The 54,343-nt window shown below is 56.9% G+C and carries 47 protein-coding genes (1 of these 47 running past the window's edge); 39 read left to right on the forward strand and 8 right to left on the reverse strand.

Translation table 11 applies throughout. From position 1 onward, the window contains the following. The 7 genes in view from B5D32_RS08900 to B5D32_RS08930 are tightly spaced (at most 11 nt apart) and all read left to right on the forward strand, a layout consistent with a single transcriptional unit that may run on beyond the window. Positions 1-106: the 3' end of an adenosylcobinamide-GDP ribazoletransferase gene (locus tag B5D32_RS08900; RefSeq protein ID WP_143402719.1), read on the forward strand. 647 nt of this gene lie to the left of the window's left edge; only the last 106 of its 753 coding nucleotides appear in the window; the start codon falls outside the window, past its left edge; it ends in the stop codon at positions 104-106. After that, the gene (locus tag B5D32_RS08905; RefSeq protein ID WP_078784708.1) at positions 107-424 is read left to right on the forward strand and encodes a bifunctional adenosylcobinamide kinase/adenosylcobinamide-phosphate guanylyltransferase; all 318 of its coding nucleotides are present in this window, start codon (positions 107-109) and stop codon (positions 422-424) included. Beyond that, on the forward strand, positions 418-1,017 hold the full coding sequence (locus B5D32_RS08910) for a histidine phosphatase family protein (protein ID WP_078784709.1): 600 nt from the start codon (positions 418-420) through the stop codon (positions 1,015-1,017). The genes B5D32_RS08905 and B5D32_RS08910 overlap by 7 nt, the downstream gene beginning before the upstream one ends. Beyond that, positions 1,014-1,970 carry an adenosylcobinamide-phosphate synthase CbiB gene (cbiB, locus tag B5D32_RS08915; protein ID WP_078784754.1) on the forward strand — a complete coding sequence of 319 codons (957 nt, stop codon included), beginning with the start codon at positions 1,014-1,016 and terminating at the stop codon, positions 1,968-1,970. The genes B5D32_RS08910 and cbiB overlap by 4 nt, the downstream gene beginning before the upstream one ends. 11 nt (positions 1,971-1,981) lie before the next feature. After that, positions 1,982-3,034: a threonine-phosphate decarboxylase CobD gene (cobD, locus tag B5D32_RS08920; RefSeq protein WP_078784710.1), complete on the forward strand. Its 1,053-nt coding sequence runs from the start codon at positions 1,982-1,984 to the stop codon at positions 3,032-3,034. Then, entirely contained in the window at positions 3,031-4,530 is a 1,500-nt protein-coding gene (locus tag B5D32_RS08925; protein ID WP_078784711.1) for a cobyric acid synthase, read from the forward strand. The genes cobD and B5D32_RS08925 overlap by 4 nt, the downstream gene beginning before the upstream one ends. Further along, positions 4,527-5,198 (forward strand): precorrin-8X methylmutase, encoded by a 672-nt coding sequence (locus B5D32_RS08930; protein WP_078784712.1) that lies wholly within the window; start codon positions 4,527-4,529, stop codon positions 5,196-5,198. Before B5D32_RS08925 ends, B5D32_RS08930 begins: the two co-directional genes overlap by 4 nt. Positions 5,199-5,708: 510 nt before the next feature. On the opposite strand, the gene B5D32_RS08935 is transcribed toward B5D32_RS08930, so the two are convergent. Together B5D32_RS08935 and B5D32_RS08940 are read right to left on the reverse strand one after the other, a co-directional pair. Continuing rightward, on the reverse strand, positions 5,709-6,851 hold the full coding sequence (locus B5D32_RS08935; protein WP_143402720.1) for an SLC13 family permease: 1,143 nt from the start codon (positions 6,849-6,851) through the stop codon (positions 5,709-5,711). Between the two features lie 3 nt (positions 6,852-6,854). After that, on the reverse strand, positions 6,855-7,424 hold the full coding sequence (locus B5D32_RS08940) for a rhomboid family intramembrane serine protease (RefSeq protein ID WP_078784713.1): 570 nt from the start codon (positions 7,422-7,424) through the stop codon (positions 6,855-6,857). Positions 7,425-7,781: 357 nt separating this feature from the next. Between B5D32_RS08940 and acpP the strand changes: the two genes are divergently transcribed. The 11 genes from acpP to B5D32_RS08995 all read left to right on the forward strand — a co-directional run bounded on the left by acpP (position 7,782) and on the right by B5D32_RS08995 (position 18,802). Continuing rightward, positions 7,782-8,012 carry an acyl carrier protein gene (gene acpP, locus B5D32_RS08945; RefSeq protein WP_078784714.1) on the forward strand — a complete coding sequence of 77 codons (231 nt, stop codon included), beginning with the start codon at positions 7,782-7,784 and terminating at the stop codon, positions 8,010-8,012. Positions 8,013-8,025: 13 nt separating this feature from the next. Continuing rightward, positions 8,026-8,910, forward strand: a complete 885-nt coding sequence (gene accD / locus B5D32_RS08950; protein WP_078784715.1) for an acetyl-CoA carboxylase, carboxyltransferase subunit beta — start codon at positions 8,026-8,028, stop codon at positions 8,908-8,910. Further along, positions 8,907-9,866 carry an acetyl-CoA carboxylase carboxyltransferase subunit alpha gene (locus tag B5D32_RS08955; RefSeq protein WP_078784716.1) on the forward strand — a complete coding sequence of 320 codons (960 nt, stop codon included), beginning with the start codon at positions 8,907-8,909 and terminating at the stop codon, positions 9,864-9,866. Before accD ends, B5D32_RS08955 begins: the two co-directional genes overlap by 4 nt. Next, complete coding sequence (locus B5D32_RS08960; RefSeq protein WP_078784717.1) at positions 9,863-10,816, forward strand: beta-ketoacyl-ACP synthase 3; 954 nt, start codon at positions 9,863-9,865, stop codon at positions 10,814-10,816. Before B5D32_RS08955 ends, B5D32_RS08960 begins: the two co-directional genes overlap by 4 nt. Continuing rightward, entirely contained in the window at positions 10,813-11,754 is a 942-nt protein-coding gene (locus tag B5D32_RS08965; protein WP_078784718.1) for a nitronate monooxygenase, read from the forward strand. The genes B5D32_RS08960 and B5D32_RS08965 overlap by 4 nt, the downstream gene beginning before the upstream one ends. After that, positions 11,751-12,689, forward strand: a complete 939-nt coding sequence (gene fabD / locus B5D32_RS08970; protein ID WP_078784719.1) for an ACP S-malonyltransferase — start codon at positions 11,751-11,753, stop codon at positions 12,687-12,689. Before B5D32_RS08965 ends, fabD begins: the two co-directional genes overlap by 4 nt. A 2-nt stretch (positions 12,690-12,691) precedes the next feature. Continuing rightward, positions 12,692-13,444 (forward strand): 3-oxoacyl-[acyl-carrier-protein] reductase, encoded by a 753-nt coding sequence (gene fabG, locus B5D32_RS08975; RefSeq protein WP_078784720.1) that lies wholly within the window; start codon positions 12,692-12,694, stop codon positions 13,442-13,444. Positions 13,445-13,452: 8 nt separating this feature from the next. Further along, the gene (gene fabF, locus B5D32_RS08980; RefSeq protein WP_078784721.1) at positions 13,453-14,703 is read left to right on the forward strand and encodes a beta-ketoacyl-ACP synthase II; all 1,251 of its coding nucleotides are present in this window, start codon (positions 13,453-13,455) and stop codon (positions 14,701-14,703) included. 2 nt (positions 14,704-14,705) lie between these two features. Continuing rightward, entirely contained in the window at positions 14,706-15,164 is a 459-nt protein-coding gene (fabZ, locus tag B5D32_RS08985; protein WP_078784722.1) for a 3-hydroxyacyl-ACP dehydratase FabZ, read from the forward strand. A gap of 64 nt (positions 15,165-15,228) precedes the next feature. Next, positions 15,229-15,672 (forward strand): MarR family winged helix-turn-helix transcriptional regulator, encoded by a 444-nt coding sequence (locus B5D32_RS08990; RefSeq protein WP_078784723.1) that lies wholly within the window; start codon positions 15,229-15,231, stop codon positions 15,670-15,672. A gap of 283 nt (positions 15,673-15,955) precedes the next feature. Next, entirely contained in the window at positions 15,956-18,802 is a 2,847-nt protein-coding gene (locus B5D32_RS08995; protein ID WP_078784724.1) for a hybrid sensor histidine kinase/response regulator, read from the forward strand. Between the two features lie 156 nt (positions 18,803-18,958). Here B5D32_RS08995 and B5D32_RS09000 read toward each other — a convergent pair whose 3' ends face one another. Next, positions 18,959-19,858 (reverse strand): AraC family transcriptional regulator, encoded by a 900-nt coding sequence (locus B5D32_RS09000; RefSeq protein ID WP_078784725.1) that lies wholly within the window; start codon positions 19,856-19,858, stop codon positions 18,959-18,961. 233 nt (positions 19,859-20,091) lie between these two features. Here B5D32_RS09000 and B5D32_RS09005 point away from each other — a divergent pair, with 233 nt between their 5' ends. The 10 genes from B5D32_RS09005 (at position 20,092) to B5D32_RS09050 (ending at position 35,833) form a co-directional block, all read left to right on the forward strand. Next, positions 20,092-22,617 carry a glycoside hydrolase family 31 protein gene (locus B5D32_RS09005; protein WP_078784726.1) on the forward strand — a complete coding sequence of 842 codons (2,526 nt, stop codon included), beginning with the start codon at positions 20,092-20,094 and terminating at the stop codon, positions 22,615-22,617. Between the two features lie 180 nt (positions 22,618-22,797). Continuing rightward, on the forward strand, positions 22,798-23,835 hold the full coding sequence (locus B5D32_RS09010) for a TRAP transporter substrate-binding protein (protein ID WP_078784727.1): 1,038 nt from the start codon (positions 22,798-22,800) through the stop codon (positions 23,833-23,835). 3 nt (positions 23,836-23,838) lie between these two features. Beyond that, positions 23,839-24,348 (forward strand): TRAP transporter small permease, encoded by a 510-nt coding sequence (locus B5D32_RS09015; protein ID WP_078784728.1) that lies wholly within the window; start codon positions 23,839-23,841, stop codon positions 24,346-24,348. Then, the gene (locus tag B5D32_RS09020; RefSeq protein ID WP_078784729.1) at positions 24,345-25,646 is read left to right on the forward strand and encodes a TRAP transporter large permease; all 1,302 of its coding nucleotides are present in this window, start codon (positions 24,345-24,347) and stop codon (positions 25,644-25,646) included. Before B5D32_RS09015 ends, B5D32_RS09020 begins: the two co-directional genes overlap by 4 nt. A gap of 270 nt (positions 25,647-25,916) precedes the next feature. Next, positions 25,917-26,675, forward strand: a complete 759-nt coding sequence (locus tag B5D32_RS09025) for a LytR/AlgR family response regulator transcription factor (protein WP_078784730.1) — start codon at positions 25,917-25,919, stop codon at positions 26,673-26,675. Then, positions 26,663-27,940 carry an ATP-binding protein gene (locus tag B5D32_RS09030; RefSeq protein WP_078784731.1) on the forward strand — a complete coding sequence of 426 codons (1,278 nt, stop codon included), beginning with the start codon at positions 26,663-26,665 and terminating at the stop codon, positions 27,938-27,940. Before B5D32_RS09025 ends, B5D32_RS09030 begins: the two co-directional genes overlap by 13 nt. A gap of 218 nt (positions 27,941-28,158) precedes the next feature. Then, positions 28,159-31,125 carry a glycoside hydrolase family 3 protein gene (locus tag B5D32_RS09035; RefSeq protein WP_078784732.1) on the forward strand — a complete coding sequence of 989 codons (2,967 nt, stop codon included), beginning with the start codon at positions 28,159-28,161 and terminating at the stop codon, positions 31,123-31,125. A 15-nt stretch (positions 31,126-31,140) separates the two neighbouring features. Beyond that, a complete protein-coding gene (locus B5D32_RS09040; RefSeq protein ID WP_078784733.1) occupies positions 31,141-32,757 on the forward strand; it encodes a bacterial Ig-like domain-containing protein in 1,617 nt (538 codons plus the stop codon). 96 nt (positions 32,758-32,853) lie between these two features. After that, positions 32,854-35,274: a glycoside hydrolase family 3 C-terminal domain-containing protein gene (locus tag B5D32_RS09045; RefSeq protein WP_078784734.1), complete on the forward strand. Its 2,421-nt coding sequence runs from the start codon at positions 32,854-32,856 to the stop codon at positions 35,272-35,274. Between the two features lie 13 nt (positions 35,275-35,287). Further along, a complete protein-coding gene (locus B5D32_RS09050; RefSeq protein ID WP_078784735.1) occupies positions 35,288-35,833 on the forward strand; it encodes a GtrA family protein in 546 nt (181 codons plus the stop codon). 392 nt (positions 35,834-36,225) lie between these two features. Here the strand turns inward: B5D32_RS09050 and B5D32_RS09055 are convergent, their stop codons facing one another. Genes B5D32_RS09055 through B5D32_RS09075 form a run of 5 tightly spaced genes read right to left on the reverse strand, consistent with a single transcriptional unit; the run spans position 36,226 to position 41,341 of the window. After that, positions 36,226-38,049 carry an amylosucrase gene (locus B5D32_RS09055; protein ID WP_078784736.1) on the reverse strand — a complete coding sequence of 608 codons (1,824 nt, stop codon included), beginning with the start codon at positions 38,047-38,049 and terminating at the stop codon, positions 36,226-36,228. A gap of 3 nt (positions 38,050-38,052) precedes the next feature. Continuing rightward, entirely contained in the window at positions 38,053-38,985 is a 933-nt protein-coding gene (locus B5D32_RS09060; RefSeq protein WP_078784737.1) for a carbohydrate kinase family protein, read from the reverse strand. A 47-nt stretch (positions 38,986-39,032) separates the two neighbouring features. Further along, the gene (locus B5D32_RS09065; protein WP_078784738.1) at positions 39,033-39,647 is read right to left on the reverse strand and encodes a hypothetical protein; all 615 of its coding nucleotides are present in this window, start codon (positions 39,645-39,647) and stop codon (positions 39,033-39,035) included. Then, a complete protein-coding gene (locus B5D32_RS09070) occupies positions 39,634-40,278 on the reverse strand; it encodes a YesL family protein (protein ID WP_078784739.1) in 645 nt (214 codons plus the stop codon). The genes B5D32_RS09065 and B5D32_RS09070 overlap by 14 nt, the downstream gene beginning before the upstream one ends. A 10-nt stretch (positions 40,279-40,288) precedes the next feature. Next, positions 40,289-41,341, reverse strand: coding sequence for a LacI family DNA-binding transcriptional regulator (locus B5D32_RS09075; RefSeq protein WP_078784740.1), 1,053 nt, complete (start codon positions 41,339-41,341; stop codon positions 40,289-40,291). Between the two features lie 409 nt (positions 41,342-41,750). On the opposite strand from B5D32_RS09075, the gene B5D32_RS09080 reads away from it, so the two are divergent. From B5D32_RS09080 to B5D32_RS14920, 11 genes are all read left to right on the forward strand, one after another. After that, positions 41,751-42,662 (forward strand): ABC transporter permease, encoded by a 912-nt coding sequence (locus B5D32_RS09080; RefSeq protein ID WP_242943428.1) that lies wholly within the window; start codon positions 41,751-41,753, stop codon positions 42,660-42,662. After that, a complete protein-coding gene (locus B5D32_RS09085; protein ID WP_143402721.1) occupies positions 42,646-43,578 on the forward strand; it encodes a carbohydrate ABC transporter permease in 933 nt (310 codons plus the stop codon). The genes B5D32_RS09080 and B5D32_RS09085 overlap by 17 nt, the downstream gene beginning before the upstream one ends. A 60-nt stretch (positions 43,579-43,638) precedes the next feature. Continuing rightward, positions 43,639-45,312, forward strand: a complete 1,674-nt coding sequence (locus tag B5D32_RS09090; protein ID WP_078784743.1) for an extracellular solute-binding protein — start codon at positions 43,639-43,641, stop codon at positions 45,310-45,312. Positions 45,313-45,331: 19 nt separating this feature from the next. Next, entirely contained in the window at positions 45,332-46,807 is a 1,476-nt protein-coding gene (locus B5D32_RS09095; protein WP_078784744.1) for a glycoside hydrolase family 32 protein, read from the forward strand. 376 nt (positions 46,808-47,183) lie between these two features. Beyond that, on the forward strand, positions 47,184-47,762 hold the full coding sequence (locus B5D32_RS09100) for a GntR family transcriptional regulator (RefSeq protein WP_159447018.1): 579 nt from the start codon (positions 47,184-47,186) through the stop codon (positions 47,760-47,762). Then, entirely contained in the window at positions 47,759-48,415 is a 657-nt protein-coding gene (locus B5D32_RS09105; protein ID WP_078784746.1) for a GntR family transcriptional regulator, read from the forward strand. The genes B5D32_RS09100 and B5D32_RS09105 overlap by 4 nt, the downstream gene beginning before the upstream one ends. Positions 48,416-48,785: 370 nt before the next feature. Continuing rightward, on the forward strand, positions 48,786-50,060 hold the full coding sequence (locus B5D32_RS09110) for an SLC13 family permease (RefSeq protein ID WP_078784747.1): 1,275 nt from the start codon (positions 48,786-48,788) through the stop codon (positions 50,058-50,060). A gap of 44 nt (positions 50,061-50,104) precedes the next feature. Then, on the forward strand, positions 50,105-51,004 hold the full coding sequence (gene ttdA / locus B5D32_RS09115) for a L(+)-tartrate dehydratase subunit alpha (RefSeq protein WP_078784748.1): 900 nt from the start codon (positions 50,105-50,107) through the stop codon (positions 51,002-51,004). Beyond that, positions 51,004-51,636, forward strand: a complete 633-nt coding sequence (gene ttdB, locus B5D32_RS09120) for a L(+)-tartrate dehydratase subunit beta (RefSeq protein WP_078784749.1) — start codon at positions 51,004-51,006, stop codon at positions 51,634-51,636. The genes ttdA and ttdB overlap by 1 nt, the downstream gene beginning before the upstream one ends. A 92-nt stretch (positions 51,637-51,728) precedes the next feature. Continuing rightward, complete coding sequence (locus tag B5D32_RS09125) at positions 51,729-53,012, forward strand: SLC13 family permease (protein WP_078784750.1); 1,284 nt, start codon at positions 51,729-51,731, stop codon at positions 53,010-53,012. An 857-nt stretch (positions 53,013-53,869) separates the two neighbouring features. Beyond that, complete coding sequence (locus B5D32_RS14920) at positions 53,870-54,313, forward strand: hypothetical protein (RefSeq protein WP_143402723.1); 444 nt, start codon at positions 53,870-53,872, stop codon at positions 54,311-54,313. The last annotated feature ends 30 nt before the right edge of the window (positions 54,314-54,343 follow it).

Below are 54,343 nucleotides of genomic sequence, written 5' to 3' on the forward strand. Positions count from 1 at the left end.
ACAGTTTGGCGGTGTGACCGGTGATCTGGCCGGGTGGTTCCTGCAAAAATGCGAGATCTGGATGCTGGCGGCGCTGGCCGCCTGCCAATGGCTGGGGGTGCTGTAAATGGTGTTTGTGACAGGGCCGCTCTGCAGCGGCAAGCGCACCTTTGCGCAAAAGCTCGGCGGGCGGCAGGTGTACGACGTGCAGGATTTGGCCGCCGACGCCGCCGATTTGAACCGGCTGGCCGACGAGCTGGCAGATTATGATGTTGTGACCGCGGCGGAGGTCGGCGGCGGCGTTGTGCCGATTGACCCCGCCGCGCGTGCCGCGCGGGAGGCGGCGGGCCGTCTGGCCTGTCTGCTGGCCGCGCGAGCGGACTGCGTTGTGCAGATGTTTTGCGGTCTGCCGACGATTTTGAAAGGAGAACTTCCGAAATGCTGATTTATTTACTGCGCCACGGCCTGACAGAGTACAACGCCCAGAAGCGCTATCAGGGTCAGCGGGATATCCCGCTCTCGCCCGAGGGGCTGGCCCAGCTGCGCCGGGCTGATATTGACCCGAAGGTTGTCTATATTTCCACGCTGCAGCGTACAAGGCAGACGGCGGAGGTGCTGTTCCCGGACGCGGAGCTCGTGCCCGTGGACGGGCTGAAGGAGATGTGCTTCGGCAGCTTTGAAGGCCGCAATTATATTGAGATGGAGCACGACCCCGACTATCAGGCGTGGGTCGCCGCCAACTGCGAGAGCAGCTGTCCCGACGGTGAGCGCAAGGATGATTTCAGTGACCGCGTATGCCGCACGTTTGCGGCGCTGGTGGACAAGGCGCTGGCCGACGGCGAGGAAATGCTGGTGATCCTGGCCCACGGCGGCACCCAGATGGCCGCGTTGGAGCGCTACGGCGTGCCGCGCCGCAGCTATTACCGGTGGTGCGGCCCCAACGCAGGCGGCTATGTGCTGGACGCCCGCGACTGGGCGGCGCGGCATGAGCTGCGTTTGGTCAAGACCGTGCAGTACACGAAGGAGAGCACATGCTGATTTTTTGGGCGGTGCTGGGCGGCTTTTTGCTGGACGCTCTGTTTGGCGACCCGGCGTGGCTGCCGCATCCGGTGGTACTCATGGGCCGGTGCATCTCGGCGCTGGAAAAGCGCCTGCGCACCGCACTGCCCAAAACGCCGCGGGGCGAGCTGGCCGGCGGGGCCGCGGTGGCCGCGGTGCTGCCGCTGGGCACGCTGGCCGTTACCGGCCTTGCCTGTTGGGCCGCGGCAAGGCTCCATCCGGCGCTGGGGCTGGCGCTGCAAATGCTCTGGTGCGGCCAGGCGCTGGCTGCTAAGGGTCTTGCACAGGAGAGCTGCAATGTGTACAAGGAACTGGCAAAGGGCGACCTGCCCGCGGCCCGCAGGGCCGTGGCCCGCATCGTGGGCCGTGACACGCAAAACCTGACCGCCGCGGGCGTGACCAGAGCCGCCGTGGAGACCGTGGCCGAGAACGCCAGCGACGGCGTCATTGCGCCGCTTTTGTATATGCTCCTTGGCGGGGCACCGCTGGCGCTGACCTACAAGGCCATCAACACGATGGACAGCATGCTCGGCTACAAAAACGAAAAATATCTTTATTTCGGGCGCTGTGCCGCCAAATTGGACGATGCCGCCAACTGGCTGCCCAGCCGCCTGGCCGCGCTGCTCTGGGTGGCTGCGGCGGCGCTGACGGGCAACAGCGCCCGCGGGGCGTGGCGCATCTGGCGGCGGGACCGCCGCCGCCACGCCAGCCCCAACAGCGCCCAGACCGAGAGCGCCTGCGCCGGGGCACTGGGCGTGCAGCTGGCGGGCCCGGCCTATTACTTTGGAGAATATTACGATAAGCCGACAATTGGCGACCCGCTGCGGGAGATCGAGCCGCGGGACATCCTGCGTGCCAACCGCATGATGTACGCCGAGAGCCTGCTGGCCCTTGTGCTGGGGCTGGCCGTGCGGCTGATGCTTGTCTTGTGAGGGAATGCGGAATGGAACTGGTACACGGCGGTGACTGGGCGGGCTATCGGGCCGAGTTTGGCCGGGACGCGCTGGATTTTTCGGCCAACGTCAGCCCGCTGGGGCTGCCCGCGGGCGTGGCGGCGGCCATCACAGCGGCACTGCCCATGGCGGATCGCTACCCGGACCCGCTCTGCCGGGCACTGCGCACTAAGCTGGCCGCGGCAGAGGGTGTGGATACTGCGCAAATTTTGTGCGGCAACGGTGCGGCGGACCTGATCTACCGCCTGGCACTTGCCCTGCGCCCGCGGCGCGCATTGCTGCCCACGCCGACCTTTGCCGAGTATGCTGCTGCGCTGGAAACGGTGGATTGTGACGTACAGCGGTTTCTTTTGCGGGAGGAAAACGACTTTGCCGTGACGGACGGCTTTGTAGACGCCATCGGCGACAGCACCGATGCAGTGTTCCTCTGCCAGCCCAACAACCCCACCGGTCAGGTCACACCGCTCGCTATGGTGCAAAAGCTGCTGCGCCGCTGTGCCGACTGCGGCGCGGTGCTGGTCGTGGATGAGTGCTTCCTTGACTTCCTCGCCGCGCGGGATGCCCTGACAGCTAAGACGGTTTTGCGCGATGCACCGAACCTTATAATCTTAAAGGCATTCACCAAGCTCTACGCTATGGCCGGGGTGCGGCTGGGGTATGCGCTGTGCAGTGACGCGGCGCTGCTGGACAAAATGCGCGCGGCGGGTCAGCCGTGGGCCGTGTCCGGTCTGGCACAGGCCGCAGGGCTGGCCGCACTGGAGGAGACCGCCTATGCCGACAGCGTGCGCACACTCATTGCCGACCAGCGCCCAAGGCTGGCCGCGGGACTGCGGGCACTGGGGCTGCGGGTCGTGGACGGACAGGCCAACTACCTGCTGTTCCGCGCACCGGCGGACTTTGGGGCAAAGCTGCGCCGTCACGGTGCGGTGGTGCGCGGCTGCGGCAACTACCCGGGGCTGGACGAGACGTGGTACCGCACCGCTGTGCGCACCCAAAAAGAAAACGAACAGCTGTTGAAAATTATGCGGGAGGTGCTGGCATGAGCCGGGCAGGGTGCATCATGGTGCAGGGCACGATGAGCGGCGCGGGCAAAAGCCTGCTGTGCGCGGCGCTCTGCCGCATTTTTGCGCAGGACGGCTACAAAACCGCGCCGTTCAAAAGCCAGAATATGGCGCTGAACAGCTTTGTGACCCGGGACGGCCTCGAAATGGGCCGCGCACAGGTCGTGCAGGCGCAGGCCGCGGGCGTCGAGCCCGATGTGCGGATGAACCCGATCCTGCTCAAGCCGAGCAGCGATGTGGGCAGCCAGGTCATCGTGAACGGCGAGGTCCGCGGCGATATGCCCGCAAAGGAATACTTCCGCCGCAAAAAGTCGCTGATTCCCGATATTCTGCGTGCCTACGACAGCCTTGCCGATGAATTTGACATCATCGTCATCGAGGGCGCGGGCAGTCCCGCCGAGATCAACCTCAAGGCGGACGACATTGTCAACATGGGGCTGGCAAAGCTCGTGGACGCGCCGGTTCTGCTGGCGGGCGACATTGACCGCGGCGGCGTCTTTGCGCAGCTGTACGGCACGGTGGCGTTGCTGGAGCCGGACGAGCGTGCGCGTATATGCGGGCTTATCATCAATAAATTCCGCGGCGACGTAGAAATTTTGCGCCCCGGGCTGGCAATGCTGGAGGAAAAAACGCAGCTGCCGGTGTTGGGCGTCGTGCCGTACCTGCGGGTGGACATCGAGGACGAGGACTCGCTTGCGCCGCGGCTGCAAAGCAAAAGCGCGGTCAAGCCGCTGGACGCAGCTGTTTTGAGATTGCCGCATATTTCCAATTTTACCGATTTTATGCCGTTGGAACAGCACCCGCTTTTGGGTGTGCGGTACGTGCAGTCCGTGCGGGAGCTGGGCACGCCGGACCTGGTCATTCTGCCCGGCACCAAAAACACGGTGAACGACCTGTTGTGGCTGCGCCAGTCCGGGCTGGAGGCCGCTGTGCTCAAGCTGGCAGCAGGCGGCACGCCGGTGCTGGGCGTCTGCGGCGGCTATCAGCTGCTGGGCGAGACGCTCGACGACAGTCAGGGCACCGAGAGCGGCCATCCGCAGACGCTGCGCGGGCTGGGCCTGCTGCCGACGCGGACGGTCTTTACCGCCGAAAAGCGCCGCGCACAGGTCACGGCGACGGCTGCCGCGCCCTTTGCCGGGGCTGCGCTGACCGGATATGAAATTCACACGGGCCGTACTGCGGTGAACGGCGCTCCGTTCTGCCGCTATGCCGACGGCACACCGGAGGGCTGCGTGCAAAACGCCGTGTTCGGCACCTACCTGCACGGCCTGTTTGACAGCGGCGAATTGACGGAGCAGCTGGCCGCGTACCTCTGCCGCCGCAAGGGAATCGCGCCGGAGACCGCCGCGCCGCTTGCGATGGCCGACTACCGCACACAGCAGCTGGACCTGCTGGCCGACGGCGTACGCAGTGCGCTGGACATGGACGCCGTCTACGCGGCCATGGGTCTGCACAACCCCAGAGGAGGGAAAAAATGACACCGCAGCATCATCTGCCCGCCGACATTGAGCGCACGAGCATGGGCATTATCACGGCGGAGCTGGCCGCGCGCGGGCTTGCGGTTCCGCCCGAAAACGCCGCCGTGGTCAAGCGCGTTATTCACACGACAGCGGATTTTGACTACGCCGAGAACCTGCGCTTCACACCCGGCGCGGCGGCGGCGGGCGTCGCGGCCATGCGTGCTGGGGCAGTGGTCATCACCGACACCAACATGGCGCTGGCGGGCATCACAAAGCCCGGTCTGGCCAAATTGGGCGGGCAGGCACTCTGCTTTATGGCCGACCCCGCTGTCGCCGCTGCTGCGAAGGCGGCGGGCTCGACCCGGGCCGCCGCCGCCATGCACAGGGCCGCGCGGGAGTACCCCGGCGCGGTGCTGGCCGTTGGCAACGCCCCCACGGCGCTGCTGACGATTGCGGACGAGATCGAAAGCGGTCTGCGCCCCGCGCTGGTCATCGCCGTGCCCGTCGGCTTTGTGAACGTAGTGGAAAGCAAGGAACGGCTGTTTGCGGTTTGCACGCAGTACGGCGTGCCCGCCATCGCCGCCATGGGTCGCAAGGGCGGCAGCAACGTGGCTGCCGCCATCTGCAACGCGCTGGTGTATTCCGCCGCCGAGATGCTCGACCCTGCGGCAAGAGGATGGCAGTAATACACTTTTTACCCTCGGTGTTTCCCTACAACCGAAAATTTTGGCGCGGAGGAGGCGTTTTGCCCCCTCCGCTTTAGACTGTCGAAAAAGGTGCGCACACCCCTTAGCCCCCTCTGCGAGGGGGCTCCGCCCGCAGGCGGTGGTGGAGAGAACTGTACGGCTGCCCGAAATATTTCGGGCTATGGCAAGGTTCTCTCCCTCCGCCCCTTCGGGGCACCTCCCTCGCAGAGGGAGGTTTTTCGACACGCTGGCGCGGAGGAGGCGTTTTGCCTCCTCCGCTTTTTGTTTCCCTATAAAATCCGTCAGCGTTTCTCCGGCTTCCTGCCTGAATTTTGCAGAAAGGTGCGGGCGGATATAGCTTTCAGCCTTATGCGTGAAGATGGTGTTTGAGCTTTCTGTAACTGCTGACGTAATTTTTCATAATACGCTCGCTTTTGCTTGACTGCGCGACCATTTACGAATGTGGATTTTCGTTTAAAGACGTTAAATGGCAATAGAATTACGAAAATATCAGGTCATGGCCCAAGCACCCATCAGAATGGCCAGAAACACTACATTGGAAATAGTAAACATCGCAAAATAGTGCCCTTTTTCAGCAGGTACTTCATTTGCAATCTGTCGATAAGAAATCAGGCTTGCCATGGATGCAATTAATGTGCCAAGGCCACCAAGGTTTGTGCCAATAATCAGCGCACGGAAATTATCGGTAAATCCAGAAAGCAGGATGGCAGCAGGCACATTACTGGTCACTTGAGAGGCCAGAACGGATACTAAAACCTCATGGCCGGCCAGAATATTCTGCAACCATCCAGAGAACGCTTCCATCCGACCTAAGTTCCCGATGAAAATGAACAGTGCTACAAAGGTAAGAATCAGAGAATAGTCTACGCGGCCAAGAGTGGGGCGGTCGGCAAAGAAGGTGCACACCAAGATAGCGGCGAATGCAACACCGTATGGGAAAACACGCAATACAACCAATAAACAGGCGACAAACAGAATACCGTACAACGCAATGAGTTTCTTGTCTGGCTCTGAGTTTACCGCAGAATGAGTTACAACAATATCGGAACCTTCACGGCATAGCCATACTGCCCATATAGCAATAAGCACTAATGATATGATGGAATAGGGGAGCATCAACAGAACAAAAGAGCTCATATCCATCCCGCTCTTGCCATACAAATACAGGTTTTGGGGATTGCCAAGCGGTGTGAGCATACTGCCAAGGTTGGCAGCTATCGTCTGCATACAGACGATAGGGAGGAGCAGTTTGCTGCGAACAGATGCGCTCAAACTATTCAGAACGACAAACGTAAATGGCACGAATGTCAGCAGCGATACATCGTTTGTTATCAGCATACTGCTGAAGAAGCATAGGCCAACGAGAACAATTGTTAGCTGCAAAGTGGTGCGGGTATGAGATAGGAGGACATGGCCGAGTCTATCAAATACGCCTTGCCCTCTCAGTCCGGCCATAACTGTCATTAACGAAAACAGGATTGCAAGAGTACGGAAATCGATATATCCGAGGTATTCTGCGTCCGGGGGGACAAAGAAAGCGGAAATGATCGCCAAACAAGTGGCAATGCTCAGGACGGGTTCTTTCTGAAAAATGTGCTTACTCATCATAAATAAGATTCTCTTTCCGATCATTCGTTATCTCTTCCGGACGGCAAAACCAAAAGCTGTACCGCAAATACCACCGACAATGTGCATAAAGTTAGCTACATTATCTTGTATAAAGAGGATACTGTAAATCTGCTGGCTTAAGTACAGCACGCCAACCAAGATGAAGGTGATAGGGATACCTCCATTCTTACTGCCGGCCAAACTGGAGAGCATGATGAGCATGAATACGATACCGGATGCACCAAGCAATGCAGAAGTGGGGAACAGCACACACTGCAATATGCCGGATACCAGCGCGGTCATAAGGATACCGCTTAGAAGTGTTCGACTTCCGTATCGTTCTTCCAAAGGTGGAGCGACAACAAGGAAGAGAAGCATATTGTTTATAAAGTGATCCCAACCGCCGTGGCCAAGAACATGACCGAACAACCGGATATAGAATAGCGGATCCGTCATCGACGAGCGATACACACTAAACAGGTGCGAGGTTGTCCAGTTGTTTGTTAAATAGCCCAATACCAGAGAGGCGAGGGACAAAAAGAAAAAGGTCAGTGTGACGGGGGCATTGTATTGAAGCCGGATGCTGCTGCGTTTCATAGAAGTTCCTCCATCCTTATTGGATATTATTAGTATAGCACATTAGAGCGAAATATGTTGCAGAATAGAAAATAATCTGGGAGAGTAAAAGAGAAAGTAAATAAAACCATTTAAAGGCGATTGGATATTTCACAGGCAAGATATGCAGCAGCGGCCAAATCGCAGTCAGCAAGGGCTGCCCCAGCAGGGGGATAATTTGTGTGCGTTCCTTTTATAATACCGGAAGATGAGAAAAACGGCGGTTCAATTAGATAAATATTTTTACCTAATAATATTGACATTCGAAACGAACGTGGTATAATGACCTCATTGACAATTACGTCAAATTATTTAGTTAAATTATGTGAGGTACGTAATATGAGCTTTGAAGAAGTAAAAGAAGTATTTGTTGACACCCTGAACTGCGATGCTGATAAGGTCACAATAGATGCCAGCCTGACCGACGACCTGCAGGCGGACAGCCTGGATGCGGTAGAGCTGAACATGGCGTTTGAGGACAAGTTCGGCGTTACGATTGCCGATGAGGACCTGGGGACGCTCAAAACCGTGGGCGACATCTTCAACTATCTGGCTGCGCGGGCAGCCTGAAGGGTATTGCAAGATGAGTGCCATTGAAAAGCTGTTCCCGACCAGCCCGCAGGAGCGCAGCTTTCAGATGAAAGCCCGCCGCGATGCCGGCACGGCTGCGCCCAACTGGGTGCCGCCGCAATTTGTCGAGTGCAAAAAATGCGGCCGCCGTGCCACGCGGCAGGTTTGGGTCAAGAGCCAGTATGTCTGCCCCAACTGCGGGGTGCATTTGGCAATCGGCGCCTATTATCGGCTCAGCACGGTTCTGGACCACGGAACATTTAAAGAGCTGAACCCGGACATTGCGCCCAACGATGTGCTGCATTTTCCCGATTATCAGGAAAAGCTGGCCGCTGCTTCGGTCAAGACCGGCCTGAAAGAAGCCGCCGTTACAGCAATCGGCAGGATCGGCGGCGTGCAGGCGGTGGTCGCTGTGCTGGACAGCCGTTTTTTTATGGGCAGCATGAGCACCGCTGTTGGTGAAAAGATCACACGTGCGATTGAGTACGCTGCCGACAAGCACCTGCCGCTCATCATTTTTTCTGCCAGTGGCGGCGCACGGATGCAGGAGGGCATTTTCAGCCTGATGCAGATGGCCAAAACCAGCGCCGCGCTGGAACGGTTCAACCGCAGCGGCGGGTTGTACATCAGCGTGCTGACCCACCCCACCACAGGCGGCGTCACGGCCAGCTTTGCCAGTCTGGGTGATATTACGCTCGCCGAACCGGGGGCACTTATCGGCTTTGCCGGGCCGCGCGTCATTGAACAGACCATCGGTGAAAAACTGCCCGACGGGTTCCAGCGCAGCGAGTTCCAGCTGGAACACGGTTTTGTGGATCAGGTCGTGCCGCGCACCGAGTTGAAAGAGGTCTTAACGCGGATCTTGCAGCTCCACACGCAGGGGAGGAAGCGCAGATGATCAAAGAAGTTTTGCAGCAGTTGGAACCGCTGGACGCGCAGATCGACGCGCTGTGCAGCCGTGCCGATGACGCCGAAATGGCGAGCACGACCACCCATGCGGCTGAACTGGCTGAGCTTTCCGCAGAGGAAAACACGCTTTTACAGCGCTGCACCTCGCTGACGCCGGAGGACCGTGTTTTTCTGGCCCGCCGCCCTGACCGCCCGCATATAACCGAAATGATCGACAACTTGTTTACCGACTTTTTTGAGCAGTGCGGTGACCGACAATGCAAAGAGGATGCGGCCATTTTGTGTGGGATCGCACGGTTCCACGGGATGCCCGTTACCGTTTTGGGGCACCGCAAAGGGACTACGCTGGAAGAAAACCTGCGCTGCAACTTTGGCATGCCGGGACCGGAGGGCTACCGCAAGGCCCTGCGCGTGATGAAACAGGCGGAAAAATTTCACCGTCCCATCATCACTTTTATTGACACTCCCGGTGCTTACCCCGGCAGGGATGCGGAAGAACGCGGCCAAGGGGAAGCCATTGCCCGCAACCTGATGGAGATGAGCGGCCTGACCGTCCCGGTGCTGGCCATTGTCACAGGCGAGGGGTCCAGCGGCGGCGCGCTGGGTCTGGGTGTTGCCAACCACATTCTGATGCTGGAAAATGCCGTGTACTCAGTGCTCAGCCCCGAGGGGTTTGCCAGTATTCTGTGGAAAGATGCTTCCCGCAGCGGCGAGGCCTGCACCATGATGAAGCTGACGGCACAGGACCTGTACGCAGATGGCATTGTGGAAGAAGTCATCCCCGAACCGCTGGGCGGCGCACAGCGTGGACGGCAGCTGCTTTTCAGCCGGTTGGACACTGCCATTGCGGTGCACCTTGCCGCCTTATGTAAGATGAGCGGCAAAGCGTTGGCAGACCAGCGCTACAAAAAATACCGCCGCATCGGAGAAATGAGGGGCGCATGAAAGGCTTACAGCTGCTGGCTACCGGTGGGGCATTGCCCGGCCGTGTAGTGACGAACGAGGACTTGCGCCGACAGGTGGACACCAGCGACGAATGGATCACGACCCGCACCGGCATCTGCCAGCGCTATTACTGCACCGAAAACGAGGATGCCGCCACGCTGGCTATCACCGCCGCCCGTCAGGCCCTGACCCGCAGCGGTCTGGCGGCAAACGATATTGCCTGTTGTGTTGTGGCAACGCTCTCGTCCCCGACGGCTACCCCAAGCATTGCCTGCCGCGTACAGGCTGCCTTGGGTCTGCCGGAAGACCGGCCTGCCTTTGATGTGAATGCGGCCTGTTCTGGCTTTATTTATGCCGCCGCCGCGGCCCACGGGCTCCTGAGCACGCTGGGCGGGCGGTATGCGCTGGTCATTGGCTGCGAGGCACTCTCCCGCATGGTGGACCCGACTGACCGCACGACCTGTGTATTGTTTGGCGACGGCGCGGGTGCGGCTGTTTTTGAGCTGGCCGAAAATGCACCGTTCGCCGTAACGTTAGGCGCACGGGGCAGTGAAGCGATCCGCGCGGGCGGCCCTGCGGCCTGCGATACCGCGCCCATTACGATGGACGGCAGGGCGGTTTTCCGCTTTGCCGTGGAGGCTATGCCGCGCTGTCTGCAAGCCGTGCTGGACCGCAGCCAAAAGACATTGTCTGATCTGGACTGGGTAGTCTGCCACCAGGCCAACAGCCGCATAATTGACCATTGTGTCAAAAGTTTACACGCAGAACCGTCAAAGTTTTACAAAAACATAAGCCGTCACGGCAACACCAGTGCTGCCAGCATCCCGATTGCCCTGCACGAAATGGCGGAAAGTGATCTGCTGCGACCCGGCCAGACGCTGGCCTGCATCGGCTTTGGCGGCGGGCTGACATGGGGCGGGATACTGCTGACGTATGAGGGTAGAAAATGAAGCTGCTCAATGAAATTTTAGGTACAAAATATCCCATTATACAGGGCGGCATGGCCAATATCGCCACGGGCGAGTTTGCCGCTGCCTGTTCCAACGCCGGGGCGCTGGGGCTGATCGGCTCCGGCGGCATGGACGCGGACTCCCTGCGGGAAAACATCCGCCGCTGCCGCGCACTGACCGACAAGCCCTTTGGCGTGAACATCATGCTGATGCACCCGCAGGCGGATGAATTTGCCAAAATCGTGGTGGAGGAGGGCGTAAAGCTCGTCACCACCGGGGCGGGAAATCCGGGAAAGTACATGGCCGCGTGGAAAGCAGCCGGTATCACGGTCATCCCCGTGGTGGCGGCAGCCATTTTGGCCAAACATCTGGAACCGCTCGGCATTGACGCCGTTATTGCCGAAGGTACCGAGAGCGGCGGCCATGTGGGCGAGATGACCACGATGGCACTTGTCCCGCAGGTCGTCGATGCCGTCCATGTGCCTGTCATTGCTGCGGGCGGCATTGCCGATGGACGAGGGCTGGCTGCTGCGCTGGCATTGGGGGCGTGCGGTGTGCAGGTCGGTACCTGTCTGCTGGCGAGCACCGAGTGCCCCATCCATGAAAACTATAAAGCCGCCCTGTTAAAAGCCCGCGACAGTGATACCATCGTGACCGGGCGCATCGGCGGCACCCCTGTGCGTGTACTGAAAAACCGCATGAGCCGCGAGTATGTCCGCCAGGAAAAGGCCGGGGCTGATAAAATGGCGCTGGAACGCTTTACTTTAGGCAGTCTGCGCAAGGCTGTGTTTGACGGTGACACCGAGAATGGCAGCCTGATGGCCGGACAGGCCGCAGGGCTGCTGCACGAAGTCCGCCCGGTGGAAGAAATTCTTGCCGCGATGGTAAGCGAAGCCAAAGACTGCATCGCCGGGGTGTATAAGGAGATTACCTTATGAAACTAGCATTTTTATACGCCGGGCAGGGAAGCCAGCACGCCGGTATGGGCCGGGATCTTTACGAGACTTTCCCGGCTTTCCGCGCTGCTTTTGACGAAGCCGACGCGGCGGTGGATTTTGATTTGAAAGAAGTCTGCTTTACCGACGCAGCCGGTGTATTGAGCGAGACCCAATACACCCAGCCCTGCATGACGGCGTTTGCCGCTGGCCTTACTGCCGTACTGCGGGAGGCAGGCGTCACACCGGATTATGCGGCAGGGCTGTCGCTGGGGGAGTATTCCGCCCTGGCCTGTGCGGGGGTGTTCGATGTGCAGACCGCAGTCGCTTTAACCGCTTTCCGCGGTAAGGCAATGGCTGCGGCTGCGGCGGGGCGCACCTGCGGGATGACAGCCGTTTTGGGGCTGGACGAAGCCCCCTTGCAGGCATGCTGCAATGCAGCCGCCGACGAAGGCGTTGTGCAGATCTGCAACTACAACTGCCCCGGCCAGCTGGTCATTGGCGGCGACAAGGCCGCTGTCGATGAAGCTGCCGAGTTGGCGCTTGCTGCCGGGGCACGGCGCTGCCTGCCGCTGAATGTCAGCGGCCCGTTCCATACCTCATTGATGCACCCGGCAGGGGATGCACTGCGGGAAAAATGTAAGGCTGTCCACTTTGCGCCGATGCAGTTCCCTGTGCTGTTCAACTGCCTGGGACACGAGATGGAGGAAACCGACACCATTGCCGCACTGCTGGAAAAACAGGTGCAGTCCGGCGTGCGTTGGGAGGTGACCGTCCGCCGTCTGGCAGAATTGGGCGTGGACGCCGCCATTGAGATCGGTCCCGGCAGGGCGTTGACCGGGTTTGTCAAAAAGACTGTGGGCAGTGCTATCTCGTGCTATCCGGTGGAAACTGCCGCGCAGCTGCAACAGCTGCTGCGCACCATGAAAGGAGCCTGACCATGCCGCAAACCGAAAACTTGCGCCGTGCCGCTCTGGTTACGGGCGGGGCCAAAGGCATTGGCCGTGCCATTTGCCGGGCTTTGGCCGAAAACGGCATGAACATTGCCGTCAACTATGCCGGCAGCGCTGCCGCTGCCGAGGAAACAGCCGCAGCCTGCCGCGCCCTTGGCGTGCAGGCTGTCACGCTGCAGGCGGACGTGCGCAGCCCCGAAGCATGTCGGAAACTTGTAGAAGATACCGTTGCCGCTTTTGGGCGGATCGATGTGCTGGTCAACAACGCGGGCATTACCGCCGACAAATTGCTTCTGCGGATGACCGAAGCTGATTTTGACAATGTGCTTGCCACCAACCTGAAGGGGGCGTTCTTCTGCACCAAAGCGGCCTGCCGCTTTATGATGCACCAGCGGTATGGGCGCATCATCAGCGTCAGCAGTGTTGTCGGTCTGCACGGCAACGCGGGTCAGGCCAACTACGCAGCCAGCAAGGCGGGGCTGATCGGCCTGACGAAAAGCGCTGCCAAAGAGTATGCTGCCCGCAATATCACCGCCAACGTTGTGGCTCCCGGTTTTATTGCAACAGATATGACCGCCGTGCTGTCAGAACCGGCCCGTGCCGCAGCACAAGCGGCCATCCCGGCAGGCAAAATCGGCCATGCCGAGGATGTTGCGGCGGCGGTGGCTTTTCTGGCAGGGGAGCAGGCCGGGTATATTACCGGGCAGGTCCTTTGCGTTGACGGCGGAATGGGAATGTGAGGTGTGCAATGGACACAAAAAAGAAACGCCGGGTCGTTATTACCGGCCTTGGCACGGTAAATCCTACCGGCAATACGGTGGCAGAAAGCTGGGCGAACATTAAGGCAGGCCGCTGCGCAGTAGGACCGATCACGGCTTTTGATACGGCTGATTTTAAAGTAAAGCTGGCCGCAGAGGTCAAGGACTTTGACCCCGCCGCGCGCATCGACAAGCGCGAAACCCGCAAAATGGCACGCTTTACCCAGTTTGCCGTGGCTGCCGCCGACGAAGCTGTCCGCGACAGCGGCCTTGCGCTGGAAGAAATCGACCATACGCGGTTTGGCGTGATCCTTTCCAGCGGCATCGGCGGCCTGCCCACCATCGAGGAAGAACACACCCGCGGTCAGCAGCGCGGCTTTGAAAAGGTCAGCCCCTATTTTGTCCCCATGTCCATTGGCAATATGGCGGCGGGGCAGATCGCCATCCGTTTTGGCTTGCAGGGCATGTGCAGCTGCCCCACCACCGCCTGTGCAGGCGGCACCAATGCAATCGGCGATGCGTTCCACCGTATCCGCGATGGATACGAGGACCGCATGCTCTGCGGCGGCAGCGAAAGCTGCATCAGCCCGCTGGGCGTGGGCGGCTTTGCCAGCATGAAAGCCCTTTGCACGGCGGACGACCCGGCCCGGGCCTCGATCCCTTTTGATGCCCGCCGCAGCGGTTTTGTGATGGGCGAGGGCAGCGGCGTACTGCTGCTGGAAGAACTCGAGGCCGCCAAAGCGCGCCGTGCCAAAATTTATGCCGAGGTCGTGGGCTATGGCGCTAACTGCGACGCCTACCACTTTACCGCCCCGGCACCGGGCGGCGCAGGCGGTGCGGCCTGTATGCGGCTGGCGCTGGCTGACGGCGGGGTAGTGCCTGAACAGATCGGCTACATCAACGCCCACGGAACGTCCACCCACCTGAATGACAGCTGCGAGACAGCGGCCATCAAAACGGTGTTCGGCGGCCATGCGTACAAGCTGGCCGTGTCTTCTACCAAGTCGATGACCGGCCATCTGCTGGGCGGTGCAGGCGGGGTAGAGGGCATATTTACCGCGCTGGCTCTGCACGATGCCTTTTTGCCCGCCACCGTCAATTTGCAGGAGCCGGACCCGGAGCTGGATCTGGACTATATCCCCAACCATGGGCGCGCGGCGCAGGTGGAGTATGCCATGAGCGATAGTCTGGGCTTTGGCGGCCATAACGCCTGCGTGGTATTCAAACACTGGGAGGGATGAGGATGAACTATACGCCAAATGAGCCGCCCCGAGCCATGAGCGCGGCAGAGATCGAAGAGATCCTGCCGCACCGTTACCCGTTTGCTTTGGTGGATAAGATCCTGGACTATACCCCCGGCCAATGGGCGCGGGGCGTCAAATGCGTGACCCGCACGGAACCGTTTTTTGAGGGGCACTTTCCGGGACACCCCGTTATGCCCGGTGTGCTGATTCTGGAAGCGCTGGCCCAGACCGGGGCGGTAGCCGCGTTAAGCCTGCCGGAAAACCGCGGAAAGCTCGCCCTGTTCGGCGGCGTAAAAAACGCCCGTTTCCGTCGGCAGGTCATACCCGGCGATGTGCTGATATTGGAATGTGAGCTGATAGAACAGCATGGCCCGGTAGGCATCGGCAAGGCCACCGCATGGGTGGACGGCGTGCGCGCGGCCAACGCTGAGCTGACGTTTGTTCTCACGGATGCCTGAGGGCTGGTTTTACATGGCGGAATGTGCTATAATAAATCCACTAACCTACAGGGGGATTCTCGCTATGCTGGACCAGACATTCGGACGGGTATATACCAAATTCAAACTGCACTTCTATAAGCAGATCTTCAGTCGATTCGAGGATCGCGAGGCCACGCTGACGACGGTAGAATCTTTCTGCATGGAAGTCATCATGGCATTGGGCGAACCTACGATTGCGCAGTTCAGCCACATGATGAATCTTTCTACCCCCAACGCCGCGTATAAGATCAACTCACTGGTCAAAAAAGGCTATGTAGAGCGCATCCAATCCACCATCGACAAGCGGGAATACCGCCTGCGCCCGACCCAAAAGTACATTGATTACTATAACATCAGTTATTCCTACCTGCACCTTGTCATGGAGCGCGCTAAACAGCGCTTCGGTCCCGATGACCTGGCTAAATTGGAGGAAATGCTGCAAGTTGTCTCCGATGAGCTGATGCCGGAGATTCAACTGCCTGAATAATTATACCGATTCTAAAATCGTCTGCGATGACGACCTAAGGCAATACCGCATAATTCCCGCGAATTATGCGGTATTGCCTTATATTTGCTTACGCTACCCAGCGAAAGAATCTTGAAACGATTCCGCGACAATGCTATAATACATACTGTATACGTTGGTATATACTGTGCAAGAAAGCTGCTGACAACCCGATGCGATGGAGGCTGCCATGACCTTCCTGAAATCGGCGGTGCGGAAATGAAATCAAAATGCAGCCGCCTGGGGCGGAGAAAGATGGGAAAGAATGAAAAACTCCGGAACGCGCAAAGCCATGCAGACCCCGACATGGAAAAGCATCTGTGCGATGCTGTGCCTGCTGCTGTTGCTGCCGGCTCTGTTTCCTGTGAAGGCTGCCGCAGAAACCGTCCCTGCAAAGGTCGTCCGTGTCGGCTCGTTTGAGGACACCTTCAACTATGTCAACGAGAAGGGGGTAAGAAAGGGCTACGGCTACGAATTGCTGCAGACCTTATCCGGCTATACAGGCTGGCAGCTCGAGTATGTGACCTGCGACTGGTCAGACTGCTTTGAAAAACTCAAAAACGGCGAAATCGACATTATGGGCGATATTTCCTATACGGAGGACCGCACCGAGGAGATGCTGTTTTCGGACGAGCCGATGGGGGAGGAAAAAGATTACCTCTACGCCGATCTCTCGCGCGAGGACATCACCGCTTCCGACTTCAAGACGCTGAACGGCAAAAAGATCGGCGTTCTGATGGGAACCGAGCCGGAGGTGATGCTGACCGAATGGGAAGAAAAATACGACCTGAAAACGCAGCACGTCAACATCTCCAACAATGAGGATGCCAAGCAAAAGCTGGCAAACCATGAGATCGACTGCTTTGTTTCGATGGAAGAATCCTTCTGGACGGAGCTTGGCATCTCGACCATAACCCGCGTGGGAAGCTCCGACATCTACTATGCAATCAACAAAGACCGTGCGGATATCAAGGAAGAACTGGACAATGCGATGCGCGCGCTGGAGGACGCCGATCCTTTTTATACGGCGGATCTCTATAAAAGATATTTCTCGATGGATTATACCCCGATCCTTACGGGAGAGGAAAAGGCGTGGCTCAAAAAGCACGGCGCGATCCGGATGGGCTTTCTGACGGGTGACAGCGGCGTCAGCGTCTATGACCCTTCCACCGGGGAACTTACCGGGACCATCACGGACTATATTCGGTTTGCCAAGGATTGTCTGGGAAATCAGGAGCTGGAATTCCAGATGGTCGGTTATGACAGCCAAAAAGCGGAACTTGATGCGCTGAAATCAGGCGAGATCGACATGGTATTCCATTTCGACCAGAGTCCCAATCTGGCGGAAGAGTATCGCGTTGCCTGTACCAACACAACGTGGACCTCCAACATGATGGCGGTCACGAACAAAGAGCACTTTAACGAAACCCAAGCGAACCGCGTTGCCGTTCCCCAAAACAAGATTTCCCTGACAAGGTACCTTGCGGTTTATTATCCGCAGTGGGAAATCGTGGACTGCGCTGCACAGGAGGATGCGGCAAGGCTGGTCAAGGACGGACAGGCGGACTGCTTTGTCACAGGGGTCAGCAGCCAGGAAACCTACAGCAAGAAATACGACTTTTACAGCGTTCCGCTTCCAAACCCTGCCAAATCCTGCTTTGCGGTCAACAGCGGAAACGGCATCCTGCTGTCCATCCCGAACAAAACGATCAAGGCGATGCCTGCCAATATGCTTACCGCCTCTTTGGCAATGTACAAAAGCGCCGCGCGGAAGGTTACCCTGAGTGAGTTTATAAGGGATAACTTCTTCATGGTCCTGCTGGTCAGCAGCATTTTTGTTGCAGTCATTCTGCTCGCGATCCTGAAGCTGCTCCGGAAGGCACGCAAAGCCGAAGCTGCCGCAAGAAAAGCCGCGAACGATACGCAGGAGCTGAATGCAAAATTGCAGATCGCTGCGGAAAACGCCGAGAGCGCAAACCGGGCCAAATCCACCTTCCTGTTCAATATGTCGCATGACATCCGCACGCCCATGAACGCCATTATCGGCTACGCAGACCTTGCCTCCCGGCATTCGGACGACCCTGCAAAGCTGAAAAAATACATGGAGAACATTCAGGTGTGCGGGCAGAACCTGCTGATGCTGCTGAACAATGTGCTGGACCTTGCCCGCATCGAGAACGACAAGACGGAGATGGAGTATTCGGTTTCGGATGTCGAGAAGGATTTCCGTAATTGCATTGCGATGTTCCGGAATCAGGCAGACAGCAAGGGCCAGACGCTTACGGTGACAACACAGCTGCCGTATCCGTATATCTATGCAGATATTCCGCACCTGACGGAGGTCTGTACAAACCTCGTCAGCAACGCGGTCAAATACACGGGAAACGGCGGCACGATCCGCTGTGGCGTTACGCAGAAGCCCAGCGAAAAAGAGGGCTGGTGCGATACGGTGGTCACGGTTGCCGACAACGGCATCGGCATGTCGCAGGAGTTCCAGAAGCATATCTTTGAACCGTTTGAACGGGAACGCACGTCCACCGTCAGCAAGGTGGAAGGCAGCGGCATCGGGATGGGCATCGTGAAAAAGCTGGTCGGGCTGATGGGCGGCACCGTGGAGGTGGAGAGCAAGATCGGTGTCGGCTCCACCTTTACCGTGACCATTCCCTGCCGTATTGCGTCCGAGGAGGAAGCACAGGCGAAACGAGAGATCGACCCTTCGGATCAAAAGTGCCTGTGCGGTACAAGGATCCTGCTGACCGAGGACAACGACCTCAATGCGGAGATCGCCACCGAGCTGCTGCAGGAAGAAGGCTGCACGGTAGACCGCGCGAAAGACGGCGTGGAATGCGTGGATATGCTGGAAAAAGCTGCGAACGGAACGTATCAGTTGATCCTTATGGACGTCCAGATGCCCGTGATGAACGGCTACGATGCGACAAAAAAGATTCGGAAAATGGACGATCCCCAAAAGGCGAATATCCCCATCGTCGCCATGACGGCAAATGCATTTTCCGAAGATAAACAGGTGGCGCTGGACGCCGGGATGAACGACCATATCGCAAAGCCGATCAATATGAGCGTTCTTGTGCCGACCCTGCGGAAATACCTTTGATGCGGACAGAAAGTCATCGTATAATCGTATATAAGAACGACATAAATAAATACCGCCGGGGAGCCTTCCCGTTTTTGGGAAGGCTCCCCGGCGGATTTTTGTGAAGCGCAGCTTATCTACCTGAAATAGCGTGCACACCGCAATGTGTGGTTTTCTTTATGGCGTTCTGCGGCTCTGCCTTAGTTGGGCGCGGTACTCGGCGGGGGTTATGCCGTACAGTGCGCGGAAACTCTTTAAAAAGCTGCTGTAATTTGCAAAACCGCTGGCGGTGCAGGCGTCCAGTACGCCGGTGCCGTCGGCGAGCTCGTTGCGGCAGTGCTGCATACGCAGGTTGGTCAGATACCCGTGTATACTTTCCAGTGTGTACTCTTTGAACACGCGGGACAGGTGCTCCCGGCTGGTGTAGGTGTACTTTGCCAGCTGGGCCACGGTCAGATGCGGGTCGGTGTAGTTGGCCTGAAGGTAAGCAACCGCCTTGGCGACGAGCAGACTGGTGGCCGAGGGCGGCGGGGCATTGTGCCGCCGGGTCACAACTTGGCTGATCAGCAAAATCAGCTCCGTGACCTCGCAGCATTGCACGGTATCGCGTATTTTTTCATCGAGATACACGGTCTGGGCCATCCGCTCCAGCAGACCGCGGAAGTCCCACTGCGTGACGGCGTCAGTGTCCAGAATGACAGGATCCCCCGACCAGACATGCCGCGGCAGGCCGCTTTGCGCCCAGGCACGCTCCCAGATGCCGGGAGCTATCTGCACGACGAGCCGCTCCGAGGTCGTGTCCGTGATGTTGAACTTGCCGGAGTGGTACATCTCGCCTGGAAACAGTATCAGCTCCCCCAGGTGCAGATCGTAGACACTGCCGTCGACGGAGTAGCGCACGCTGCTGCCCGCCACCGGCAGTATCATCTCATAATACGGGTGGGAGTGGACCACCGACTGGACATTCTCCCGGTTTGTATACAGGCCCACGACAACCTGACCGTCCTGCAGGGCGGCACTGGCATCCTCCTGCGTCAGAATGGAATCCACGTAATGCGGCATTTTTTGCAGGATCATGAGCGACGCCTCCTGTTAAATTTTGTCTTTACCACGATTATATCACATTTTGCGACATTTGCATTACAAATACGGCAGAAATTTTGTGAAGGATTTGTTATTATAAAGGCGAAGAAGGGCACAATGTGCAGATTGAACAAAATATATTATGCGATTTTGTACAATATGCACATTGTCTGCCAAATAACAAGTTCCACCATTCAAGTATACGCAAAATAGAAAGGAGAAAATCTATGAAAGTGTGCTACACCGGCGGCGCTGTCAAGGACTGCGGAAGCTATTATTCCGTAGCCACCAACGCTGTAGAGCTGCGCATCTGGTTCCTGACCGACGATATACTGCGCATCCGTGCGGGCTTTGACGGCGACTGGGATGAAGCCTCCTACAGCCTGACCATGACCGCATGGGAGTCCCGCACCGACGAGCTGATGAAGGACTGCCGCAAGCGCGTCCAGTCCGCCGCCGCAGCCCTGACCGACGGCGACAAGCAGGCCGTTATCCAGGGTGCGCGTCTCAAGGTCGTCATCGAGAAGGCACCGTTCCGCATCATGGTCTATGATAAGGACGGCAGCCTGCTGCACGCCGATATTCCCGACCTGGCCTACCGCGAGGACAGCAACCACCGCCGCATCCACGCCAGCCAGATCGAGGCAGACGACTGCTTCTACGGCTTCGGCGAGAAATCCGGCGAGATCAACAAGGCCGAGAAATACATGAATATGGCTCCCGGCGACGCCATGGGCTACAACGCCAAGGAGACGGATTCCCTCTACAAGCACATTCCGTTCTATATCCGCCTGAACCGCGGCACCAAGCAGGCTGTCGGCTACTTCTACCACAATACCGCCGAGTGCGATTTCAACATGGGCCGCGAGAAGCGAAACTACTGGCACCGCTACTCGTCCTACCGCACCGACGCGGGCGACATTGACCTGTTTTTGATCGCAGGCCCGTCCATCCGCGAGATCATCGAGCGCTATACCGACCTGACCGGCAAGAGCGTCATGCTGCCGAAGGCCGCGCTGGGCTACCTCGGCAGCTCGATGTACTACCCCGAGCTGCCCGAGAACAGCGACGATGCCGTGCTGGACTTCATCGACACGACCCGCGAGGAAGGCATCCCTGCCGACGGCTTCCAGCTGTCCAGCGGCTACTGCGCCGTTGAGACCGCCGAGGGCATCAAGCGCTGCACTTTCACATGGAACCACAAGCGCTTCAAGGACCCGGCAGACTGGTTCGCCCAGATGGAAAAGCGCGGCATCGTTGTCTCGCCCAACATCAAGCCCGGTATGCTGCTCGTCCATCCGCTGCTGAACGAGATGAAGGAGAAGGGCATGTTCCTGCCCGCCTCCGACGACAATGCAGGTTTTGACGGTCTGGCTGTCGGTACCTGGTGGGGCGGCCCCGGCCTGTTTGTGGACTACACGAAGGAATCCACCCGTCTGCACTGGAAGCAGTACATCAAGGACGCGCTGCTGAAATACGGCTGCCGTTCCATCTGGAACGACAACTGCGAGTATGACTCCCTCGTTGACAAGGACGCAAAGGTTTACTTTGAGGGCAAGGGCAGCACGATTGGCACGATGAAGCCTATCATGAGCAACCTGATGTGCCAGCTGTCCAACGAGGCCATCGAGGAGTATGACCCCGACTGCCGCCCGTTCTCGGTCTGCCGTTCCGGTCATGCGGGCATCCAGCGCTATGCGCAGGTCTGGGCCGGTGACAACCTGACCCACTGGGATACCCTGAAATACAACATCGCCACGATTCTGGGCATGGCGCTCTGCGGCGTGTCCAACCACGGCTGCGACATCGGCGGCTTCTTCGGCCCCGCGCCGGAGGGCGAGCTGTTCGTGCGCTGGGTGCAGAACGGCATCTTCCAGCCGCGTTTCTCCATCCACTCCACGAACACCGATAACACCGTCACCGAGCCGTGGATGTACAGCGACAAAAAGCAGTACATCAAGGACGCGATTGACTTCCGCTATAAACTCAGCCCGACGCTGTATTCCCTGATGGAGCGCGCGCATGAGAACGGCCTGCCCATCTGGCAGCCGACGTTCAGCGTTTTCCAGAACGACCCGGCCACCTACGATGAGGGCGTGGACTTCATGTTCGGTGATTCTCTGCTGGTTGCGAACGTCGTTGAAAAGGGCCAGACCGTCCGACCGGTCTATCTGCCCGTGACCGAGAACGAAAACGAGCGGTTCTACGACTTCTACACCCGCGAGGAATACGCCCCCGGCCAGACGATTGAGGTGCCGGTTGATATTGCCAGCATCCCGCTGTTTGTGCGCAGCGGTGCCATTCTCCCGATGAGCGGCAACAAGCTGCACAACCTGATGACCGAAAAGACCACCGCGCTGGATATCCTGATGGCCCCCGATGTGGATTCCGAGTTCACGCTGTACGAGGATGACGGCCACACGAACGATTACCGCAAGGGCGCGTATCTCAAGACGAAGATCGCCGTCAAGGCAGGCGTCAAGACCGTCGTGACCTTCACGAATGAGGGCAGCTACGAGACCGCCGTCGAGAGCATGTATCTCGACATGATCCACCGCGAGAAGTCCCCGTTCTATGTGCAGGTGGACGGCAAAGAGCTGCCGCACTTCCTGCACCGCCGCAAGTTTGAGGAGGCCGAGAGCGGCTGGTACTACAGCCAGCGCCTCAAGAGCGTCCAGATCAAGTACCCCAACCCCAAGAAGGATCACGAGGTACTTGTCTCGTTCGAACAGTTTGATTTGATCGGGATGTAACCCAGCTTCTTGCCTCCCCTGGCAGGGGAGGTGCCCCGTAGGGGCGGAGGGGTTGAACCTTGCCGTAGCCCGAAATATTTCGGGTAATGGCACGGTTCTCTCCCCCAGCCGCTGCGGCGGCAGCTCCCTCTCAGAGGAGGCCAAGGGGAAAACGGCATACATACAAGAAGGAGAAATACCATGTTCAAAAAATTCGCAGCATTGGCTGCTGCGGCTGCGCTCAGTCTGGGTGTTATGACCGGCTGCGGCGCGTCCGGCACCACCGCCGACTCCACCGGCTACAGCGCCGAGAACCCGCTGGTGCTGACGCTGGCCCACGGCCTGTCCGAGACCCACACTGTCCACATCGCCATGACCCAGTTCGCGGACGAGGTCGCTGAAAAGACCGATGGCCGCATCCAGGTCAAGATCTTCCCCAACGGCCAGCTCGGCAGCGAAAACGAGAACCTTGAGCAGCTGCAGGCCGGCGTTATCGCCATGACCAAGGTCTCTGCACCCGGTCTGGCTACCTACAACGATGCCTTCAACACCTTCGGCCTGCCCTATATCTTCAACGATACCGATGACTTCTACCATGTCATGGACTCGCAGGAGATGCAGGACTTCTTCCTCTCCACCGGTGACGACGGCTTTGTCACGCTGACCTATTACACCTCCGGCGCACGCTCCTTCTACACGAAGGATCGCGCCATCCGCACGCCCGCCGACCTGAAGGGCCTGAAGATCCGCGTGCAGGATATGAAGAGCCAGACCGACATGATGAGCTATCTGGGCGGCATTCCCGTCGCCATGTCCTACGGCGACGTTTACACCTCGCTGCAGACCGGCATCATTGACGGCACCGAGAACAACGAGACCGCCCTGACCACCGGCAAGCACGGCGAGGTCTGCAAGGTCTACTCGGTGGACCAGCACGCCATGATCCCCGACGTCCTCATCATGAGTGAGAAGGTCTGGGAGACCATCAGCCCCGAGGATCAGGAAATCATTCTGGAGGCCGCCCACGATTCCACCGATGCCCACAAGGTCATGTGGGACACCGCTGTGGAGGAGGCCGTCAAGGAAGCACAGGAGACGATGGGCGTTGAGTTCGTCTATGACGTCGACAAGGAAGCCTTCCGCGAGGCAACCCAGCCCATGATCGAAGCCTACGAGGAGCAGTATCCCGGCGTCAAAACGCTGCTGGATACCATCGACGCCGCAAGAGGGGAGGAGTAAGCCATGAAAAACACCTTTGCTGCCATCAAATTCTGGATGGACAAAATTTTGAGCATTGCCTGCGCCGTACTGCTTACCTTTATGACGGTGCTGGTTCTGATTCAGGTTTTCTCCCGCTATATCCTCAACAGCCCCGTGGCTTTCACCGAGGAACTTGTCCGCTACAGCCTGATCTGGACCGGCTTCATCGGCGCGGCCTACGCCTTCTCCACCCGGGAGCACATGTCCCTGACCCTCATCCGCGACAAATTTACCGGCAAGGCGCACACCGCCCTGCTGGTGGTCATCGATGGTCTGATTCTGCTGATGGCCATCTTCGTATTCACTATCGGCGGCTTTAAGCTGGCTGTCTCTGCCAGCCGCGAGTTCTCGGCCCTGCTGGGTATTCCCCGCAGCCTGGTTTACTCCATCGCCCCGATTTCCGGCGTGTTCATCGTCCTGGCGCAGATCATCAACATCTATGAGGACGTCACCGGCGAAAAAGTTGAATCCAAGGAGGGTGCAGACAAATGAGTATCACCATGACCACCGTTATCCTGTTCGCCGTGTTCGGCGTGCTGCTGTTCCTCGGCGTGCCTATCTCCATCAGCATTGTGGCGTCGTCTATCGTGACCGCCATGTCCACCCTGTCCTGGGACCAGATCACCTTTATCACGATGCAGAAGATGAACTCCGGCGTGGAGAGCTTCTCGCTGCTTGCTGTGCCTCTGTTCATTCTGGCCGGCAACATCATGAACAACGGCGGTATTGCCAAGCGCCTGGTCAACTTCGCCCAGCTGTTCGTCGGCAAGATCCCCGGCTCCATGGCGCAGGCCAACATCCTGGGCAACATGCTGTTCGGCGCGCTGTCCGGCTCCTCCGTTGCTGCCGCATCCGCCATGGGCGGCTGCATCAGCCCCATTGAGGAAGAAAACGGCTACGACCCCGCCTACTCCGCCGCCGCCAACATTGCCTCCGCCCCCACCGGCCTGCTGATTCCCCCGACGTCTGCCTTCATTGTCTACTCCACCGTCGCGGGCGGTGTCTCCATCTCCACGCTGTTCATGGCCGGTTACATTCCCGGCATCCTGATGGGCCTGTGCTGCATGGTCGTTGCGTTCATCGGCGCAAAAAAGGCTGGCATGAAAGCCACCGGCATTGACCACAGCCAGAGCATTGCCAAGACCGTCTGGGACGCCGTGCCGTCTCTGCTGCTGATCGTCATTGTCATCGGCGGCATCGTCTCCGGTATCTTCACCGCCACTGAGGGCGCAGGTGTCGCGGTTCTCTACTGCCTGATTCTTTCCATCATCTATAAGAGCATCGACTTCAAAGGCTTCCTTGGCATCCTGCTCAACTCCGCCAAAACGTCCGGCATCATCCTGTTCCTGATTTCTGCCTCCTCCGCCATGTCCTTCGTTATGGCCTACTCCGGCATCCCGGCAGCCATCTCCAACGGCCTGATGAGCCTGACTGACAACAAGTACATCATCTTCCTGCTCATGAACATCATCCTGCTGGTCATCGGCATGTTCATGGACATCACCCCGGCCATCCTGATTTTCACCCCGATCTTCCTGCCCATCGCCACCAGCTTTGGCATGACGGAGATCCAGTTCGGCGTTATGCTGATCTTCAATATGTGCCTGGGCAACATCACCCCGCCGGTCGGCTCGGTTCTGTTCGTCGGCTGCGGCATCGGTCATGTATCCATCGAGCAGGTCACGTCCAAGCTGATCCCCTACTTTGCGGCACTGGTTGCCGCCCTGCTGGCCGTCACCTACATCCCGGCTCTGTCTCTGGGCCTGCCCAGCCTGATGGGCCTGATTTAACTATTGGCTGATTAAAATAGTACAGCCCCCGCCAAGCTCTATGAGTTTCCGGCGGGGGCTGTGCTGTTATTTTGCCGATGTATCTGCTGCTTTTTTATTCCTTTGCCACCGTAGTGGTCAAACAGTGGTCAAGAATCTTCCATGCGCAGCACGCAGCATTCCGAAAATATCTTGGAAAAATTGGACGATTCGCTCGTAAAAGGTTGACGCGGCTGCGTTCGGGGGTATATCATATTTGTATAGATCTTTGCGCGGGGGGAGGAACGCACGATGATCCGAATCGGCATTGTGGACGATGAAAAACAAGAAAGAGACCAACTGAAACAGGCATTGGCGCGGTTTAGCGCGGAGAACGGCACAGAACTGAACGTACAGGAGTTCGACTGTGCGGCAGTCTATCTGGCGGCGCAAGACCGTGATTTTGACATTTTATATCTGGACATTGATATGCCGCAGATGTCCGGCATGGAACTGGCCGAAAAAATCCGGGAGACAGATCAAGACGTCATCCTCATTTTTTGCACGAATTTGCAGCAATTCGCGCTGAACGGGTACAGTGTCGGCGCGCTGGGCTTTATTGTAAAGCCGATACAGTGGTACTCCTTCCATATGTATCTGACGCGGGCGCGGAAGGCGCTGCAAAAGCGCGTCGGCCAAAAGACTGCGCCGCCGCACATTGTCGTCAAGGACGGCACCGTGACGCGGCTGCTGGATGCAGCGGAAATCGCCTATGTGGAGGTGCGCCAGCACGACCTGCTGTACAACCTGTGCGGCGGGGACGCTAAGACCGAGATCATCAAAAACCGCGGTTCGATGCAGGAAATCGCGGCGCAGCTGACGCCCTACGGCTTTGTGCGATGCAGCGCCAGTTATCTTGTGAACCTGCGCTGTATCACGGCGGTAAGCCGTATGAATGTCTATATCGGCGGGGCGGCACTGCCCATCGGGCGCACTTACAAGGACGCCTTCACCGAGGCATTCTCCCGATATATGGCAAAAAAGGAGTGGGAAGACCCGTGCCGGTCATAAATTGGATACTGAACCAGCAAATCCAGCTGGGTATGATTCTATGCGCTGGCCTGTTTGTCCCGTGGGGGCAGCGCCGCAGCTGCTTCGTTCCGCGGCTGGCGACGGGTGTATGCGTCTTTCTTGCGCTGACGGACACCCTGGCATTTCTGCCGCTTTGGGCAAGATTGCTGCTGTATACGACGCTGCTGTTTGGTCTGATATGGTTCAGCTTTGATTGCAGCCCGCTGCACGCCCTGTTTTATACAACCTGTGCCTACGCGGTGCAGCACATTGCCAGTAAGCTGGCCTATATGACTATTATTTGGCTGGTTCAGCATGGGCGCACAGACGGGCGCGTTAACTTTGTCATTCTGCTTTTCAGCAACCTTGTGGTCTGCCTGGTCATCTACCTGCTGTTCACCCTGCGCATCCGGCGCGGGCGCCTGCTGTTTGACAATGTCAAGACCGTGCTTTACTCCGGCTTTTTCCTGATTGCCGCGGTCTACCTGAGTGTTGTGCTGGAGGATGTTCTGGACAGCAGCGCAGAGTCCTACCTGACCGCCTATCTGGCGCTGAATGCGTTCTGCATCCTGTTTGCCATCACGATTCTGGCGCTGGAATTTTCAAATTGCAGCATCAAGAGTCTGGAACACGAGAATGAAACGCTGGCGCAGCTGCTGGAATGTGACAAGCAGCAGTATGAGCAGGCAAAAAAAGACATGGAAAAAATCAACATCCGCTACCATGACCTGAAACAGCAGTACTCCCACGCCACGGAGGAGGAACGCGCCCGTCTGGAAGAAGAGATGGACAACCTGAACCTGCGCTATTTCACCGGGAATAAGGCGCTGGACATCACACTGACCCAAAAGTCGGCACTCTGCGGGCAGGCAGATATTCAGCTGGTCTGCTCGGCAGACGGCAGCTGTCTGGAGGATATGAAGCACTACCACATTTACTCCCTGCTGGGCAATGCGCTGGACAATGCCATTGAGTGCCTGACGCAGGTAAACGATGCGTCTAAGCGGGTCATCACACTGGACATAAGCCGCTGCCGTGACATGGCGGTCATCCGCGTGCAGAACTACACCCCCGCACCGCCGACGCTGCGGGACGGCGCTATCGTCACAACCAAGCAGGATACCGAGGAGCATGGCTACGGCATAAAAAGCATCAAAAGCATTGCCGAGCTGTACGGCGGTACGGCAGACTGCTTTGTGGAGGACTCGATTTTTTACCTGGTGGTCACTTTCCCCTGCAGGAAAAGCCAAAAAGAAACTGCATAACCCAAAAGCGGCTGCCGAAAGGCGGTCGCTTTTCTTCTTTGTCATTTGTGCCGTGTTTTTTGACGTTTACGCCAACTGCATTGACCCGGTCAACACTTCCCTTTATGATAGCTTTGTGAAAAAGATATGAAAGGTTTCTGCAAAAGGGAAGTGCGCAGTCCTTGGCAGCAAGCGCATCGTATCATTCATCTGTGACAGTTTAGGAAGGAGAAAAACCTATGGCACAAAAGGAAACCTCAAGCAAGTCCCGCCGTTGGCTGGGCTTGTCCGGCGCGGCTGTGCTGGTGGCCAACCTTGTCCTGACCGGAACGACTATTGCGTTCCAGCAGGAAGGCGAAGTCAACCACGCACTCGGCATCGAAGGCGGTGACGCATCTTACGGCGGCACGGAGTTCTCCGCTGACGGCACCCTGTCTGACGCAAGCTACGAAAAGTACATCGAAGCCGCTTATCAGTTCTGTGAGCAGGAAGAGGAAGAGGGCAGCGTGCTGCTCTACAACCGCAACAATGCCCTGCCGCTTTCCGAGTCTGAGCGCAACGTCACGGTCTTTGGCCGCGGCAGCATCGACCCGGTGTTCCGCAGCACGGCAGGCGGTTCCTCCACAAACCCGGATTACCAGAAAACCCCCGTTGACGCCCTGCAGGATGCCGGCTTCAACGTGAACCAAACCGTGCTGGACGCCTACGCTTCCGCCGAAGCGCCGAAAGCAAGAAGCGTTTCCAGCGTGGGCGAATATGACCCGGCACTGTTCACCGGCAGCGTCACCGACTCGTTTGCGTCCTACGGCGATGTCGCGTTTGTTACGCTGTCCCGCTTTGCCACCGAGGGCAACGACCTTGCGATGGTCAACGACGAGGGCAAGCGTATGCTGGAGCTGGACGACAACGAGAAGGCGATCTTCCAGAAAATCAAGGATTCCGGCAAATTCAAGAAAACCGTCGTCCTGCTGAACTCCGTCTTTGCGATGGAGATGGACTGGCTGGACGAGTACAATGTTGACGCTGTGCTGTGGGTCGGCAACCCCGGCTTCTACGGTATGCCCGGCGCCATCCGCGTTGTGACCGGTGAGGTCAACCCCTCCGGTCACACCACCGCCACCTTTGCCGCCAACTCCCTGTCTGCGCCCAGCGCCGAAAACTTCGGTCTGCACGCCTACAACTACGGCAGCAAAACGCCCCGCGCGGCAGGTGACAGCTTTGTCAGCTATAACGAGGGCATCTACGTCGGCTACCGCTACTACGAGACCCGCTACGAGGACACCATCCTCGGTCAGGGCAACGCCGATTCCACGGTTGGCACCAAGGCCTCGACCGACGGCTGGAACTACGCCGAGGAGGTCTGCTTCCCCTTCGGCTACGGTCTGTCCTACACGAACTATGACTACAGCCTTGACAAACTGGACTACAACAGCGACACCGACACCTTTACGGCGACCGTCACGGTGAGCAATACCGGCGACAGGGACGGCAAGGCTACGGTGGAGCTGTACGGACAGTCCCCCTACACCGACTACGACAAGCAGAACAACGTCGAAAAGTCCTCCATCCAGCTGCTGGGCTATGACAAGATCGACGTGGCCGCAGGTGCATCCGAGACTGTCACGGTCGATGTGCCCGGCTACTTCCTCGCGTCCTATGACGCCAAGGGCGCAAAGGGCTACATCCTCGATGCGGGCGATTACTACTTCGCCGTCGGCAACGGCGCACACGAGGCACTGAACAATGTGCTGGCCGCCAAGTGCGGTGACGCCGTTGCGGGCAAGCTGATCGATCAGGACGGCAATGTCGTCACCGGCAACACCGCCGCCGTGGCCACCTGGACCGCCCCCAACACCGAGGTCGATACCCAAAAGTACCGCAACTCCCGTTACAACAGCGATGTGGAAGTCACGAATACCTTCGACGACGCTGATGTGAACTACTGGGCGAACGACGACGAAAAAATCACCTACCTGTCCCGCAGCGCGTGGGATACGACCTACCCCACCACGCTGGAGACCCTGACGGTCAACGATAAGCTGTACAACGGTCTGAATATGCAGACCTACGTCAAGGCAGCCGACGCCAAGAGCGTTTCCGACTTCAACCTCGGCGTGGAGCTGGATGAGAAGATCAACTTCAGCGATATGATCGGCGTCGCCTTCGACGACCCGAAGTGGAACGACTTCCTTTCTCAGCTGACGCTGAGCGATCTGCTCATCAACATGGGCGACTCCAAGGGCATCAAGGCTGTCAAGGCTGTCAACAAGCCCGGCTGCACCATCGTCGATGGTCCCGAGGGCATGAACGGTCAGTTTAAGTACGGCGACCGCCGCAACTGCACCGGCTGGGCTACGCTGCCCATCGTCGGCGCAACCTGGAACCACGATGTGCAGACCCGCTTTGGCGAGATGTACGGCGAGGATGCGCTGTATGCGTCCATCCCCATCGCCTACGCGCCCGGCGCGGACACCCTGCGTTCTCCCTACTCCGGTCGTACTTCTGAGTATTTCTCCGAGGACGGCGTTCTCAGCTACTATGCTGCCAAGGCCGTTTCCCACGGTATGCGCAACAAGGGTCTGATCGGCACGGTCAAGCACTTCTTCCTGAACGAGCAGGAAGCCGGTCGTCAGGGCATTTCCACCTTTGCGAACGAGCAGGCCATCCGCGAGATCTATATGCGCGCCTTTGAGGGTTCCCTTGCTGAGGGCGATTCTCTCGGCGTTATGACCGCTTACAACCGTATCGGCGTTATGTACGCTGCCGCTAACCAGGGCATCCAGCACATCCTGCGCGACGAGTGGAACTACGGCGGCTACATCATCGACGATGCGCTGACTGCGTCCGAGTATTCCTCCGCCCCCGAAATGCTGATGGCGGGCAACAACATCTTCTGCCTGGATACCGCCCGCCCGAACGAAATCGAGAAGCTGATCACCAGCACCGATGACGGCGACCTGCTGCAGAAGGTCATCGACTCCAACCATTATCTGTACTACGTCATGCTGCAGTCCTCTATGGGCGGCTCCGGCGCGGAGGACGTTGTCGTTTCCGACGCAGCCCCGTGGTGGCAGACGACCCTGCGCGCTCTCGATGTTGTGTTCTGCGCACTGGCCGTTGCCGCTGTCGTGATGTATGTGCTGCATACCTACACGGACGTTTTCTCCGAGGAAAAGCGGAAGAATCGTGCCGCCAAAAAGAATTGATGGAGGTGGAACCTGATGAATAAAGGCTTGAAAAATAAAGGGCTGGGCAGCTGGTTCTGCCTTGCCGCAGCGCTGGTCGCGCTGATCACCGGCATTGTATTCCTGTCCACACAGGCCACGGCCGCCCCTCTGGGCCACTCCGGCACGATGCCCGGCGTGGTGCTGCTGGTCGGTGCTGCCGCTTCGCTCGTTTTCTTCTTTGTTTCCGTTCCGTTCAGCGCGCTGATTCAGGCGGTCATTTATAACATTGCCCTGTATCTTGTCGTTGTGCAGTTGTATTTCGTCTTTGCCGACGTCATCAACCATGTCACCTTTGCGGGCGGCAACGCCGGTCTGTGCGTGTTTTATATGGTCGGCACTTTCATTGCCTGCCTGCTCAGTGTGATTGCCTGCTTCTGCAAGCAGACGAAAACCGGCGAGGCAAAAGCCACCGGAAAACAGCTTGCTGCCGCCGGTGCGGTGGTCGTGGTCGCTGCGGTCTGCGTGGGCGGTTTCTCCCTGCAGAGCAGCAGCCTGCCCTCGGCCGACAATGCGGAGGTTGCCCCCGATGCGGCGCAGACTTCTGCCGATGGTCCCGTTATGAACTACAACGATAACGAGTATGTTTCCAAGACGCTGGATGACCTGATTGCCATCCCGCAGGAAACCTGGGAAGCCAAGGAGCCGAACGGGGAAGTCGCCTACTTCTTCGAGGGTCAGTACACCGAAGGCTTCGGCACCATCGTGGATCCGGCCTGTCTGGATATGTACTGCTACACCGACGGTTCGATGTGGGGTTCCTTCAGCGGTCCCAGCACCTCCGTGGGTAGCGACTCGATCTCCCATGTTTACGGCTACTGGTACAACTACGATGAAAACGGCGAGAAGAACTTCGTCATTCATCTGCTGGGCAATCAGGACGCCGACGGCACTGTGCGCCCCACCAATGTGGATGGCGGCGCGGATGCGGATATCTTCGTCTTTGACACCGACCACGGCGCATACAGCATGGAAGCCAGCCTGAGCTATGGCGTTTTTGGCGGTAGGATCACCCGCAACATCAACATCTACGGTCAGCCCTATGCCCCTGCCAAGAGCCTGACGATCGATGCCTCCAACCTGCGCACTTTCTACACGGGTGACACCTTCAACCCGGCTGAGCTGGTTGTGACGGCTACCCGCGCCAACGGTGCGGAGGAGTCCATCTGGGGCGGTCGCTTGACCTTCACCGGTTACGACAGCGACACCACAGGCACCAAGACCGTGACGGCCTCCTTCCTGGGTGCAACCGCTACGTTTGAAGTGCAGGTCGAGGATCTGGTCACCGAGCAGTACACGGGCAGCTATGAGCTGGTGCAGGGTGAGACGCCCACCGCAACGGATGCCGTGCTGCTGGTGGATTACTCCCACAAGGTCTGCACGCTGACTGCCGCCGACGGCTCTGCATCCATCACCGGCACGCTGGTGGATGCGCAGGACGATGCCCTTACCATGACCCTGAACAGCAGCGATGCCTTGACGGTGCCCATCACCGAGGGTGAGGACGGCAGCAAGCAGCTGACCATCCCCGCCCACGACGAAATCGTCTCCGGCTGGGGCTCCAGCACCACCTACTCCATCAACGAGGCTGTGGTCACGCTGGCGGCAGAGTAAGCATTCTTTGCTCTAACAACTGCTGAATAAAAGCCGCGTCTGATGTCTGCTTGCAGGCGTTGGATGCGGCTTTTCTTATGAGAAGGGAAAAAATATATGCAAAATACAGAACTTTTGCTGAAAAAATTGACCTTGGAAGAAAAATGCGCCCTGCTTTCCGGCGCGGAAACCTTCAAAACGCGGGGTATGCCCGAACACGGCATCCCGCAGATCTGGCTGTCGGACGGTCCCCACGGCTTGCGCAAGCAGGCGGGGGAGAGCGACCACTTGGGGCTGAACCCCAGTGTTCCCGCCACCTGCTTCCCCACGGCGTCGGCTGTTGCAAACAGCTGGGATGCCGCGCTGGGCGAAGAAATCGGCGCAGCCTTGGGCGAGGAAGCCGCTGCGCAGGAAGTGTCGGTGGTGTTGGGACCGGGGCTTAACATGAAGCGCAACCCGCTGTGCGGGCGCAGCTTTGAGTATTTCTCCGAGGACCCGTATCTCGCGGGCAAGCTTGCAGCGGGATATATTCGCGGCATCCAGTCCAAGGGCGTAGCCGCCTGCCCGAAGCACTTTGCCGTCAACAGTCAGGAAACGCGGCGTATGGCTTCGGATTCCATCGTGGACGAGCGCACCCTGCGGGAAATCTACCTGACCGGGTTTGAAATTGCCGTCAAAGAGGGGCATCCCCGCAGCATTATGTCGTCGTACAATCTTGTGAACGGTACGTATGCCAACGAGAATAAGCACCTGCTCATGGAGATTTTGCGCGGTGAGTGGGGCTTTGACGGCGCGGTCATCACCGACTGGGGCGGAAGCAACGACCACGCGCTGGGCGTGAAAAACGGCTCCACGCTGGAAATGCCTGCGCCCGGCGGGGACAGCGTGCGCGAACTGCTGGCGGCGGTGGAAAGCGGGAAGATCTCTGAATCCGACATCGACGCCCGCCTGTCAGAGCTGCTGCCGCTGGTGTTTGATACCAAGGCTGCGCTGGACGCTGCCCCGCGCGAGTTTGATGCGGCAGCTCATCATGCGCTTGCCCGCCGCGCCGCCGCGGAAAGCCTTGTGCTGCTGAAAAACGAGGGCTCTTTGCTGCCGTTGGCGGCGGGTAGCAAGGTGGCTGTCATCGGCGACTTTGCCAAAAATCCGCGCTACCAGGGCGCAGGCTCCAGCATGGTGAACTCGACACAGGTGGATGTGCTGCTGGATAAGCTGATCGACTCCGAGTTGAACGTCATCGGGTATCAGCAGGGCTTTGACCGCCACGGTAAGCCGGATGCTGCTTTGCAGAAGTCCGCCTGCGAACTGGCGACACAGGCGGATACAGTTATTTTGTGCATGGGTCTGGATGAAATCGCCGAGAGTGAGGGCCTTGACCGCAGCAATCTGCACCTTGCGCAAAATCAGGTGGATCTGCTGCAGGCTGTGGCGGCTGTCAACCCGAAAATTGTCGTGGTATTGTACAGCGGCAGCGTAGTCGAAACGCCGTGGCTGGACAACTGCCAAGCCCTGTTGTATGCCGCCTTAGGCGGTCAGGCGGGGGCGGGAGCCGTTGCGGATGCCCTGATTGGCAAGGTCAACCCCTGCGGCAAGCTGGCAGAAACATGGCCGTTGGCCTACGCCGACGTCCCCAGCGCCGCCGACTTTGCCACCCGCCGCAAGACCGTGGAGTACCGCGAGGGGCTGTACATCGGCTACCGCTACTTTACCACGGCGGAAAAAGCTGTGCGCTTCCCGTTTGGCTATGGCATGAGCTACACGACGTTTGCGTACAGTGATTTGGTTGCCAACGAACAACAGGTCAGCCTTACCGTAACGAACACCGGCAGTGTGGCAGGCACGGAAATTGTGCAGCTGTATGTTGCTAAAAAGAACAGTGAGCTTTTCCGCCCTGCAAAGGAACTGAAAGGCTTTGCCCGCGTAACGCTTGCCCCCGGTGAGAAACAGCGCATCACCATTACGCTGGACGACAAGGCGTTCCGTTTCTGGAATGTCAAGGCTAACCGCTGGGAAATCGAGGGCGGCGAGTACGAGCTGTTTGTCGGCGCAAGTGTGGAGGACATCCGGCTGTGCGAGAAAATCTCCGTGCATGGAACGGCTGCCGTGCATCCGTATGAGGATAGGGACTTGGATTGCTATTATAAGGGCGATGTGCTGCACGTTTCCGATGCAGACTTTGAAAAGCTGTTGGGGCATCCCATCCCGAATGGCAAAACCAAAATTGACCGCAATCTGACCTTGGGCGAACTGAACCACGCACGCAGCCCGCTGGGTTGGCTTGTCTGGCTTGTGTTGACGATCCTGCTGGATGCCAGTTATAAACGCGGCAAGCCGGACCTGAACATCTTGTTCCAGTACAATATGCCCCTTCGCGCCTTGGCAAAGATGACGAACGGCGCCATCAGCATGGGCATGGTGGACGGCATTGTCATGGAATTGCAGGGCTTCTGGATCCTGGGTCTTGTGCGGGTGATTTATGAAGCGATTAAGAATGTGGTGCTGAATGCGCAGATGGAAAAGCGTCTGCGCGGCGCCTGATGGAGGTTGCATTATGCAGTTTTGGAATAATTTTGCGGCAAAACACCCCGCCGCAGCCAAGTGGGTGCGCGAGGGCGGTCTGTTCGTCATCGTGTCGAACCTGATTACCGTGTTCAAGTATCTGCTGCTGCAATTTCTGCCCGCTGCGTTCAGCAGTCTACCGGTGGTGGATTTCGGCTGGCCCGGCGTGGATGTGACCCTGTTTGGGGAAACCTTCAAGTGGAACATCCTCGGCTACGATGCCGCCCACGGCGGTCTGCCGTACTTTTGCGCTTACATGATTGCTATGGTGATTGGTGAGTGCATCAACTTCCCGATCCAGCGCAATTTCGTGTTCCGCAGTAAGGGCAATTTAGGCAAGCAGATTGCGTGGTATGTGGTGGCTTTCTGCGTCATCACCTGCATCGTCAACTCCATCAACTGCGTATGGGTTGCCGTAGCCGGGCTGCTGGTGCCGGACTTTATTTATAACATCGGCACGACGGTTTTGAACGGCGGCGTGTCTATGGTCATTTTCTTCTTTGTCAACAAAATCATCTTCCCCGAAAGCGGGAAGTGATGGAGAGAATATCACTTTACGAGCGCCGCAGATAACGGATTGCAGTTTTGGATGATGAGCAAGCCCTGCTGATGGAATCCGTCATAGGTGGCTTGTCGCCGTGAATTGTGCACGTCTCGTAAGCAATTTGCGCTTGCTATTGACCGACTGATAATGACTGGAGTAAAAAGAGCCCGGAGGGCCTTACCAAATCGGTAAGGTTCTCCAGGCTCTTTTTTCTCGCCGGAAAGTGCATGCAAATGGGTTACACAGAATAACGATACAACACGGAAAGGAAGAAAACTCCTAATTAGACCAATTCTGAAGGCATAAACGTAAAATGCCTGACAATCATTTCATAACCACCTGCATGGATGGTGCAGCCGAACGGGGATATATGTCTGCCTCAAGGCTTATACATTCTTCACGAGCAGTGCCTGATACGGTTCCAGTTCTACATCCGCCAGCCAGACGGGCTGACCGTCTGCGGAACGGTAGCTGCCGCCCAAAGCGTCAAGACAGGCCCCGGCAGGGTACTCGGTAAAGTTGAACAGCCCCACCAGCGTTTCCTCGCCGTGCTTGCGTACCAGTGCCAGGACGCCGGGGTTGTGGGTGTCCCATGTGGTTACCCACGCATCCGGGGCAAAGCACTCGTCTGCTCGCATTTTGCGCAGTTCTTCCATGCCCTGCCACAGCTTGTTCGGCAGCGTACCCTTTTGGGTGCGCTGTTTTGCGTTTTCCCAGTTAAACGCACTGCGGTGCAGGTTGCGGCTGTCGTCTGCCCGATTGGGGTCGGACTTATAATCCCAGCCGTTGAGCTGGGCAATCTCGTCGCCGGAGTTCAGCATCGGAAATCCCTGCAAAAATGCCATGACGCTATGCAGCATCAGGTCGCGGCGGACTGCGTAGTCCAGCGCAATCACATCGCCCGATTCCAGCGCCTGCTCCACGCCGCACAGGCTGGCGGTGGTGCCGCAGCTGCGGGCATCGCCGGTGGCGGGGTCGTAGTTGTACAGCTCGCCCTTTGCCCAGCTTCCGGGGAAATCGCCCGCATAAAAATGGTAGAGATACTCCTTGTGCTTTTGGGGGTCAATGTCAAAACGGTTCTCAGCCGCTTCATCCAGACCCCAGCCGATATCATCGTGGCAGCGCAGATAGTTTACAAACCAGCAGTTGCCCGGCAGGGCGTGCAGGGCGTCCAGCTGTGCCTTCAGCAGGCGAGTGTCGCGGCTTGCCAAGGCAGCCCACAGGTTGACCATGGTGGACACATTGTAAAGCATGTGACATTCCGGCTTTTCGGGTGTGCCAAAGTACGCCGCCAGCTCCTTGGGCGCCATGACCACTTCGCCCTTGAGGATGACCGCGGGGCAGACACATTCCAGCACCATGCGCAGCATCCGCACGATGGTATGTACCTGCGGTAAATTGCGGCAGGTCGTGCCAAGCTGCTTCCAAATGTAAGGCACTGCGTCAATGCGGAACACCTCCACACCCAGATTGGCCAGATGCAGAATACTTTTGGTCATGTCCACGAACACCGCCGGGTTTGCGTAGTTCAGATCCCACTGGTAGTCGTGGAAGGTGGTCAGCACCCACTTGTGCATCTCCCCGCACCAGGTAAAGTTGCCGGGCGCGGTGTTGGGAAATACCTGCGGCACGGTCTGCTCGTACTGGTCCGGGATGGTGCGGTCATCAAACAGGTGGTAGTAGGCTTGAAACCACGGGTCGCCCGCCTTGGCCGCCATGGCCCAGCGGTGGGTGCTGGCAGTATGGTTCATAACAAAATCCAGACACAGGCTGATGCCGACCTTGCGCAGTTCGCGGGTCAGATTTTCGAGGTCTTTATTCGTGCCGAGAGCCGGGTCCACGGTATCGAAATCCTCCACCGCATAGCCGCCATCGTTGTGCGGGTGGGGCATCTGCAGTAAAGGCATCAGGTGCAGATAGGTCAGCTTTTGCTCCTTGAAATAGGGCAGCTTCTTTGCCAATTCTTTCAAATTTCCGGCAAATAGGTCGGTGTACATCGTCATGCCGAACATATTGCCCCGCTTGTACCAGTTCGGGTCGGCGGCACGGGCTTTGTCCAGCGCCTTCAGCTCGGCGCTGCGGGCGTCGTAGGCATCTGCCATCTCCCGTTCCAGAACCTCCAACCCTTCCCGGTTGTTGTACAGCTCCATGAACAGCCATTCCAGCTCGTCCTTATGGCGGGCAAATCGTGCGGAAAATTCCTGCGCCATGGGTCAGCCCTCCACTTCTGTCAGGGTGGGCATGGCGGGGATGGCACCGCGGCGGCTGGTGGTGATGCTGGCCGCTTTGTTGGCAAAAGCCAGAATGCTTTCCAATTTGTCCGCCGTCAGGGAGTTCAAATCCTCCTTGCACAGCTTGGACAGCACTGCCCCAAAGAAGGTGTCGCCTGCACCGTTGGTGTCACCCACCTTGCAGGGAACACCGGCTACATGACCGGTTTTCTCTCCAAAGCGGTAGAACACACCGTTTGCACCCAAGGTGACAAAAATCAGCCGAATGCCGTTTTGTGCCAGCTGCGCCGTACCGTTTTCGCAGTCGGTGGTGCTGGTCAGCAGGGGCAGCTCCTCGTCCGAAACCTTCAGGATATCCACCAGCGGCAGGGGAGCTTTCATCTGTGCAATCGCTTCTTCCTCGCTGTGCCAAAGGTTGGCGCGGTAGTTGGGGTCGTAGGTGATGATTGCCCCCAGCTTTTTGGCACGGGCGGCGGCGTCCAACGTGGCGGTGCGGGCGGGGTCGGCGGTCAGACTGACCGAGCCGAAATGCACGATTTTGGCTGCATTCAGGGCTTCCTCCGGAATGTCCTCTTTGCGCAGCATCACATCGGCGTTGGCACTGCGGTAGAAGCTGAAATCCCGCTCACCGGAGGCATCCACCGACACGACTGCCATGGTGGTGGGGTGGTCGGCATCGGTGACCATATAGCGGGTGTCTACCTTGTTTTCCTGCAAAACCTCGGTCAGATAGCGGCCAAAGGCATCCTCGCCAACCTTGCCGATAAAGGTAGTCTGTGCGCCCAACTTGGCGGCGGCAACCGCCAGATTGGCGGGGGCACCGCCGGGGTTTGCCGCAAACTGCGGAATGCCGCGCTCATCCCTGCCGGTCTGGGTCAGGTCGATCAAAACTTCACCAATCGTTACAATATCCATGTGTATCTCTCCTTGCTGAATGTATCGAACAAAAAGAAGCAGCTTTACTACTTCAAAAGATAACGAATATAGGCAGCTGCGCGCTCCGGATGCGGTGCATTTGCAATGACACCGAGGTAAACGGATCCCTCGAAACCGGCTTGTGCTATGAGGGGTGTGTCGGAAATATCCAGCGTTACGCCATCGGCAGACAATTCATCCAAGCTGCTGAAATCTGCATCCAGTGTACGCAGATCAAGAAAATACTCTTCGTCTTGCAGTTGATCTCGCGCAGCGGTGTCCATTAGAATAACATCTAATTGCTGTGCGCTGACAGCAGCCAGCAGCTTCAGCTCAGAGGCATAGACATATTGTTCATCTGCATTGGCAGTTTCATTTATAATCAGCCCGGTCAGCAGATTGACCTGCTGCTTTTTTGTCAGATGCGCATCTTGGGCAAAGCCGTCAGTAAGCTGCCCGGTCAAATCAGAACCGGCTGAAATGTTCACAAGGCTAACGTACAATACAGCTTCTTTTTTGGTGAAATGCCGATAAGCGGCATATCCGAAAATGTACAAAACGATTAAAACTCCTATGATGGGGAGTTTGTAGTATGCCCAAATGTGTTCCCATCTTTTGCGCCCATGCAGAGCGCGCAGGGTGGCAAGATCAGCACTCTTCATCGTGCGATTCCTCATCTGCCGCATCGGGATCTCCGCCGATAAGATGAATGATTTTTACCAAGAGGAAAGAACATAGCATGGCACACAAGCCCATTCCCAAAAGAAAGGCGGGCGCGAATACGCAAACTGTGATCCACCCCATGACAGCGTAGATGAACGCCATCAGCAGGGTGCAGAACAAATAGCGAACTCCGACGGCAAAGGAGGTCCTTAAAATGCCAAACGTCGCATTTTCAAAACGTGCCAGCAGGGGAAATGCGTAGAGCAGTACAATGGCGTACAGCACGGCAGCACCGATCACCAGCGCTGTCAAAATCGTCCAGAATGCACTGGTGTTCCAAAGACGGCTCAACACGAAGCCGTCGACGCCCAAAAAGCAGCCAAGTGCCAGCAGGATAAGCCACAGCTTTGTGGCAGGCTTGAAATTGCTGCGAAACGCACGGAAGAACATACGGGTAAGACCCTCATCACGATCCTCAGCCATTTTCAATGTGCAGTAAAACAGCGCCGTAGTGGAGGCGCCAATCGTAAAAATCGGCAGGCTGCATATAAGCCACAAAATGTTCAGATAGGCGCTGTATGTCAGCTTTGTCAGCACAGAAAACCACGGTTTGTCCCACAGGTCACGCATACTGTACCTCTCAATCTCCTGTGGATTCACGCAGGATCAGATTCGTTTCCGTATAAACAGTCCGATAATTCAGCGAGGGCTCCTCAATACGGGTCATAAGCAGATTGGCGGCGGCATACCCCATGATTTGCCCGTGAATATGAATGGATGTCAGCCGAGGTGAAAAATACGATGCCTCTTGGCTGTCATCAAATCCGCAAATCCAGATGTCATCCGGAACGGAATAGCCAAGACGATGCAAGGCGTTGATAAGATCCATTGCTATAAAATCATTGGCGCAGATAAAAGCGTCCGGCATGGTCGGGCAACCGCGCAGCGACTGATACAGATACTCTGAATAGTTTGGCTGTGCTTTTTGCGTTGCGCAGGTCGGCCAGTCGGTTGCCATACCAAAATGCTCGGCTGCATCTTTGTAAGCCAGGTAACGTTCATGAAAAGACTGGCAGTGTTCTTTATCCCCGGCAAAGGCGATACGTTTTCGTCCGCGCTGTGCCATCTGCGCCATCATGTTCTGAATTTCGATACGGTTTTCCATATACAGCCGATCAGCCTGCAGCGGAGGGCGCATTTCCATCACGGGTGTGTCCACAAAAAGAAGCGGAATGCCCAGCGTACAAAGCATCTGGGCGTAATCATAGTCAAATACTTCAAAGCAGATGATGCCTGCCGTGTGCTCTGTGTTTAAGGAAGACGGCAGCTCCTTTGCAGCCAGCTCAGCGGGCGAAATGCGGTGGATCGTCATACAGGCGTGAAGATGCTGAAGCTCTGATTGAAAGCGATCCAACATCATTGCGGCAAAGTGGGAGTTATTCAAAAAACGGGTTGTCAGTATGGCAATTTCCCGCTTATCGACGGGGAGAATGGAAGCATCCCCGGCGTTGCTGTTTCCATCAAATACCGGAAGGTAGGAAAATTGCTTGTATCCCATTTCGGCAGCCTTGCGCAGGATCTTCTCCCGTGTGGCATCGGCCAGAACGCCGGTGTTGTTGATAGCCTTGGAAACCGTATTGCGGGAGAGCTGAAGCTCGTTGGCAATATCCTGAATGGTGACTTTGGTAGACATGGTCTGCCTCGATTCTGTACACTCTATAAGTAAGAAATGTACTTTAATAAATATATTCTGTAGGTATCTCCGTCCGGGAGATTCCTGTGTTTCTGATACCAGTATAGTGCATATGCACAAATTAGTCAAATGTAAAAACGCAAATCAGCATATTGCACATTCGCACGCACTGGTTTTTGTGCAGCTGCACGAATGTACCGTAATTCGCTTAAAAACGAGGAAAACGCCATTGACTTTTGCGATTGGTGATGGTATAAATAAATCACAGGGTTTTACAAATGCACCATTCAAGGGGGTCTGAGCAGAACATGTTGTGCAAATGTAAAACAAGGAAGAAACGGTACAATGAAATCAAAAAGGAGGAGAATGATTCATGAAACCAAAGTCAGTTGCACCCCAAAGCGCGGTCATGGCGGTTGACCGTAAACTGCATAATACATGGGTGTACATTAAGCGTCATTGGCAGCTCTACCTGCTATTTCTGATGCCGGCTGTATTGCTGACCCTTGTATTCCGCTACATTCCTATGGGCGGCGTACTGATTGCCTTCCAAAAATACAACCCGTTCAAGGGCATCTGGGGCAGCGAATGGGTCGGGTTCAAGAACTTTTCGCGGTTCCTGTCCTCGCCGGATTTCATGCGGTATTTGATCAACACCTTGAAACTGAGCGTCTATGGCTTGCTGTGGGGCTTTCCCATTCCGATTTTGTTGGCCTTCCTGCTCAACCGCATTAAAAGCAATAAGATCAAGCAGAAGGTACAGCTTGTCCTGTATATGCCCAACTTTATTTCCGTGATCGTGCTGTGCGGTATCGTGCGCGTTCTGCTGTCTGTCACAGGTCCTGTAAATGGGCTGTTTCATACCGGCATCAACTTTATGACATTGCCGGAGGCTTTCCGCCCGATTTACATCATCAGCGGAATCTGGCAGGGCGCGGGTTGGTCCTCCATTATGTACACAGCCGCGCTTTCCAACGCCAGCCAGGAGCTGAAAGAAGCCGCCATGCTGGACGGCGCGAACCTGATTCAGCAAATACGAACCGTTGAATGGCCCGCCATCAAGGATATGGTCGTGATTCAGTTCATCCTGCAGGCAGGCAACATTATGAGCATCGGCTTTGAAAAAGCCTACGCACTGCAAACGGATCTGAACCTGAATTCGGCAGAAATCATCGCCACTTATGTGTATAAAAAAGGCCTGTTAGACGGTGATTACAGCTTTTCGACAGCAGTCGGTCTGTTCAACACAGTTATCAATGTCATATTGCTTATCGCTGTAAACAAAGTCGTTGCCAAGATGAACGATGGGCAAGGCTTGTAAGGAGGTGCCCGCTATGTCTAAGAAAAAGTCGGGAATGCAGATCTACACCAAACAAGACAAAGCCATCCTCTACTGCGGCTATGCACTGTTGGCTGTGTTTCTCATCGCCATTATTGTGCCGATGGTTTACATTGTGATCGCTTCGTTCATGGACCCCGTCACATTGCAAAACAAGGGCATTTCCTTTGACTTCAGCAAATGGAGCCTGGATGCCTATGAGCGCGTCATCTCGGACAAACAGATATGGGTCGGCTTCAAAAACGCTGTTCTTTATTCGGTTATATTTACCGTCATTTCCGTTGCCGTCACGATGCTGGCAGCCTATCCGATGTCGCTGCCGGACTTCAAGGGAAAGAAATTTTTCAACACCTTATTCGTTATCACGATGTTTTTCAACGGTGGTCTGATCCCTACCTACTTGCTCATCAACAATATCGGTCTGCTGGATTCCATGTGGGCGGTTATCCTGCCGGGTGCATTCAGCGTCTGGAATATGATCATTGCTCGTACCTACTATCAGGGGATCCCGCGTGAGCTTCGTGAGGCAGCCGATGTGGATGGTGCCAGCGAAATGCGCTACTTCTTTAATATCTTGCTGCCGGTTTGTATGCCGGTAGTGGCGGTGCTTGCTCTTTGGCAGTTTGTCGCTATGTGGAACAGCTATTTTGACGCGATGATCTACCTGAACAGTGCCTCCAAACAGCCCCTGCAGTTGGTGCTGCGCTCTATCCTGATCCAAAGCCAGCCTGAATCCGGTATGATTGCCGATATTCAAAGCACGGCTGAACGCGCAAAAATGGCCGAGCTGCTCAAGTATGCAACCATTATCATTTCCAGCCTGCCGCTGCTGGTCATGTATCCCTTCTTCCAAAAGTATTTTGATGCAGGCATTATGGCGGGCTCCGTCAAGGGCTGATCGTTAGGAAAACTCGACCGGGATTTCCCGGCCGCAATATTAAAAAAGGAGAAAAACGCAATGAAAAAATTGATTTCACGCCGCAATTTCCTCAAAATGGGCGCCTTGGCGAGCGCTGCTATGATGCTGGCCGCCTGCGGCGGCGGTGCCGGAGGCGGAAAAGATTCGGGTGCCAATGTAGATGTTACCGGCACCGTTTCGTTTCCTCTGGCGGAGCAGGTAACCTTTACCGGTATGACGAGCTATCCGGTCGGCAGTGAATCCGATCCGAACAACCGTACCATTTTCAAACGTCTTGAGGAAGCCACCAATGTACATATCGACTGGACGGCTATTCAGGCTGACCAGTGGAGCGATAAAATCACCCTGAATATGTCCAACCCCAGCACTCTGACGGATTTTGTCTTTACGGCAGATTTCAGCGACAGTGACCTGCTGCGCTACGCAGATCAGGGCGTTATTGTCAATCTGGAGGACTACATCGACAACAATATGCCCAACCTCAAGAAGGTTTTTGAGATGTACCCGGAGTACCGTACCATGTGTACAGATTCCGAGGGACATATCTGGGCGTTGCCGTGGATCGAGCAGTTGGGCTCTGAAAAGACGGCGATCCAGACGGTGGGAAATATGAGCTTCATCAACAAGAAGTGGCTGGATTTCCTGGGTCTGGAGATGCCGACGACGGTGGATGAATTTGAGCAGGTACTGATTGCTTTCCGTGACAACGCGGATGCCATCAAGAGTGAGTTTGGCATTGAGGGGGATATCATCCCGATGTCCTGCATTGTCAACAACGGTGACCAGGATCCCAGTATCCTGATCAACGGCTTTGGTGAGGGCTATGGTGATGCCGATAAGGACCGCCACATTGCCGTCACGGATGACCTGAAGGTTATCTGCGCAGCCACTCAGCAGGGCTACCGTGAAGGTCTTGACTGGCTGCACAAGCTGTATTCTGAAAACCTCATTGACCCCGAATGCTTTACGCAGGAATGGTCCACCTATGTTTCTAAAGGCAAGGCCGGTCGTTACGGCGTCTGCTTTAGCTGGGATGTTGCCAACATCGACAACCTGACCGATTGGGAACCCCTGCCCGCACTGACTGCCGATACCCGCAATATCACCCCGCAGAACGGTTCCTTCACCAGCGGCTTTGGGCGCGGCAAGTGTGTTGTCACCGCCAAGGCATCGAACCCCGCGCTGGTTTGTGCCTGGCTCGACCAGATGTATGCACCCCTGCAGTCTCCCCAGAACAACTGGGGTACCTACGGCGATGAAACCGGTTTCAATATCTTTGAAATGTCCACCAACGATAAGGGCGAGCCGATGCTGAAGCACGCCCCCCTCGGCGATGCGTCCCCCGTTGAAGTCCGCGAAGCACAGTGCGTCGGCGGTCCTCTGGCGGTTCTGGATGATTACTACGGCGTTTATGTCACCTGCCCGGACGATGCACAGTACCGTTTGGACTGGATCAAGGATGTTTACACCCCGGATATGAACAAAAAGTATGTTTACCCCAATGTTTTTATGAGCAACGAGGACACCGAGCAGGTTTCCAACCTTCAGGCAGATCTCCAAACCTACATGAACACCCAGAAGGCAAACTGGATCATGAACGGTACTACCGATGCTGAGTGGAATGAGTACCTCGACAAACTGGAAGCCTACGGATTGTCTGACTATCTGGCGATTATGCAGAAGTATCTTGATGCCTATTACGCAAAGCAATAAGTTACACCAGGAGGAATCCATGAGCAGTACAATTTTGCAGAAAGCACGCGATTACGAGGAAGAGCACAGCGCTGCCATTTCTGCGGCAGAGCGCCCTGCCTACCACTTGACCCCTTATGTAGGCTGGATGAATGACCCGAACGGCTTTTCCTTCTATCATGGGAAATACCACCTGTTTTACCAGTATAACCCCTACGCAACACAATGGGGTCCGATGCACTGGGGACACGCGGTCAGCACAGACTTGCTGCATTGGGAGTATCTGCCCTGCGCCATTGCTCCGGATTCTACGTCTGATAACGGCCCCGGCTGCTTCTCCGGCTCGGCCACCGAAATGGACGACGGCCGTCAGCTCTTAATGTACACCAGCGTGGTTTCCGAAAAGCAGCCGAATGGTGAAATGCGGGATATTCAGACCCAGAGCGTTGCTGTGGGCGATGGATTGGATTACGAAAAACCTGCCTGCAACCCGGTGCTGACCCAGAAGGATTTGCCTGAAGGATACAGCAAATTCGACTTCCGTGACCCGAAGATCTGGCGCGAAGCTGACGGCACCTACTCTGCCGTGACCGTTGCCCTGACCGAGGATGGCAGCGGTGCAGCCGTACTGTTCCAAAGCAAGGACGGTTTCGACTGGCATTTTGTTACCGTGCTGGCGCGCAACAACAACGTGTACGGCAAAATGTGGGAGTGCCCGGACTTTTTCCCGCTGGACGGCAAGCATGTACTGATGGTCGGACCGATGGAAATGCGTCCGTCCGGTGAGTTCCACAACGGACACAATGTGATCGCCTTTGTCGGCAGTTATGATGAGAAAACCCATACATTTACCCGTGAACAGGTGCAGCTGGTGGACGGCGGCATCGACTTTTACGCCACCCAAACCACACAGGCACCCGATGGGCGCCGCCTGATGACGGCGTGGCTGCAAACCTGGTCGGACACCGAGGATAAGCCGCAGGGATGCAAGTGGTTCGGGCAGACCATCTGCCCGCGCGAGCTGCATTTGAAAGATGGCCGCATCGTTCAGACCCCGGTTCGGGAGCTGGATGCCGCCCACGGTAAGCGCACGCTGCACGAAGATGTGACCGTACAGAATGAAACGGCGCTGGCTGACATCGGCGGGCGCATTGCCGACCTGACCGTCACCGTGGCAGCGGGCGAATACCGCAGCTTTACCGTTAAGCTGGCAGCCGATGCAGCGTATCACACCCGCCTGACCTATGACCCCTACACCTCGCTGCTGACGCTGGATCGCAGCTGTGCCGGTTCCCGCGCCGATATTGTGCATACCCGCAGCTGCAAGGTGCGCAGCCAAAACGGCGCGCTCAAGCTTCGTATCCTGCTGGATAAAAACAGCGTGGAGGTCTTTGCCAACGATGGCGAGCAGACGATGACAGCGTGGATCTACACCCCGCAATCCGCCGATGGCATCACCTTTGCTGCAGACGGTCAGGCAACCATTACTGTGGAACAGTTTGAACTGAACCTGTAACTGGATATTCCCTTCGTTTCTCCTTCATCAACACAGGAGGCTGCTGCACTTGGATTTTTTCCTTGTGCAGCAGCCTCTTTTTAAGTGCGCCCGAAGGGATTCGAACCCCCGGCACCTGGCGTCGGAGAACTACGGCAGGACGGCGTAAACAGACGCTGAAACGTAAATTTGCTGGTTCTGCACAGTTACGACCAAAACAAGAAAAAGCCTGTTGTTGGTTGTCACAACAGGCTTTTCCGATATTTTGCAGCACCACTGCACAGTAGTGGTCAAATGGTGGTCAGGCATGGAGGGGCATAAAATACGATCCTCGCCACTTGACGCAACGGATGATTTTGTATACAATATTAATAAACAACAAATATGGAGGCGCTTGATGAAAAGTGTTTCTCTTGTTTCCTTAAAGGACCAAGCTGCCGCGGCGCTGCGGCGGGAAATATACGCGGGTGAGCTGCCGGATGGTGCCGAGCTGCGACAGGAGGATATTGCCGCGCAGCTGGGTATCAGCCGATTGCCGGTGCGCGAGGCGATGCAGCAGCTGCAAAACGAGGGGCTGCTGGAGCGCCTGCCCAACCGCCATGTGCGGGTGGTGGGGGTGACCGCCGCGCGTCTGCGGCAGAGCTTTGCCGTGCTGGCGGCTATGGAGTGCGAGTTGTTCGCGCTGGCAGACACCGCCCTGCGGGAAAAGGGGCTGCCCGACCCGGCGTGCGATGCGGAGTTCCATTTGGCAGCCGCCGAGGTGTTGGACAATCCAACGCTGTATCAGCGCTTTTTCACCCAGCGGCAAGGGTTGTTGGACGCCGCGCAGGCGCTGGGGGCGGCTGAACCCGCCGCACTGATCGAGCGCAACCGCGCCATTGCCGAGGCGTTCACGGTGGGGAAGGATACCGCGCCGCACATCCGCCGTTACTATGATGATCTGACCGAACAGACCGCAAAGGAGCTTATCGTATGAGCCTTGCACCATTAAATCCCATCCAGATGCTGCCCGCCCGCGACCGTGTGGCGGCGGCACTGCGGGAAGCTATTTTAAGCCACCAGTTTGCCGAGGGCGAAGAATTGACCCTGAAGGACACCGCCGCCCAGCTGGGCGTGTCGTCTACGCCGATCCGCGAGGCATTCCAGATGCTGGCGCGGGAGGGGTTGATCGAGCTGCGCCCCAACCGCGGAGCCATCGTGCTGGGTATGAACGAGAAGCGCTTGCGCGACCACTACGAGACCCGCGCTGCGCTGGAACGCGCCGCTGTGGTATTGGTATGCCGCAAAAAGGCAGACATTGACCCCGTCAAGCTGGCCTACATACAGGCAGCGTCCGCGCTGGCGCAGAATGACAGCGCGGGCTACAGCGCGCAGAACCAAGCGTTCCACATGGCGATCTGGACTGCAGCCGACAACGACGCCATGAAAGAACTGCTGTCGAGTCTGTGGAATGGTCTGTCCATGGGTCACAAGGTCACGCAGGAGCACTACGCTGAAATCAGTATGAACGAGCATTACAAGATTCTGGACGCGCTGAAAGCCCGCGATGAGGTGCTGGCGGGTAATCTGATGGAATCCCACATCATGCGCAGCTTGGAAAATGTGCTGACGCATTTGAGGGCGGAGTGATTGACGGCGTAAGGAAAACCGGATGTTCGCCCTTACAAGGCTGCAAAAATCGCCGCGTTGTTCATCCTGCACAAAACCATAACGGCAAAATTTGCAGTTTCGACAAACTTCAAAACACCCTATTGACATTTTCGGTCATTGGGTGTATTCTCTGATTGTCGATTGGATACATTATCAATTATCACCCGCGACGTTTCACAGATTGGTTTGCGGCAGACCTCCTCTCCTTGCTGCCGCAAACCGCCGTATCCATCGGGGCAGCCGGAACGACCGCCCCGTGAAAACCCGGACAGGGGCCCGTCCGGGTGATAGATTCCCCTATGGTTTGGATACAATATTAAATATCAAAGCAAAAAGGAGGCAACATCCAGTGAATCCCACAGTTATCACCCTCTGCTTTCTGGCATTTGCGATCATTATGTTCGTGCTGGAAAAGATTCCTCTGGGCCTGACAGCCACGATCGTTTCCGTGGGTCTGTGCGTGACCGGCGTCCTTGAACCCAAACAGGCGTTCGCCGGGTACGTCGATTCTAATGTCATCCTCTGCGTGGCTATGTTTGTGGTTGGGCAGGCGTTGTTTGAAACCGGCATGGCCAACAAAATCGGTGGTCTGGTCACCAAGTTCGCCAAATCGGAGCGTCAGCTCATCATCGCCATCATGGTCATCACCGGTCTTATGTCCGGGTTCCTGTCCAACACGGGCAGCGCAGCCGTACTCATTCCTGTGGTAGTCGGCATTGCGGCCGAGAGTGGTTACAGCCGCAGCCACCTGCTGATGCCGCTGGTTTTTGCGGCGGCACTGGGCGGCAACATCTCCATCATCGGTGCGCCGGGCAACCTGATGGGCGTCAGCGCCCTGAACGAGCTGGGCATCGAAACGAGCTTCTTTGAGTACCTGATCGTCGGCGGTCCTATGATGCTGGCGGGCATCCTCTACTTCGCCTTGTTCGGCTACAAGCTGCTGCCCAAAAACAGCGGCGCGGCATCGCTGGAGGATGATCAGTTCGCAGTCAAGGATTACTCCGACGTTCCCAAGTGGAAGCAGTATATGTCGCTGGCTGTGCTGGTCATCGCTATTCTCGCGATGGTGTTTGAAAAGCAGATCGGCATCAAGCTGCAGGTGTCCGCATCGGTTGGCGCCATCATTCTGATCCTGACCGGTGTCATCAGCGAAAAAGAGGCACTGAAGTCCATCGACCTCAAGACCGTGTTCCTTTTTGGCGGTTCGCTGGCACTGGCAACGGCGCTGGAGCATACCGGCGCGGGCAGCCTGATTGCTGATACGCTGATCGGCGCTATGGGCAACGAAGTCCACCCGCTGATCCTGCTGGTTGTCATCTTTGTCATCACCTGCACAATGACCAACTTTATGTCCAACACTGCCACCACGGCGCTGATGGTTCCCATCGCGGTGTCGCTGGCGCAGGGCTTGGGCGCAGACCCCCGCGCCGTGGTCATTGCCACGGTCATTGCAGGCAGCTGTGCCTACGCAACGCCGATCGGTATGCCCGCCAATACAATGGTTGTCGGCATCGGCGGCTACAAATTTATCGACTACGTCAAGGCAGGTCTGCCGCTGATCCTCGTCAGCTTTATCATCTGCATGGTGATCCTGCCGGTAGCGTATCCGTTCTTCCCCGCATGATCTCATAAACAAACATTTGAAATTTACATAGGAGGCATCCAATCATGACCAAAGAACAAAGTGTTGAACTCATGACCGACAAGATGGCGAAATTCGTCGCCTATGTCGGCAAGAAGCTGCCCGACGATGTCGAGGCTAAGCTGCAGGAGCTGCGTCAGCAGGAGACCACCCCGCTGGCAACCGCCATCTATGACACGATGGCGCGCAACCAGAAGCTGGCTGTTGACCTGAACCGCCCCTGCTGCCAGGACACCGGTGTGCTGCAGTTCTGGGTAAAGTGCGGCGTCAACTTCCCGCTGATGGGTGAGCTGGAGGCTCTGCTGAAGGAGGCCGTCGTCCGCGCTACCTTCGCCGCACCCCTGCGCCACAACAGCGTGGAAACCTTCGACGAAGTGAACACCAAGCGCAATGTCGGCAAGGGTACGCCCACCGTTTTCTGGGACATCGTACCCGATGACGACCACTGCGAAATCTACACCTACATGGCAGGCGGCGGCTGCACGCTGCCGGGCAAGGCGATGGTGCTGATGCCGGGCATGGGCTACGAGGGCGTGACCAAGTTCGTCCTGGACCAGATGACCAGCTACGGTCTGAACGCCTGCCCCCCGCTGCTCGTCGGTGTCGGCGTGGCTACCAGCGTGGAAACCGCCGCGCTGCTCTCCAAGAAGGCGCTGATGCGCCCCTTGGGCAGCCACAACCCCAACCCGCGCGCTGCCGAGATGGAGAAGCTGCTGGAGGACGGCATCAACTCCATCGGTCTGGGACCCCAGGGCATGAGTGGTAAGAACTCCGTCATGGGCGTGCATATCGAGAACACCGCTCGCCATCCGTCCACCATCGGCGTTGCCGTCAACGTTGGCTGCTGGAGCCACCGCCGCGGTCACGTGGTATTTGACAAAGACTTGAACGCAACTGTAACGACTCATTCGGGGGTGCAACTGTAATGGTAGAAATCAGAGACGGTAAAAAGGTTTTGGTCACGCCTGTCAGCGCCGAGGATCTGGCTGACATCAAAATTGGTGACATCGTGTATCTCGACGGCGATCTTATGACCTGCCGTGACGTGGCGCACCGCCGCCTGGTCGAGGGCGGTCGTGAGCTGCCCTACGACATCCGCAACAAGGCCATCTTCCACGCAGGTCCCATTGTCCGCCCCATTCAGGGTCAGGACGATGCCTACGAGATGGTTTCTGTCGGTCCCACCACCTCGATGCGCATGGAGAAGTTCGAGTATGAGTTCACCCAGCACACCGGTGTCCGCGTCATCGTGGGCAAGGGCGGTATGGGTCCCAACACCGAGCGCGCCTGCAAGGAGTTCGGCGCCATCCACTGCGTGTTCCCCGCCGGCTGCGCCGTTGTCGCCGCAACCGAGGTACAGCGCATTGTCGAGCATCACTGGGACGAGCTGGGTATGCCTGAAACTCTCTGGTGCTGCAAGGTCAAGGAGTTTGGTCCGCTGATCGTTTCCATCGACGCCAATGGCGACAACCTGTTCGAGAAGAACAAGGTTGACTTCAACAAAAAGAAGGACGCTGCCATCGAGGAGATCTGCAAGCACGTCAGCTTCATCAAATAAGCCATTCACTATTTCTCTATACAGCCATAAACGCACAAAGGGACACTTCGCATTCGTGCGGGGCGTCCCTTTGTGTTTCCGGGAGGAATTCTATGACCCTATTGGAGATTACTCTGCTCATTCTGCTGGCGACAATCCTTGCGTTTGTCAGCGGCAAAATCCCGTTTGCCGTCATCTCGTCCGGCATCATTCTGGCACTGATTTTAACAGGCGTAATGACCCCTGCCGAGGCGTTCGGCGGGTTTATCAACACGAACGTCGTTATGTTTGTGGCGATGTTTGTCATTGGCGCAGGGCTGACGAAAACCGTCCTCATTGACAAGGCGCAGAGCCTTGTCGTGCGCTACAAGGACAACCAGCGGATCCTGATTTTTCTGTCCTGCGCAGCGGCGGCGTTTTTGGGTGCCATCACCAGCGCCACGGCAACGGCAGCCATTATGATCCCGCTGCTGGTGGGCATTGCCAACGACATCGGCACCAGCCGCAGTAAGCTGCTGTACCCGGCGATGGCGTGCGCCAACATTGCCACCCAGATGACCTTTATGGGGCAGGGCGCCAGCAATATGGCGTGGAACGATGTTATGATGAAAGCCGGTGCGCCCAACCCGCTGCACGTCTGGGATTTTACCGTGGCGCGCATTCCAATGCTGGCAACAGCGATTTTGTACATGACCTTTGTCGGTTACAAGCTCATGCCTGATATTCCGAACGGGAAGTTCTCGGATGGCGCATCGGGGCAGACCGGCAGCGAAAAAATCAGCCCCGCCAAGCAAAAGCTGGCTATGATCATCATTCTGGCAACGATTGCCCTGATGCTGCTGGAAAATGCCATCGGCATCAAAATGTACCTAACCGCCTGCCTTGGCGCAGTGCTGCTGGTGCTGACGGGCGTGCTGAGCGAGAAGGAGGCGCTGGCATCCATCCACCAGCCGACGATCTTCCTGTTTGCGGGCGTGCTGGCGCTGTCCGATGCCATCCAGAAAACAGGCGCCGGCGATGTTGTGGCGGATTGGATGATCAAAATCCTGGGCGGTACGACGAATACCTACTTGATTATGGCTGTATTCTTCCTTGTGCCGTTTGTGCTGACGCAGGTCATGTCGAACCTTGCCACGCTGACGATTTTTATTCCTCTCGTCACATCTGCCTGTCTTAAGATGGGGCTTGACCCGCGTGCTGCCGTGGTGGGTGTTATCACCGCCAGTTGCATTTCCATTATGACCCCGATGGCCGCGCCCTGCCAGATCATGATCATCGAGCCGGGCGGGTATAAGCTGAAGGACTACTTAAAATGCGGCACACCCTTGGCGGCGTTGCTCTGCATGATGTCCATCCTTGTGCTGCCGATGATGTTCCCGCTGTATTATCTGCAATGATATTAGGGCAACACCGCACAATTCCCGCCTAACGGCTTAAGCAACGCTCCGGCGGATCTCTGCGCCAAGAGCCGCCGCAAGCGGCGGTTGCGCTCCGAAGCGCCTCGCTGCGGCTCGGTGTGCGGCACGGCATCTGCGTTGCCAAAATGCTCGATAATGTCAGGTTGCGGTACCCGCATCGTGCTTCGGTTCGTGGTATACTAAACAAACAGATTTATTCTGTATAGCACCTTTACAACTGAATACACAGCATAACAGGTACTTTACTTTCCCGGTGGGGCGCACAGCAAGGTCAAGGCAGACCATAACCCGCGACTGGGGAGAGGGCATAATGATACTCCTGCTGCCCCACGCGTCAGATGGGGTGACCGCGCAGGGGTTGGAATCAGTAAGATCCTTGCAGAGTCAGTGTACGGTCGTCGTCAGCGGCTTGCCTGTTATGTTTCTAAGTCTAGGGGCAAGCGGCAAATTAGACATTTTTCTTCAGCATTTATTTTGATGTACACGGTTTCTTTTATTATTTACATAACCGTGTGATTGACGCCAGTATGCGTATTATTTGATTTTTATTGAATTTACATCAAGATTTGCGGGGAAAGTGTACCCTTACGCCCGAATGAAACAGAGAAAATGTGGAAAGAGCCCGGAGGGCCTTACCAAATCGGTAAGGTCCTCCGGGCTCTTTTTTCTCCCCCGGAAAGTGTATTTAAGAGGGTTACACAGAATAATGATACAGCACGGAAAGGTAGTGAACTTATGCAGCGCTAGCGAATGAGCCAAACTGCTGACATTTTGCTTACCGGACGCGATATGGACGATAGAACGCTGCATTTGCGGGAAAAAATTGCATCTAGACTTTGGAAGATGAAGAAACCGCAGAGGAACGAGAGATCAAGGCTGTGCCGGACTACTTGTGGAAAGCGGCGAAGTACATCGAAAGTGTCGGAAACTGGCAGGGAACAGCCTCCGAGTTGCTTGCAACGGCAGGTATCGAAAATGCCAAACCGAATCAGTTCACCTACAACATGGCGAAGTATTTCGATAAAGTATTTGAACCGAAAAACATCCGATATAAAACCCATCGAAAAAACAAGGTTCGCCTTTTGAACTTCTATGGTGACGATGATATTGACATAACTCAATTATCGGGGTGGGGTATCCCAGAAAGACCGTCACCATCGTCACCATCGTCACTCGGAGCGCTTGAGGGAAGCAAGCATGGGCGAAGTGTTGCCACAGGGCAACCCGCCGAAAAGCCTACGGGGACAGCCCCGAACCCCTGTGAGGCTGCGAGCGCATGAGAAAGCGCAGCGTTGGAATCAATGTCCGCG

The sequence above is a fragment of the Gemmiger formicilis genome (assembly GCF_900167555.1).
In the GTDB taxonomy this organism is placed as follows: domain Bacteria; phylum Bacillota; class Clostridia; order Oscillospirales; family Ruminococcaceae; genus Gemmiger; species Gemmiger formicilis.

Coding starts and splice junctions, on each gene's coding strand:
- B5D32_RS08905 (WP_078784708.1), top strand. CDS start 107: ATGGTGTTTGTGACAGGGCCGCTCTGCAGCGGCAAGCGCACCTTTGCG.
- B5D32_RS08910 (WP_078784709.1), top strand. CDS start 418: ATGCTGATTTATTTACTGCGCCACGGCCTGACAGAGTACAACGCCCAG.
- cobD (WP_078784710.1), top strand. CDS start 1,982: ATGGAACTGGTACACGGCGGTGACTGGGCGGGCTATCGGGCCGAGTTT.
- B5D32_RS08925 (WP_078784711.1), top strand. CDS start 3,031: ATGAGCCGGGCAGGGTGCATCATGGTGCAGGGCACGATGAGCGGCGCG.
- B5D32_RS08930 (WP_078784712.1), top strand. CDS start 4,527: ATGACACCGCAGCATCATCTGCCCGCCGACATTGAGCGCACGAGCATG.
- B5D32_RS08935 (WP_143402720.1), bottom strand. CDS start 6,851: ATGATCGGAAAGAGAATCTTATTTATGATGAGTAAGCACATTTTTCAG.
- B5D32_RS08940 (WP_078784713.1), bottom strand. CDS start 7,424: ATGAAACGCAGCAGCATCCGGCTTCAATACAATGCCCCCGTCACACTG.
- acpP (WP_078784714.1), top strand. CDS start 7,782: ATGAGCTTTGAAGAAGTAAAAGAAGTATTTGTTGACACCCTGAACTGC.
- accD (WP_078784715.1), top strand. CDS start 8,026: ATGAGTGCCATTGAAAAGCTGTTCCCGACCAGCCCGCAGGAGCGCAGC.
- B5D32_RS08955 (WP_078784716.1), top strand. CDS start 8,907: ATGATCAAAGAAGTTTTGCAGCAGTTGGAACCGCTGGACGCGCAGATC.
- B5D32_RS08960 (WP_078784717.1), top strand. CDS start 9,863: ATGAAAGGCTTACAGCTGCTGGCTACCGGTGGGGCATTGCCCGGCCGT.
- B5D32_RS08965 (WP_078784718.1), top strand. CDS start 10,813: ATGAAGCTGCTCAATGAAATTTTAGGTACAAAATATCCCATTATACAG.
- fabD (WP_078784719.1), top strand. CDS start 11,751: ATGAAACTAGCATTTTTATACGCCGGGCAGGGAAGCCAGCACGCCGGT.
- fabG (WP_078784720.1), top strand. CDS start 12,692: ATGCCGCAAACCGAAAACTTGCGCCGTGCCGCTCTGGTTACGGGCGGG.
- fabF (WP_078784721.1), top strand. CDS start 13,453: ATGGACACAAAAAAGAAACGCCGGGTCGTTATTACCGGCCTTGGCACG.
- fabZ (WP_078784722.1), top strand. CDS start 14,706: ATGAACTATACGCCAAATGAGCCGCCCCGAGCCATGAGCGCGGCAGAG.
- B5D32_RS08990 (WP_078784723.1), top strand. CDS start 15,229: ATGCTGGACCAGACATTCGGACGGGTATATACCAAATTCAAACTGCAC.
- B5D32_RS08995 (WP_078784724.1), top strand. CDS start 15,956: ATGAAAAACTCCGGAACGCGCAAAGCCATGCAGACCCCGACATGGAAA.
- B5D32_RS09000 (WP_078784725.1), bottom strand. CDS start 19,858: ATGATCCTGCAAAAAATGCCGCATTACGTGGATTCCATTCTGACGCAG.
- B5D32_RS09005 (WP_078784726.1), top strand. CDS start 20,092: ATGAAAGTGTGCTACACCGGCGGCGCTGTCAAGGACTGCGGAAGCTAT.
- B5D32_RS09010 (WP_078784727.1), top strand. CDS start 22,798: ATGTTCAAAAAATTCGCAGCATTGGCTGCTGCGGCTGCGCTCAGTCTG.
- B5D32_RS09015 (WP_078784728.1), top strand. CDS start 23,839: ATGAAAAACACCTTTGCTGCCATCAAATTCTGGATGGACAAAATTTTG.
- B5D32_RS09020 (WP_078784729.1), top strand. CDS start 24,345: ATGAGTATCACCATGACCACCGTTATCCTGTTCGCCGTGTTCGGCGTG.
- B5D32_RS09025 (WP_078784730.1), top strand. CDS start 25,917: ATGATCCGAATCGGCATTGTGGACGATGAAAAACAAGAAAGAGACCAA.
- B5D32_RS09035 (WP_078784732.1), top strand. CDS start 28,159: ATGGCACAAAAGGAAACCTCAAGCAAGTCCCGCCGTTGGCTGGGCTTG.
- B5D32_RS09040 (WP_078784733.1), top strand. CDS start 31,141: ATGAATAAAGGCTTGAAAAATAAAGGGCTGGGCAGCTGGTTCTGCCTT.
- B5D32_RS09045 (WP_078784734.1), top strand. CDS start 32,854: ATGCAAAATACAGAACTTTTGCTGAAAAAATTGACCTTGGAAGAAAAA.
- B5D32_RS09050 (WP_078784735.1), top strand. CDS start 35,288: ATGCAGTTTTGGAATAATTTTGCGGCAAAACACCCCGCCGCAGCCAAG.
- B5D32_RS09055 (WP_078784736.1), bottom strand. CDS start 38,049: ATGGCGCAGGAATTTTCCGCACGATTTGCCCGCCATAAGGACGAGCTG.
- B5D32_RS09060 (WP_078784737.1), bottom strand. CDS start 38,985: ATGGATATTGTAACGATTGGTGAAGTTTTGATCGACCTGACCCAGACC.
- B5D32_RS09065 (WP_078784738.1), bottom strand. CDS start 39,647: ATGAAGAGTGCTGATCTTGCCACCCTGCGCGCTCTGCATGGGCGCAAA.
- B5D32_RS09070 (WP_078784739.1), bottom strand. CDS start 40,278: ATGCGTGACCTGTGGGACAAACCGTGGTTTTCTGTGCTGACAAAGCTG.
- B5D32_RS09075 (WP_078784740.1), bottom strand. CDS start 41,341: ATGTCTACCAAAGTCACCATTCAGGATATTGCCAACGAGCTTCAGCTC.
- B5D32_RS09080 (WP_242943428.1), top strand. CDS start 41,751: ATGGCGGTTGACCGTAAACTGCATAATACATGGGTGTACATTAAGCGT.
- B5D32_RS09085 (WP_143402721.1), top strand. CDS start 42,646: ATGGGCAAGGCTTGTAAGGAGGTGCCCGCTATGTCTAAGAAAAAGTCG.
- B5D32_RS09090 (WP_078784743.1), top strand. CDS start 43,639: ATGAAAAAATTGATTTCACGCCGCAATTTCCTCAAAATGGGCGCCTTG.
- B5D32_RS09095 (WP_078784744.1), top strand. CDS start 45,332: ATGAGCAGTACAATTTTGCAGAAAGCACGCGATTACGAGGAAGAGCAC.
- B5D32_RS09100 (WP_159447018.1), top strand. CDS start 47,184: ATGAAAAGTGTTTCTCTTGTTTCCTTAAAGGACCAAGCTGCCGCGGCG.
- B5D32_RS09105 (WP_078784746.1), top strand. CDS start 47,759: ATGAGCCTTGCACCATTAAATCCCATCCAGATGCTGCCCGCCCGCGAC.
- ttdA (WP_078784748.1), top strand. CDS start 50,105: ATGACCAAAGAACAAAGTGTTGAACTCATGACCGACAAGATGGCGAAA.
- ttdB (WP_078784749.1), top strand. CDS start 51,004: ATGGTAGAAATCAGAGACGGTAAAAAGGTTTTGGTCACGCCTGTCAGC.
- B5D32_RS09125 (WP_078784750.1), top strand. CDS start 51,729: ATGACCCTATTGGAGATTACTCTGCTCATTCTGCTGGCGACAATCCTT.